This window comes from Flagellimonas oceani (genome assembly GCF_011068285.1).
GTDB lineage: Bacteria > Bacteroidota > Bacteroidia > Flavobacteriales > Flavobacteriaceae > Flagellimonas > Flagellimonas oceani.
The window spans coordinates 4158088-4215758 of sequence record NZ_CP049616.1 but is presented as its reverse complement, the minus strand read 5'-3'; the positions used below and the strand labels follow the sequence as shown (position 1 = coordinate 4215758).

The window sequence follows — 57671 nt, the reverse complement described above, 5'->3', positions numbered from 1 at the left end:
GGCTCCGATTTTGGAAAAGGTCAACAAGTAGATTATGTTTTGGGCAAATGGGATGATGACCAACAAAAAGCCATGCCGGAACGTTTAAAATTATCGACCGAGCTTATCCGTTCGTTTGTGTTCGCTGGTGCAAAAAACACCATGAACCAATTCAATGGCAAATAGTTTAGAGCACTTTAAAATCGAACACCGAAGAGATTGAAGTATTGCCTTCCGAATCGGTGGTGACCACCCTCCAATAATATACGGTTCCAGACTCGACCCCGACAGGCAATGCCATAGTCGTTGCGTTGGCAATGCCAACAGAGGTGATGGGCGGATTGCTCTCCGAGAAAAACACCTCAAAAGAGGCAATGTCGCCATCCACATCAGCGCCGGACCATTCCAATACCACTTCGTTCGCAAGGTCTTTTTGTACGGTCGCGCCAGATGCCGGACGCTCCAGTTGTGCGGGAAAAGGCGCATAGGTTGTTTGCGCCCCTGCATTGTAGAACAACCATGTAGGACTGGATGCCACTTGATCGGATGTTGAATTCCGCGAGGTCACCGACCATGCAAACGGCGTTCCTTTGGAAATGGACAAACTGGCGGAAGTAGATGCCGTTGATATGTTCTGCGGCACATTGGTCTCCAAATTAACCACGGTAAGGGTATAGCTGTCAGTGTTGTTGGAAGCCATCCACCTAAATGTGATCTGCGTAGTGTTTTGGTTGATTTCCGTTCCGGTGGTACACTCAGAATTTTCTTCTGGGAACACCAATTGTGCCCCCTGAGGCGCCGGAGGTGGTCCATCATCTCCCCCACAACCCGCCAACAGGACCAAAATGGATAACCAAATTATATTTCGAATCATCTTTTTATGAGTTTGAACATTTCTTTTGTACCGCCTTTTTCAACACCTAGATAATACATCCCTTTGGTGAGCCCTGATAGGTCCAACTGCAAATCATCTCCCACAACCTTTCGGTTTTCGGTTCTGACCAATCTACCATTTGAGGTAAATATCCGTATAGCAACATCGCCTTCATACCCTGCCATATAAACCGAGGTAACCGCATCCACTGGATTGGGCGAAATGATGGGCCGTGATGAATAAAATAGGGTTTGTTCCATTACTCCTTGGCACGGAAGGTTGGAATACACGCGCAACGTATTGACTCCCTCTTTAAGTCCCAGTTCTATTTTTGATGCATCAGTTTGAGTGACCAAACCGTTAAGTTCCACATTGTATAGCGAAGCGCCCCTCAATTCAACACTTAAGATGCCCGAATCTATCAATGCATCTATATCCAGCACATCTGGTTGAGTGATCACAGCGCTGAAACATATCTCCTCATAGGTTACCAACCCATTGGTGCCGGTAATACAAATAGAGTAGTTTCCGGCGGACAAACCGCTAAAAACTTGTGACTCGGTAAAATCGAAGGACTCTACACCATCTGGGCCATCTAAAATTGCGGTATAATTTATGGAGGCATCTACAGGAAGGATTGTAATGGAACCATCATCCTGGCTACGGCAGGTTTCGCTGTCAATCTCTATTTCAAAATTGTCGGAAGCAAACCTATAAACTGCACATCCGTTGGTATCCACCTCGACTCCTTTGGGGGTTCCAAGGCAAAGATCGTCGCCATCATCAAAAACACCGTCGTCGTCCTCATCGGGCCTGTAGCTTCCCTCAATACAAATATCCAGCGAAAAGTCTATCAAACTTCCCCCATCACTTGCCGCGGTATCCTGTATTTCCAAAACCCATTCTCCTTGAATGGATTCACCCTTTAACGAGGATAAAAAGCCAATTGGCGATACGGTTTCGGCGATGGCAGGGTTGCCCGTACACGTTATCGGGTCTCCTTCATCGTCAAAAACCGCGTTAATATTCTTTAACTCCCCACAGGTGTTCGATACCAGCACCACTCTTGTTCCCATGGGCGAGATAAGTGTAACGATCAAATCTTCCAGATAGGTGTGGTCCAGTTCCAAATTGACATTGACATCGGATATGGGCAAATCTTCCACGAACAAAACAGACGTGGTAATTGTTGGCGTGCCCGACGACGAAATGGAAATGGGCAAATCTTTGGATTCCCTGTTCTTGCAGTTTACCTGAGCAGTGGTAAAACTGAAGGGAGCGCCGAACGTTCCCGAGCCGCAGCCATTATTGGGCCTTACCCGCCAAAAATATTCGGTCTCGGCCTCAAGACCATTGGTTTTAAAAGTTGTAGAGGGAATAGATGCGGATTCGACAATTTCGGTAAATCCAGCATCTGTGGCCACCTCAACATCATAAATCGAGTACAGGGGGTTTCCCTGCCAGCTAAATTCTGTATCCAAAGAAATTCCGATTTCTCCGTTTGATGGCGAAAGTAATGTAACATCTGAAAATGTACCATCTTGTACCTTAAGGGAAAGTACCAAATTTTTGGTGACCGAGGCAGAGGTGGATGTAACCATAATATCGTAAACGCCCGGTGCCACACCATTGGTGTTGGACAGCGTCAGCTCTACAGCGGTTTCATCCGCACTCGCATCCAATGGTGAAAAGTTGGCCGTTAGCCCGGCTGGAACATCCGCCGAAAATGTGGAGTTTTCATTGAATCCCCCATAGGTCTCGTACACAAATGGTATTATAATATCATCGGGTTGGCACACCTCATATTCCAAAGATTCAAAATTCAGTACGACTTCTGATTGTTCTATAACAAAGTCGACGCTATTGACCGCAAAAAAGATATTATCACTTGCCTTGACCATAATCCTGCCCTCATTGGTTACGTTTCCCGGCAGAAGTATTTCCGCCGAACCATCGTTTAGGGTATTCTCCAAAAGTGTTACCGGAAAAGTAAGCCCCCCGTCCAATGAGAGAACTATATCGACATGCTGGGCATTGACGGGAGCTATGTCCGTATTGGCCACATCCCATGTGATTTCTTGGACAGAGCCTGCTTGGTACACTTGCCCCTCTGTTTGGGATGTCACGGAAAAGGGGCCCGCCGCTTTTACAACCCTTACATTGAGCACATCGGACACCACCTGTCCTCCGCCTGCTGCATTGTCCCTAACGGTAAAGGCAAAACCAAGGTTTCTTTCAATTTGGGAAACGGTTTCCCATGCACTTCCCGTAGTTGGGTCGGTCTGTATTAAATTCCCATTGGCCACCTCGGTCAATCTCGGGAAGTATCTTTTTGAATCCGTAGTCGGGGGCACCGACCTAAAATTGGCCCCATTGGGATTAGTAGGGCCAAAAGATGCCGTTGTCACCAGACCGTCATCTATCTGCTCCCAAGTATAGGTAAGTACATCGCCGACATCGGGATCGGTAGCACTGCCCTCCAAAACAAAAGCTGTTCCCATTGGGATTATAAAATCATCGACCGGTGTCAATACTGGTGGTGAATTCAACAAAGCTTCGGTTTGACCACAGGAGGTCGTTTCCAAGTACGAAGAAATCTGGAGAATGCTGTTAAAATGAAAATAATCATCACCACTGGGTGCCACATTGTTTCCTTCGACAATGCCTGCATATCCCATTATGGTGGAACCACTTGCCGGCTCAGCTTGCACCCCGGTCCCTTCAGACTCAAAGGACCATGTATGGTTGGCACCAAACTGATGACCCAACTCATGTGCCACATAATCCAGATCAAATACATCGCCCTGGGGATTATTGGCCGAGGAAAAAGCGCTCCCCTTTCTATTGTCCACACAAACCGAGGCGATGAATCCTGCATTTCCATTGTCCAACCCTTCGTTTACCTTGTGAAAAAGATGGCCCACATCGTAGTTTTCCTCACCGATTCTCGTGGTAATGGCGGACTGTACTTCCGAGTTCAGACTATTTCCGTAAGGATCGGTATTGGGATTGGTAAAAATAATTTCATCGTTGTTGGGGATAAGCTCCAAAGTGACGCCCAAATCCGTTTCAAAAACTTCGTTGACGCGTGTTAGCGTTGCATTTATTCCCGCCAGGGCATCCGCAACGGTACCGCCCATATCTTGGGTGTATTCTCCCGACGCCGAGACTGCAATCCTATACTTTCGCAAAACTTGGCCATCGACTAGTGGAACTATGGTTTTTGCCGTGTTCCCTGAAGTTTTGCCTGCAAGACCAAATATACCCTTACCAGTTTCGCAGATAAATCTTTTATCGGAAGAAAGGCCATCTTCCTTGCTGTACAGCACATATGTGTCCGGAGCATTGGAAACAGGTTCCATAAAGGCCGTTTTGTTATGCCGTAGATCCACGATCATGGTTTGCAGGCCTTTGTGAGAACTACTGAGCTTCACTTTATATTTTCCATCGGAACTTACGCCTGTGTAGGATTTTATATTTGGATATTTTTTGGCCAAGTCGGGATGCAATACCGAAGTTTCCTTCAAATTGAAAGCAACGATGGTCCCTTCACTATTGGGCAGGTATACCACTTTGCCCAACGATTTTGCGGTGGAAAAAGAGTTTATCTGTTCAGAAAATGCCTTCCTATCCAAAGACAAAACTTTTGTAGCTTGCGAAATATCGGCCAAAGAAGCGCTTTGTAGACTGCCCTGGTCGGGGGCTGTTTTCCAATAACCTTGCTGTCCGTATATGCAAAAGCAGCTAAAAAATATGGTTATTGATAAAACAAGATGTAATTTAGCTTTCATACACGATCAGGGCATAGTATAAATTCAAATGTAAGCCTTTTTTATTTCTTTATTGCGTTGGAAACAATCCAGAACATTTCTCATTTTAAGGACATTCCGCATCAAACTGTGGTTACCATTGGCACGTTTGATGGCGTGCATCTCGGACACCGCAAGATACTGGAACGCCTCATAAATAATGCCAAAAATACCGGACTTAAGTCAACGGTACTCACTTTTTTCCCGCACCCTCGCATGGTACTGCAAAAAGATGTGGACATTAAATTGCTGAACACCCTTGATGAGAAAAAACAGATCCTGGAAACTTTGGGGCTGGATTATTTGATCATACACCCCTTTACCAAACAATTTTCACGGCTTTCCGCGGTCGATTTTGTTCGCGATATTCTTGTGAACAACATCAAAAGCAAAAAAATAATCATCGGGTACGACCACCGGTTTGGACGTAACCGTAACGCCAATATACAGGACCTGATCACCTTTGGGAATACCTTCGACTTCGAAGTGGAGGAAATTCCCGCACAAGAAATCGAAGATGTTTCCGTAAGCTCCACAAAAATCAGAAAGGCGCTTCTGGAAGGTGATGTGGAAACCGCCAACAACTACCTAAGCTACGCCTACATGCTTACAGGAACAGTTAAAAAAGGCAAAGGTCTGGGCAGGGATTTTGGCTTCCCAACGGCCAATCTTCACATTGCGGAAGCATACAAGCTCATTCCAAAAAATGGCGCCTACGTGGTGCGAAGCAATCTTAACGGAAAAGTACATTTTGGAATGATGAACATCGGTTTCAACCCTACTGTGGACGGTTCCCAGAAAAGCATCGAAGTCAATTTCTTTGATTTTGAAGGAGACCTGTACGATAAAAAAATCCAAGTGGAGCTCCTCCACCGCATACGCGACGAGCATAAGTTCAACTCCATAGAAGAACTTAAGGATCAATTAAAAAAGGACAAAAATCATTCCTTGGGCCTAATCTCCAAATAAATGCTGAACCAATTTCTATTCAAGAAAATAGACAACGCCCAACTAGTGGTTTTCAGGGTGTTTTATGGTTTATTGGTAAGCGCGGAATGTTATGGCGCCATAGCTACCGGATGGGTGCGCCGAACGCTGGTGGAACCCCAATTTACTTTTTCCTTTATAGGGTTTGAATGGTTGCAGCCCTTGCCCGGTATCGGCATGTACATTTACTTCGCCATCATGGGCACGTTGGGCCTTATGATCGCTTTCGGTTTCAAATACCGGTTGAGTGCCCTGGCCTTTGCCGTATTATGGTCGGGCGTCTATTTAATGCAGAAAACATCGTACAACAACCACTATTATTTGCTGATGCTGCTCGCCTACATCATGGCATTTTTACCGGCCCACCGGGATGCATCCTTAGATGCAAAACTGAATCCCGGACTGCGGTCACAGAGCATGTACAATTGGGTCCGATGGATTATCATCCTACAACTCTTTATTGTGTACACCTACGCTTCCATTGCAAAACTATATGCCGATTGGTTGGATTTTAGCATGATCGAAGTATTGATGAGCTCCAAAAAGGACTACTACCTCATTGGTGATTTTCTCCAGCAAAAATGGGTACATAAAATAATAGGCGTCTTCGGTATTGGTTTTGATTTGCTGATTGTTCCCGCATTACTTTGGAGACCCACCCGGAAAATTGCCTTTGTGCTGTCCATTTTCTTTCACCTGTTCAACAGCATCGTGTTTCAAATAGGAATTTTTCCGTATTTATCATTAGCGTTTATTGTGTTCTTTTTTGAGCCACAAACCATTCGAAATATCTTTTTGAGAACCAAAAAAGTTATTCCGGAGACCAAGGTCATCATACCAAAAACCAAAACAATCACTTTAACGGTGTTGGGTCTTTATTTTCTGGTTCAACTTATATTGCCACTTAGACACCATTTCTTCAAGGATGATGTACTTTGGACCGAAGAAGGCCATCGGCTGAGTTGGCGGATGATGCTTCGTAGCCGTGCAGGAAGCATCTCGTACAAAGTGGTAAACACTCAAACCAAGGACACCACCAATGTCGACCTGAACGATTATCTGACCACAAAACAGCAACGGAGAGTGGCCTGCTATCCCGATTTTGTTTGGCAGTTTGCCCAACACCTCAAAAAAGAATATGCAGAACAAGGGGAAGAAATCCAGGTTTTTGTGGACAACAAGGTCAGAATAAACCAAAAACCCTATCAACAATATATCGACCCAAAAGTAGATTTGGCAAGCGTTCCATGGAAACATTTTGCCCACAACGATTGGATTCTGCCCGCTCCCAAGGAATAAAGTTGGGCACTTGTTCAGATTAAATTAAATTTGCGCCTCAAAACAAGGCCATGCTTCAAATACAGAACATCAGGGAAAACAAGGAAAGTATCATAACCGCTTTAAAAAAGCGCAACATCGATGCCGCACCTATGCTATCAAAGGTTTTGGAACTCGATGAAAAAAGACGTTCCATCCAAACCGAACTGGATGCTACACTGGCCGAATCCAACAAACTTTCCAAGGAAATCGGCATGCTTTTCAAAACAGGAAAGGCACAGGAAGCCAATGCCCTAAAAGAAAAGACCGCTGGACTCAAAGAAGCATCCAAAACGATGGGGGACGACCTCAATACCACCGTCGAGGAACTTCAGCAGCAATTGTATTTGATACCCAACGTTCCCCACGAATCCGTTCCTGCGGGCAACTCGGAAGAGGACAACGAAGAAATTTTCAAGGAAGGTGATGTCCCTACCTTGTCAGATGGTGCACTTCCCCACTGGGAATTGGCGAAAAAATACGATATCATCGATTTTGAGCTCGGTGTTAAAATAACCGGTGCGGGTTTTCCTGTTTACAAAGGCAAAGGAGCCCGTTTACAGCGTGCCCTAATTTCATATTTCTTGGACAAAAATGCCGAAGCGGGCTATACCGAAATGCAGGTACCGCTAATGGTGAACGAAGACTCTGGTTATGGCACAGGTCAATTACCGGACAAAGAAGGGCAAATGTACCACTTACAGGCCGATGATCTGTACCTGATTCCAACCGCCGAAGTGCCTGTGACCAATTTACACCGCGGTGATCTCTTGGCCGAAAGTGATTTTCCCATCAAATATACCGGATACACCCCTTGTTTTCGACGCGAAGCAGGAAGCTACGGAGCTCACGTTCGCGGTCTCAACCGTTTGCACCAGTTTGACAAAGTGGAAATCGTGCGATTGGAGCACCCCGACAATTCATACCAGGCCTTGGATGAAATGGTGGAGCACGTAAAAAATATTCTTCGTGAATTGAAACTGCCCTATCGAATCCTTCGTCTTTGCGGAGGGGATTTGGGCTTCACTTCTGCATTGACTTTTGATTTTGAAGTGTTCTCGACCGCCCAAGACCGTTGGTTGGAGATCAGTTCCGTATCCAATTTTGAAACCTTTCAGGCCAACCGCCTAAAATTGCGTTACAAAGATGAAAATGGAAAAAGCCAGTTGGCGCATACCTTGAACGGAAGTTCGTTGGCATTGCCCAGGGTTTTGGCCGGAATCTTGGAGAACTATCAAACCGATGAGGGCATAAAAATACCGGAAGTATTGGTTCCTTACTGCGGTTTTGACACCATCGATTAAGGTTTTCAACCATTAATTTGGATTCGGTTAACAGAATCCCGCACATTTCTGCGTTATATTTGAAATAAAACAAGCTATTGCAACGTCTTTTATTTCTCATATTGATGCTATCAGCGAGTATTGTAACGGCACAAGAGGATTTCTTGGCCAAACAATACTTTCAGGATGGCGATTACGAGAAAGCCCTGGTATTCTACGAAAAATTGGTGGAGACCAATCCAAGGCGCACGGATTATGCCGAGGGTCTGGTGGCTTGCTATCAACAATTGGAACGCTATGACGATGCCGAGGCATTTTTACTTCAAAAAATAGAGGACAGCTACGCGTTTCCCACCTTTTACATTGAACTGGGCTACAATTTTACACTTAAAAATGAAGCCGAAAAGGCCAATGCCTATTACGACAAGGCCATCAACAAGATAGAGGACAACCCAAACTATGGATACAGTGTTGGGTACCGTTTCCAAAAATATGCCCTGCTCGATTATGCGATCCAAGCCTACACCAAGGCGATGGAATTGAAACCAGACCTCAACTACGATTTTCAATTGGCGCGCATTTATGGCGAACAGGGGGATATTGCCAAAATGTACCAATCCTATCTCAACCTAATCTGGGAAGGACGTACCTCCCGCTCCAATGTACTGCGTAACATCGATGATTTTATATCAGAAGACCCTACCAACGAAAACAATGTGTTGTTGCGAAAGGTACTGCTTCAAAATGCGCAAAAAGCGCCCGACATTTTATGGAACGAACTCTTGAGCTGGCTTTTTGTACAGCAAAAACAATATAGCAGCGCTTTTGGCCAAGAAAAGGCCATTTTTAAAAGAAGTGAGGGGCAATCCATGGACCGATTGGAAAACTTGGGAAGCATAGCTTTGGAGGACAAGGACTGGGAAACCGCCACCGAGATTTACGAATACATTGTGGATAACACGGAAAACCCAAGAAACCGGCTCAATGCAGAACTCAACCTCATCGATATTGCACTGGAAAACCCGACAGAAAAGGTTCTGGAGGATGTACAAAAAAAGTTCGATGACCTTGTGGGAGAATATGGCAACCAGAGCATCACCTTGCAATTGCAGATTGCCTACGCCAACTTTTTAACTTTCAAAAAAGAAGAACCGGGGCCCGCCATTGCGATGCTCAAAGAAAGCTTGGAACTCCCGATGGGCCGAATGACCATGGCCTACGTAAAATTGGCGCTTGGGGATATTTTGGTATTCGACCAAAGGTTCAATGAAGCCTTGATTCTTTTTACACAGGTACAAAAAAGCGTCAAAAACGATGTATTGGGCCAAGATGCTCGTTTCAAAGTGGCACAGACCAGTTTTTACAAAGGCGATTTTGATTGGGCCCTAACCCAATTAAAAGTGCTTCGGAGTTCCACGTCCCAGCTTATCGCCAACGATGCCATGCAGTTGAGCTTGCTCATTTCGGACAATTCATTGGAAGATTCCACACAAACCGCTTTGAAAAAATATGCCAGAGCGGATTTGCTGGCCTATCAAAATAAAAACACCGAAGCCATTGAGGTACTGGAAGATATTTTACAAAATCACAAAGGGGAAAAAATCGAGGACGAAGCCTTGCTGAAACAGGCCGAATTGTTGGTAGAGCAAAAAAACTATGAAAGTGCGGAGTTCAACTATCAAAAAATAGTAGAGTTCTATGCCGATGGCATTCTAGCGGACGATGCCCATTTTGCCTTGGGCGAATTGTACGAGAACATCTTGAACGAACCCGAAAAGGCTAAAAGCAATTATGAGAAGATCATCTATAATTATCAGGACAGTTATTACTTCCCTCAGGCCCGCAAGAATTTTAGAAGGCTCCGCGGGGATGCGATCAACTAGTCTCCTTTCCTTTTCTGAAAGGCGGAATCCAAAAAAGGGAGTTCTCAAAAATTACAGTAATTTCACCGCACAAACAAACAAGCGAAGCTCATGCTCATTTACAACGTTACCATCAATATAGATGAAAGTGTCCATGACCAATGGTTGGATTGGATGAAGGACAAGCACATCCCCGATATGCTGGCCACCGGAAAATTTTCACACGCCAAAATGGTAAGGGTATTAGTAGAGGAAGATATGGGTGGAATTACCTATTCCATACAATACACCACCCAGAGCAGGGACACCTTGGAAGCCTATTACAAAGAGGATGCGGAACATTTACGTGCCCAGGCACAGCGAATGTTTCCCAACAAATTCGTTGCCTTTAGAACAGAACTGGAAGTTATCAGTCAACAAATACCTTAGCCATTGGAATATTTATTTTCCTACGGAACACTCCAGGACCATCAAGTACAGCACTATATTTTTGGCCGTTTGCTCAAGGGAAAAACCGATTCTGTTTTGGGTTTTAAAAAATTGGAAAATGCCGTTTATGGGCGTTATCCGTTGGTCGTCAACACCAATGATCCAGAGGATAAAGTTGCAGGTATAGCCTACGAAGTGAACGAGACAGACCTGAAAAAGGCAGATATTTATGAGACCAGTGCGTACAAACGCCAAAAATTTCCTTTGGAATCAGGTGATGAAGCTTGGATCTATATCGAAAATTCCAACTAACTTGCAAAAAAACCATCCGTGTCCAAAAAGAAAAAAAAGAAGTACTCCAATGACTCCTCCCACAAAAATAAATACGTGCAGGAAGATGGTGCCGTAAAGGCAAAAAAGCATTTGGGCCAGCATTTTCTAAAAGATGAAACCGTGGCGCAAAAAATTGCGCAGACCCTGTCTTTGGAAGGATACAATAACGTATTGGAAATCGGGCCCGGCATGGGAGTGCTCACCAAATATCTTTTACAGCGTGATTTGGATTTGGTGGCGATGGATCTCGACGAAGAATCCATTGTGTACCTCAACCACAGTTTTCCTTTGGAGCATGCCGCCATTTTAAAACAAAACAATCGCCTGAATGTCATTGAGGCCGATTTCCTCAAGTTTGATCTGACCGATCTGTATGGAGAGGAACAATTCGCGATTACCGGTAACTTTCCCTATAACATTTCCAGCCAGATCGTATTTAAAATGCTGGAAATGCGGAAACAGGTACCCGAGTTCTCGGGAATGTTCCAAAAAGAGGTCGCGAAACGTATCTGCGAAGGGCCCGGAAGCAAAACTTATGGTATTCTTTCTGTGCTCGTTCAAGCATATTATAATGCCGAGTACCTATTTACGGTACCGCCCGGGGTTTTTGACCCTCCCCCAAAGGTGGATTCGGGTGTGCTTCGCTTAACAAGGAAAAAGGAACTGAACTTACCGTGCGACGAGCGACTTTTCTTTAAAGTGGTAAAAACGGCATTTAACCAAAGACGAAAAACCATTCGTAACAGTCTTAAAATCTTCAACCTCTCCGATAATCTAAAAGAAGATGCTATCTTTGATCAACGCCCTGAACAGCTTAGTGTAGCTGATTTTGTAACGTTGACACAAAAGATAGCCGATGACCCCGTTTAAACTCACAGACGAACTTTTGGAAGAGATCAGGGAACTGATCGCCGAGAACAAGGACGCCGAACTTCAACTGATGATGAAGGAGTTCCACTATGCCGATATTGCGGAAATAGCGGACGAAATGGAGGTCGAGGAAGCCACTTATCTGATCAAGCTGCTCGACAGTGAAAAAACTTCGGACATCCTTGCCGAAATGCACGAGGATATCAGGGAGGCCGTACTTAAAAACCTAACTGCCAAGGAAATTGCGGAAGAGCTTTCGGAACTGGACACGGATGATGCTGCGGATATCATCAACGAGCTTCCAAAAGAACTCGTCCAAGAAGTAATCTCGGAAATAGAAGATCGAGAGCACGCCAAGGACATCGTGGACCTTTTGCGTTACGAGGAAGATTCTGCGGGTGGCCTTATGGCAAAGGAATTGGTAAAGGTAAACGAGAATTGGACCGTGACCAATTGTGTAAAGGAAATGCGGGCCCAAGCGGAAAACGTGACCAGGGTGCACTCCATATATGTGGTAGATGACGAAGGCAAGTTAAAGGGTCGTCTTTCGCTGAAAGATTTACTAACGGCATCTACCAAAAGCCATATCAAGGACATCTATATTCCCAAGGTCGATTCCGTAAACGTCAACGAAAAAGGGGAAGAAGTTGCCAGAATCATGTCCAAATACGATTTGGAGGCCATTCCGGTAATAGACGAAATAGGCCGTTTGGTGGGCCGTATCACCATTGATGATATTGTAGATGTAATTCGTGAAGAGGCCGACAAGGATTACCAAATGGCGGCAGGTATCTCTCAGGATGTAGAAGTAAACGATAGCATCTGGATACTCACGCGCGCCCGGTTGCCCTGGTTGATCTTGGGTCTTTTGGGCGGACTCAGTGCAGCGGCCATTATGGGAACTTTTGAGGATATGATTGCCAAGCATGCCGTATTGTTCTTTTTTACCCCATTGATTGCCGCAATGGCAGGGAATGTGGGAGTGCAGTCCAGTGCCATTGTAGTTCAAGGTCTCGCCAACGACGACCTCAAAGGAAGTGTGAGCACCCATTTATTAAAGGAAATGCTGTTGGCACTTTTAAACGGTTTTATCCTCGCATTACTATTGTTGCTATTTACTTGGATATGGAAAGGATCTTTTGCGACCGCATTGGCCATTTCATTGTCCCTAGTGGTCGTGATCGTGGTCGCAGGACTGATAGGGACCTTTGTCCCCATGTTCCTTCACAAAAGAAATATTGACCCGGCGATTGCCACTGGGCCGTTCATCACCACAAGCAACGATATTTTTGGAATCCTGATCTATTTTTGGATAGCTAAAATGATCTTGGGCATATAATCAGAGCAATGAAATCCATCAACCTCAAAGAAAAACACGCAGAATTCACCAAACAATGGCATCCCCATCAAATTGCCGTGGTTGACGATATGCAGGTACTTTTGGCCAAATTACAGGGTGAATTTGTTTGGCACGCCCACAAGAACGAAGATGAGTTGTTCCAGGTCATCAAGGGAACACTCTATATGCAATTCCGTGATCGGACAGAGGTTGTGAACGAAGGTGAGATCATAGTAGTGCCCAAAGGTGTGGAACACAACCCTATGACCAAAAACGGTGAAGAGGTTCATGTGCTACTTTTTGAAAAAATGAGTACGGCCCACACGGGCAATGTGCAGCACGAAAAGACACAAACCCATTATCCAAAAATCTAGGAGTTGTATATTTGCCCCCATGAAAGTTCTCCACTTAGACACCAATCACCCACTGCTCATTGAACAATTTGAAGAGCTTGGGTTCGAAAACCACGAAGATTACACCTCATCCAAAGAGGAAGTAGAAAAGAAAATCCATAATTACGACGGCATCATTATCCGGAGCAGGTTTACCATAGACCAGCAATTTCTGGAAAAAGCCACCCACCTAAAATTTATAGGAAGAGTCGGCGCAGGACTGGAAAATATCGATACCGAATACGCAAAATATAAGGAGATATTTCTGGCCTCCGCACCGGAGGGCAACCGAAACGCCGTGGGAGAACACGCTTTGGGCATGTTGCTTTCCCTAATGAACCATATGGGCAAAGCTGACCGCCAGGTGCGTAAGGGCAAGTGGAAACGGGAGCAAAATAGAGGGGTTGAACTCGACGGAAAAACGGTTGGCATTATTGGTTACGGAAATATGGGCAAGGCTTTTGCCAAAAAACTACGTGGTTTCGATGTTGAAGTCATCTGTTATGATATAGTTGGCGGTGTAGGCGATGAAAATGCCCGTCAAGTGGGAATCATGGAGTTTCAGCAACGCTCGGATGTCGTCAGCTTGCACGTTCCGCAGACCGAGCAGACCATGGGGATGATAAACACAGATTTTATAGAAAAATTCCACAAACCGTTCTGGTTACTCAATACAGCTCGTGGCAAATGTGTGGTTACCAAAGATTTAGCGGAAGCGCTTAAATCAGGAAAAGTTCTCGGTGCTGGACTGGATGTGCTGGAATATGAGCAAAAGTCCTTCGAAAATATGTTCGCCCAAAAACCGAAGGCATTCAAATATCTGCGCAAAGCCAAAAATGTGTTGCTCACCCCGCACGTGGCCGGTTGGACAGTGGAAAGCAAGGAAAAATTGGCCCAGACCATTGTTGACAAAGTCAAAGAAAGATTTTCTTAACTTTAGGTACCAATTCCATCTTATTTGTGGCCCTGGCATTGGATAAAACCTGACCAGACATGACCATTGAAGCCAAAACGCCCGATGAGTACATCCAAAAACTGCCTGAAGAACGCAAAGAAGCTTTTTCAAAGCTTCGGGAGATCATAAAGAACAATCTACCGGAAGGTTTTGAAGAATGTATCAGCTATGGAATGATAGGGTTCGTGGTACCCCACTCCATGTATCCGGATGGGTACCATGTGGACCCAAAATTACCGCTCCCCTTCATCAACATTGCATCACAAAAAAACTTTGTGGCGCTTTATCACTCAGGAATATATGCCAATCCAAGTTTGCACGATTGGTTTGTGGCCGAATACCCCAAATTTGTAAACACAAAGCTCGATATGGGCAAAAGCTGTATCCGTTTTAAGAACATGGATACCATTCCTTATCAACTGATTGCAGCGCTATGCCAAAAAATGACGCCACAAGAGTGGATTGTGCTGTACGAAAAAAACATTAAAAAATCATGAAAAACAGAGTAACTGGATTGGGAGGGTTTTTCTTTAAGAGCAAAGACCCGGACAACATCAAGGCATGGTATAAAAATCATTTGGGATTGAACACCGACCAATATGGCTGTACTTTTTGGTGGAAGGACCAAGAAGGAAACGACTGTTCCACACAATGGAGCCCGATGGATGAAAAAACACAATATTTCAAACCCAGTGAAAAGCCGTTCATGATGAATTTTCGGGTGGAAAATTTGGTGGAACTGCTAGAGGTCCTAAAAAAAGAAGGAGTTACCGTAGTCGGGGAAATTGAGGAATACGAATACGGCAAATTCGGTTGGATCTTGGACCCAGAGGGCAACAAATTGGAACTATGGGAACCTGTTGATAAAGCTTTCTTATAGATATTGATTTATTTGCTACATTTAGCCTTCATTAACCAACATATTAAATAAACATGTCAGAAGAAAAAAAAGACTTTGGTGATAAAGCAGATGAATTTGCAGATGATGCCAAGAAAACCGCAAACGAATTCACCAACAGTGCCAAGGAAGCTTTAAATTCAAGCGATAACAAGAAATTACTGGCAGGCATACTTGCCATTGTACTAGGACAGTTAGGAGTTCATAAATTCATACTGGGTTACCAAAAAGAAGGATTTATCATGTTAGGTGCCACAGTAATCGGTTACATAACCGCTTGCTTTGTTGTCGGGAGCTTTATTGTACTGGGCGTAGCCATTGTTGGGTTGATTGAAGGTATCATTTACCTGACAAAGTCCGACGAAGAGTTCTTTAACACTTATCAAGTGGGCAAAAAGCCTTGGTTCTAAAAATTTAAGCCAGATTAACCCTGGCTTTTTTTGAATATCAATTCATCGTAATATTACAATTAATAATACCTCGATATGATTGTCAGAACCATGAATGCATCGGATTGGGAAGATGTTTCGCGGATTTATTTGGAAGGAATCGCCACGGGCTTTGCCACTTTTGAGACCAAGGCCCCCTCTTACGATCAATGGGACAGTGCCCACACAAAACAATGCCGTTTGGTTGCTGAGAGCGATGGTGAAATTTTAGGATGGGCTGCATTATCGCCTGTTTCCAGTCGCTGTGTTTATGGTGGTGTTGGCGAAGTAAGCGTTTACATTTCTGATAAGAGCCGCGGTAAGGGCATTGGTAAACTACTGATGCAACATTTGATCGAGGAAAGTGAAAAAGCAGGCCTTTGGACCATACAATCAGGTATATTCCCAGAGAACACCGCCAGCATCAAATTGCACGAAAAAGCAGGCTTCAGATACATCGGGAAACGGGAACGTGTGGGGAAAATTCATGGCATCTGGAAAGATAACCTCCTCTTTGAAAGACGCAGCAGCAAGATCGGAATCGATTAATCCTCCTCGAGCGTCCCATTGCCCTCGGCCACTTTGCGTTCCAGTTCAGCCTGAAACTCCTCCATTACAGGCTTTACGGTGCTTTCAGGAAGATCTGCAATACGAATGTACATTAAACCGTCCACAGAGTTGTTGAACAAGGGATCCACATTAAAGGCCACTACTTTGGCGTTCTGTTTGATGTACTTTTTGATCAACACAGGCAAGCGCAGACTCCCCGGTTCCACTTCACTGATCAATTTATCGAACTTGTTCAGGTCAGCTTGGGTCTCATCGAACACAAACTCCTTATCGGCATCTTTCAACTTTACCTTAAATTCCTTTTTGGGACGGATGTATTGTGCCACGTAGGGATCCCAATAGTTGGATTTCATAAACTCAATCATCAATGATTTCGAAAAGTTTGAAAACTGGTTGCTGATGCTCACTCCCCCAATCAAATATCGATGCTCCGGATGCCTCAAGGTCGTATGCACGATACCTTTCCAAAGCAAGAACAACGGCATCGGTTTTTGCTGATATTCCTTTACAATGTATGCCCTGCCCATTTCGATGGATTTCTCCATCATTCCGTACAGTTCAGGTTCAAATCGAAAAAGATCTTGAAGGTAAAAACCATCAATACCATATTTGTTGAAGATTTCCGACCCCAATCCCATACGGTAAGCTCCGACAATCGCCTTGGAATCATCGTCCCACAAGAACAAATGGTGATAATAGGAATCAAACTTGTCCAAATCAATGGCATTATTGGTGCCCTCGCCCACTTCACGAAAAGTTACCTCGCGCTGACGGCCTATTTCGTTCAAACAAAAAGGCATATCCTTGGCCTGAGCCAAGAATACTTCGTAATTTTTACTTTGCAGCAAACGACAATCCTTCTCCCGGAGTTTTTCAATCTCTCCATTCAGTACATCTGCACTGATGGCTGTGGCAATTTTCTTGGGTGGTTTCGGAATTTTAAGGGATGTGGGAACCTTATCCAAAAAGCGCTCTTTTTCGAAAGCATTGGCCAACAAATAGGTCTTTTTACGAAGTAATTCCGCAAAATCCTCCAAGGTCTTTTCCTCGTTTTGTGTATTCACTGAAATAGGCTGACCGATTCGGACCTTGATGGGACGACGGCTTTGCGAAGTAAGCTCAGAGGGCAACTTGGCCGTTCGGAACACATCGTCAATTTTGGACAAACGGTAAAACAATCTGCTATTGCGAGCGTGAAAATATATAGGTACCACGGGAACTTCCGCCTTTCTTATCAATTTTATGGCCGCTTCCTCCCAGGGTCGGTCGACCACCAATTTTCCATCGCGATAGGTGGACACCTCCCCTGCGGGAAAAATACCCAACGGATGTCCATCCCTAAGGTGTTGCAGTGCATTCTTGAATCCAACAATACTGCTTTTGGCATCCTTGTGGCTTTCAAAAGGATTAACGGGCATAATGTAATCCTTCAAAGGCTCAATCCTGTGCAATAAAAAATTGGCTATAATTTTATAGTCGGGTCTTTCTTTCAACAATAACTTGAGCAACAACACCCCATCAATGCCCCCTAAAGGATGATTGCTAATGGTAATGTAGGGACCTGATTTGGGCAAGCGTTTCAAATCCTCTTCCGGAATCTCAAAGTCGATTTCGTAGTGTTCCAAAATAGCGTCGAGGAATTCTGGCCCTGACAGCTCTTTGTTTTTATCATAAAATCTATTGATGGTGCTAATTCTGGTGGCCACCATTAAAAGCCATCCTACAAAAGTGCCCAAAAAGCCATATTTGTCCAGATGGATGACTTTCGCCACCTCTTTAGCAGAAACCAAGCCCATAGAAAAAGTTTTTAGGTACCTGTAAAGATAGAAAATAAACCCTAGAGCACTTTTTACCTAAATATTAAGCCTAAGCTTTTATTTTACAACCAATTGCACCGTTTCCTTACCGCGTTGCTCCACTAGTACCGACTTTCCGTTTTGAAGGGATTTGACCGAATTATCATCAAAATGGCGAATGGTGTAGAGCGAAACATCTTCGTGGCAGACCACTTTGAATTTTCGTTTGAGTTCTTCCAACAAAGGGGGCAGTCCTCGAAATTTATTGTCCAAACAGACGGAAAAACTGATCGCTGAGTTTTGGATCATGTCCACTTTCAGTCTGTGATCGTGGAAAAGCTTGAAGATTTCGCTGATGTTGTCCTCCACGATGAAAGAAAAGTCCAGAGAAGACAATTTTAGCAACACCTGATTCTTTTTCACGATAAAGCAAGGCACTTTGGGCTCTATGCCATTCCCCTTCCCCACCGTGGTTCCTTTGTCCGTAGGATTTAGGAATGATTTCACCTTCAGCGGAATTTCCTTGCGCTGCAAAGGCTGCAAAGTTTTGGGGTGAATCACCGAAGCCCCATAAAATGCCAATTCAATGGCTTCACGGTACGAAATTTTGTCCAGCAGTTGCGCATTTTCAAAATTTCTGGGGTCGGCGTTGAGTACACCGGGAACGTCTTTCCAAATGGTTACCGACTCTGCATTGAGGCAATAGGCCAAAATTGCAGCGGAATAATCGGACCCTTCCCTGCCCAATGTCGTGGTAAAGTTGTTGTCATCACTGCCCAAAAATCCTTGGGTAATGTTCAATTTAGATCTATCCACAAGGGAAACAACTTCTTGTTGTGTACGCTCCCAATTTACCTGAGCATCGCGGTTGGTGCTGTCTGTCTTGATGAGGGTTCTTACATCCAGCCACTCGTTGGAAATACCGATTTCATTCAAATAGGCACTCACAATGGTCGTGGACAACAATTCCCCGTAGCACACCACTTGGTCATACACAAAACCATATTTGGGCGACTTGTTCCATGCCAAAAATCCTTTGACTTCTTCAAAAAGCACTTTGACTTTCGCAAAAACGGGATGGTTCGGGTTTTGGAAAAGATCGGACAAAATCCCATGGTGATAATCAATCACCTCTTGAATCGAGGCATTTACCTCTTCTTTATCGTTAAAATAGGATTCCACCACCTTTTCCATCGCATTGGTGGTTTTGCCCATAGCGGAAATCACCACCAAAGTATCTTGGTATCCAACCTCCTGTAAAACCTTCACTACATTCTTTACGGCATCTGCATCTTTCACGGATGCTCCTCCAAACTTAAATACCCTCATGTATGTATTCTATTCTTTTGGATGCCTAATTGAGGCTCTCCATATAATTTTTGATTCCTTTTTCATCCAAGTGAACCACATCCCAATCTCTTAGCACGTTGGCTCCCTTTTTCTCGTAAAACGCAATGGCGGGTTCGTTCCAGTCCAAAACCTCCCAGCTAATTCGCTTTACACCTAGACTATCGCCATACTTTACCACTTCGTCCAGCAATGCCGTTCCCAGACCACTTCCCCTCATCTTTTCGGATACGATCAAATCTTCCAAATGAATCGCCGGTCCTTTCCATGTGGAGTAACGGGAATATACCAGCGCAATTCCTGCAATACCTTCATTGGTATCGGCCACAAAGCAATGGAACATCTTTTTGTCGCCAAACCCATGTTCCACCAAATCCTTTTCAGTGATTTCGACGGCGTCCGGTTCCTTTTCATAATTGGCCAGTTCTTGGACCAAGTTCAATACTTGCTCCATATCATCTGGTCGTGCTGCTCTGATTGTATATTCCATGATTGTTACAAATAAAACTCAAAGTTATAAAATTACATAATTAAAGTTCTTCGAAAACGTTGTAGTTTCACAAAATGCCCGATATTTGTCCTTAAATAAAACAGCCTTTTCTCAATGTTTGACAAACAACGACTCACCATGGGCGAGTTCATCATCGCCAACCAAGAATCATTTCAATACACTTCCGGGGAACTTTCAAGATTGCTGAACGGTATCCGTTTGGCCGCAAAAGTAGTGAACCATGAAGTGAACAAAGCCGGGCTGGTGGATATCATTGGTGCCGCCGGTGAAACCAACATTCAAGGGGAAAATCAGCAAAAATTGGATGTGCTGGCCAACGAAAAGTTCATTCAAACCTTGAAGAATCGTGAGATTGTTTGTGGCATTGCTTCGGAAGAGGAAGACGATTTCATTACTATCAATAGTTTCGATAAGCAACATCAAAATAAATATGTGGTTTTGATAGACCCTTTGGATGGCTCCTCCAACATTGACGTAAATGTCTCCGTAGGGACCATTTTTTCCATTTACCGAAGGGTAACACCAGTAGGGACCCCGGTGACTTTGGAAGATTTTCTGCAACCTGGAAAAAACCAGATTGCTGCCGGCTACATCATCTACGGAACCTCTACCATGTACGTGTACACCACGGGACACGGTGTGAATGGTTTTACGTTGAATCCGGCACTGGGCACTTTTTACCTATCGCACCCCAATATGCAATTTCCCGAATCGGGTCAAATTTACTCCGTGAACGAAGGGAATTACATACATTTTCCGCAAGGTGTGAAGGATTATATCAAATACTGCCAAATGGAGGAAGGAGACCGCCCGTATACCTCAAGGTACATTGGATCGCTGGTTTCCGATTTTCACCGAAATATGATCAAGGGTGGGATTTATATGTACCCCAAAAGCAGCAAGGCCCAAAACGGTAAACTTCGTTTATTGTACGAATGCAACCCTATGGCATTTTTGGCCGAACAGGCGAACGGCAAGGCAAGTGATGGTTTCCAGCGAATTATGGACATACAACCCACCGAGTTGCACGAGCGGGTTCCATTCTTCTGTGGAAGCAAAAAAATGGTGGAAAAAGCCGAAGAATTTATGGCGAACTCCTAGCTTTCGCGCTTTACCAATTCGTGGTAATCCTCGAATGGAATTCTTCCGGTAAAAATTTTGATGGACTTATCAATGATGCCTGCGGCCGTCTTTGGAGAAAAGCCAAGCCCAACGGCATACTTTTCCACAATTTTACGCTCTTCATCATCAATATCGTGATCGGAGAAGATCATTTGAAAAAAATCGAAAAGCCTTCTATACCTTTGCTCGCCACTGTGCGGAGTCTCGATGGGATATTTGTTCTCCTTCTTCATCACCTCCTTGAATTCACCTTCACTTATATTAAGTTTAAAGGCGAATTTTTCCAGGACGGCCATTTCCTTCGGATTGATTTCCCCATCAACCGCTGCCAAACTTGCCAACGTGGCAAAATGGGCCAAGTTATTCCTGTGGTCTCCGTGCTCGTAAAGATCTAAAATCGGCATATCTCAAATTTTGTGGCACAAATATAAATCTTTAAAGAGATAAAAATATTAAAAAGGGCACCAAAAGAAATTTGTAATTTACGACTGCTATGAAAACACCTTTGCTCGAATTTACCTCCAAAGGAATCTATTGTAAAAAGGCAGATGTTTATTTGGACCCTTGGAAACCGGTTGACAAGGCCATCATTTCCCATGGGCACGCCGACCACAGTAGATGGGGTCATAACAAGTACATTACCCACCATAAGAATGTTCCAATCGTGAAGCATCGTTTAGGGGATGTTTCCATTTCAGGAAAAGACTGGGGCGAAACATTCACGGTGAACAACGTAAAATTCAGTTTCCATCCTGCCGGACATATTGTGGGATCTTCACAAATACGGGTGGAGCACAATGACGAAGTATGGGTGTTCACGGGAGATTACAAAATTGAAGACGATGGGCTCACCACTCCATTTGAGCTTGTAAAATGTCACACCTTCATCACGGAGTGCACCTTCGGGTTACCTGCATTTCGTTGGCGACCACAAAAAGAGGTGTTCAACGATATCAACCAATGGTGGGCACAGAATCAAGCAGAAGGAAAAACCTCGGTGCTTTTTGGTTATTCCTTGGGGAAGGCACAACGCTTGATCAAACATCTGGACACGTCCATAGGAAAAATATACACGCACGGAGCGGTCGAAAATATGACCGAAGTGCTCAGGCCTTTGGTTGATTTGCCACCAACCCATTTGATTACCAAAGAGACCAAAAAGGAGGACCTTTTGGGCAACATTGTGGTTGCTCCTCCCAGTGCCCATGGAAGCACTTGGATAAAAAAAATGGTTCCCTATGTTACCGCCACAGCCAGTGGTTGGATGGCTTTCAGGGGTGCACGAAGACGGAGGGCTATTGACAAAGGTTTTGTACTGAGCGACCATTGCGATTGGAGAGGACTATTGCAGACAATCGAAGCCACCGGTGCGGAAAAAATAATCTGCACACACGGCTACACCGACATTTTCTCCAAATATTTGATGGAATTGGGCTACGATGCCCGAACCGAAGCTACGCAATACGAAGGCGAACTGTCCGAAATCAATGCTAACGAACAAGAAAAATCGGAAGCGGAATGAAACAGTTTGCCCAACTCATAAAAACATTGGATGGCACCAATAAAACCAATGTAAAGGTGGAGGCACTCTCCCAATACTTTAAAGAAGCGAGCGACCAAGACAAGGTTTGGACCATCGCCATACTATCCCACAGAAGACCTCCGCGTCCCGTGAACACAACTTTGCTGCGTACTTGGGCAGCTGAACTATCCCATATTCCATTGTGGCTGTTCGAAGAGAGCTATCATATCGTTGGAGATTTGGCCGAGACCATTGCTTTGGTGGTTCCCTCAACAGAAAAAGGCTCAAAAAAATCATTGACCACCTTTTTACAGGAGATGATAGCCTTGAAACAAAAAACGGAAGCAGAAAAAAAGGAATACCTTTTTCAATATTGGTCCGAACTCGATTATTACGAGCGTTTTGTCTTTAATAAATTGATCACAGGCAGTTTTAGAATCGGGGTGAGTCAAAAATTGATGACCCGTGCACTATCCAAAGCCACGGGTATTGAAGAGGACATTCTCGCTTATAAACTAATGGGCAATTGGGACCCGAACCGCATCAGTTTCCACGACTTAGTTTTGCAGGAGAAAGAGAGCGATTACCTCTCCAAACCCTATCCCTTCTTTTTAGCATATGCCGTTGAAGACGACGTTACAGATTTGGGTGAGGTAACCCAATGGTCCGCAGAGCACAAATGGGACGGCATTCGATCTCAAACCATTCTTCGAAATGATGAAATCTTTGTCTGGAGTCGGGGTGAAGAACTCGTCACCGATAAATATCCAGAATTTGAAGCTTTTGTTGGCGTTATCCCTAATGGAACAGTGTTGGATGGTGAACTGCTCCCCTATCCCAAAGGAGAAATCGGCACTTTTAAAGACCTTCAGACCCGAATAGGCCGCAAAAACGTTTCAAAATCATTGTTGGAAAAAATCCCTGTCAAGTTGAAAGTCTATGATATTTTGGAATGGAAGGGGAAGGACATCAGAAACAAAACTTATCTGGAGCGAAGAAAAATTTTAGAATCTATGATTTCGACTACGCTCAATAAACAGGTCACTGAGCGCTGGTCATTGAGCGAAGTCGAAATGAGTCGAAACAGAACCCCTTATAATGAATTACCCATACTCCTATCCGAACGGATGCAATTCAATTCTTGGGAAGAAGTGGCAAAAGAAAGGAAATTGTCCAGAGAAAAACATAGTGAGGGCCTAGTGCTCAAACGCAATGACTCCACCTACCAAGTGGGACGAAAAAAAGGGGGCTGGTGGAAATGGAAGGTCGACCCGCTCACCATTGATGCCGTGCTCACCTACGCTATGCGGGGTCATGGCCGGCGAAGCAACCTCTTTACCGACTACACCTTTGCGCTGTGGGATAAAAACGAAGAAGGTGAAAAAGAACTGGTCACCTTTGCCAAGGCCTATTCGGGCTTAACGGACAAAGAGTTTCGGCAAGTGGATGCGTGGATCAAGAAGAATACGTTGGAGCGTTTTGGCCCCGTTCGAAGTGTTACTCCGCAGTATGTGTTTGAAATCGCTTTTGAAGGGATTGCTCCTTCCAAGCGACATAAGAGCGGTGTTGCCACCCGTTTTCCAAGAATTTTAAAATGGCGGAAGGACAAAAAAATCGATGAGGCCAATTCATTGGATGATTTAAAAGCACTGATCCCGAGCAAAGCGAAGGGATCTCATAAAAAATGAATCAAGAGGACCTTTTCCATATCGCCGAAAATTGGTTCCAAAAACAAGATTGGAAGCCATTCCCTTTTCAAAAAGATACGTGGCAAGCTTTTTTGGATGGTAAGCACGGCCTTTTGAATGCCCCTACGGGTAGTGGAAAAACCTATGCTTTGTGGTTCCCAATAGTCCTCAATTATATCAAAAACAATCCTGATTACAAGACCAAGCACAAAAAAGGATTAAAAGCCATCTGGATCACGCCATTGCGAGCACTTTCACAGGAAATCAAACAATCAGCAGAGCGCATTACCCAAGATTTGGAAACACAAATGACCGTTGGCATTCGAACAGGGGACACTTCGGCAAAAGAACGGGCAAAAATGCGAACCCATATGCCCGACCTATTGATCACAACTCCTGAAAGCTTACAGTTATTGCTGTCATCCAAAGGCTACGAAAAAACCTTCAAAGACTGTTCCGCCGTTGTTGTGGACGAATGGCACGAACTTTTGGGCACCAAGCGCGGCGTTCAAATGGAGTTGGGCCTGTCTCGATTAAAAACAATCTGCAAGGAACTACGCATTTGGGGCATATCGGCCACCATCGGGAATCTGGAACAAGCTCGCGAAGTCCTGTTGGGACCAACATCGCCAGAATTGGAAAATTCGGTTTTGGTCAAGGCCAACCTCAATAAAAAAATCACGGTGAAAAGTATCATTCCTAAGGAAATGGAAACCTTTCCCTGGCGCGGACATTTGGGATTGCATCTTTTGGACCAAGTGGTGCCCATCATCAATAATAGCAAAACCACCTTGCTTTTTACCAACACCCGTAGCCAATGTGAAATCTGGTTTCAGAAAATCTTGGAAAAATACCCTGAGTTTGCCGGTGAAATGGCGATGCACCATGGCAGTATCAACAAAGAAACCCGACTTTGGGTGGAGCAGGCCATCCGAAATGAAAGTCTAAAAGCAGTGGTCTGCACATCGAGCCTGGACTTGGGAGTGGATTTTGCGCCTGTGGAAACCGTGATCCAAATTGGCGGTCCCAAAGGCGTAGCTCGTTTTTTACAACGTGCCGGACGTAGCGGTCACCGACCGGGCAAAGAAAGTGTGATTCATTTTTTACCCACCCACGCCATCGAATTGGTTGAGGCTTCGGCCATGCAAAAAGCGGTATTGAACAGCGCCGTGGAAGACCGCATACCATACCTCAACAGCTTTGATGTCCTTATTCAATATTTGACCACTTTGGCGGTTTCCGATGGGTTTTATCCGGATGAAATCTATCCAGAAATTAAACAAACATTCTGTTACCAGACCTTGACCGAAGAACAATGGCAATGGCTTTTGAATTTTTTGGTGATGGGAAGTCAAAGTTTGAAGAGCTACGACGAGTATAAAAAGGTGGAGGTTGAAGCAGATGGCAAATTCAAAGTGAACAGCAGGGCGGTTGCTATGCGACATCGGTTTCAGATTGGGACCATTGTGGGCGATGCCACCATCTCCGTTCGCTATCAAAAAGGAGGATACATTGGCAGTATCGAGGAATATTTTATTTCCAAATTGAGTCCCGGCGATGTTTTCACTTTTGCCGGACGTAATCTGGAATTTATTAGGATCAAAGGGATGGCTGCACACGTTCGAAATTCCAAAAAGAGAACCAACAAAGTGCCCAGCTGGATGGGAGGACGTTTGAGTTTTTCTGCAAAGATGTCCGAACTGTTGCGGCAGGAATTGTATACCGCCGAGTTGGAGTTTTCGGAACAGTCAGAAGAAATACAAGCATTGCAGCCGATGTTTGCCAAACAGCGGGAAGAAAGCATTGTGCCACAGCCACATCAATTTTTGATAGAAACCTTTAAGACCCGGGATGGCTACCACCATATGTTTTACCCTTTTGAAGGCAGGGCCATTCACGAAGGGATGAGCAGTCTCTTGGCCTATCGCATCAGTTTGTTGACGCCGATAACCTGCTCCCTCGCATTTAACGATTATGGGTTTGAGTTGCTATCGGACAGGGAAATCAACATTCAGGAAATTTTGGACAACAACCTTTTTACCCCGGAGTATATGTTGTCCGACCTTCAAAAAAGTTTGAACTCCAACGAAATGGCGCGCAGAAAATTCCGTGATATTGCCGTCATCAGTGGAATGGTTTTCACGGGCTATCCCGAGAAAGGAGTCAAAATGAAGCATCTGCAAAGCAGTTCGGAATTGCTGTTTGATGTGTTCCGTGATTTTGAAGATGATAATCTGCTCTATCAGCAAGCTTATACCGAAACTTTTGAGCATCAACTGGAAGAAGGCCGTTTACGTTTGGCCTTGGAGCGAATCGCACAACAAGAAATTGTTTGGAAACAATGTACCCAACCCACGCCCCTATCTTTCCCAATTATTACGGATAGGTTGCGGGAAAAACTATCCAACGAAAAATTGGCGGACCGCATCCAACGGATGATGGAAAAACTGACCCGAAAATAATAACTAACTTTCCTAAAATTTCAGACATCAATGTCCTTACAACAATTAAAATCGAACATTTGGCTAATTACCATCCTTTTTTTCTGTCTTACCAATTGTAGCTCCGATGGTTCCATTTCTGCCCGTAACTCATTCAAATGCTGTACTGAAGAAATTGATGACAATGTCAACAATTTGCCATTACAGGAAAATGGGGAACTTGTTGATATTTATGTATCCAACGTATTAACTCCCAACGGGGACGGAATTAATGATTTTTGGGTCATTGAAAACTTGTATTTGTACCCGAACAATACAGTTGAAATCTATAACTCTTCCGACCAACTTATATTTACTACAAAAGGATATGATTCTGCAGGAAATGTTTTTCCAACTGAAGAAATTGCGCAAGGCAGTTACAGGTACAAAATTGTCATTGAAAGTGAAGATGTATTTCTACGCCAAGGATATTTATGCGTTGTAACAGAGTATCCCAATAATTTTAACAGCAATAATGGATGTCAACCTCTATACCCAGACCCTTTTTTACAGTAACATATGACCCATAAAGTTGAAATTGAAAATAAATTATTTTTTCTCCACCCTTTGGGTGGATTATTTTGGGAGGAAAAATCACTCTTGCTGATCAGTGATGTACACTTGGGCAAGGTATCCCATTTCAGAAAATTTGGTGCCGCCGTACCTCGAAAGGCCATTCACAAAAACTTTCTGCTTTTGGATAAAATCGTTTCGGATTTTCAGCCTTTTCAAATCTGTTTTTTGGGCGATTTGTTTCATTCATCCCTCAATAAAGAATGGGAATTGTTTGAGAATTGGGTAGGCAAAACACCTTCTGAAATCCTTTTGGTGGCAGGCAACCACGACATAATTGCCCCCGAAAAGTTTGAAAAACTAAAAATTTCGATATTTCCAGAGTTGATTATTGACTCTTTTTTATTGACCCATCATCCCGAAGAACGTGAGGGCTATTTTACGTTTTGCGGTCATATTCATCCTTCCATTAAACTCAAAGGTTTTGGTAGGGAACGCATCAAATTGCCCTGTTTTTTTAAGTCAAAAAATCAAATGATTCTTCCCGCCTTCGGTCAATTCACGGGCACCCATTCCCTTGACCCTGAGGATTCGGATGAAGTTTTTACCATTGTTGAGGATAGTATTATTAAGGTTTAGAACCCATAATGTCCCTTCGACTCCGCTCAGGGACCTTTAGCCAATTGTCATTCCGTGCGGATGCTGAGTCCTGGTCATTGAGCGAAGTCGAAATGAGTCGAAGCATAACACGGAATCGCATCTGAGTGAGACGCTGAAACAAGTTCAACCTTATCAAAACAAACCTAAAAAAACATTTTCACTAAAAGCTTCTGGGGTTTATCTTTGCCGCAAAGTTTTTTGGATTGACCAAAACCCCGATTTCACAACTTTTTGAACAGTCTCCCCAACTTGGGAAACTGAGGGATACTATTGCCCAACCTCTCGCCTCCGCTCGAGGTGCCAGTCAAAAAATAAGCATCAAAGGACTTGTGGGCTCTTCACTTTCCTTTGTGATTTCAGAAGCTTTCAAGTCTGCCGAATCACCATTCTTGTTGATTTTGAACGACAAGGAAGAAGCTGCTTATCTTTTGAATGATTTGGAGCAGTTGATTGGAGAAAAAGATGTCCTTTTTTATCCCGGAAGCTACCGAAGACCGTATCAAATTGAAGAAACGGACAATGCCAACGTACTTCTGCGTGCAGAGGTATTGAACCGTATCAATTCCAGAAAGAAACCGGCGATAATCGTTACGTATCCCGATGCACTTTTTGAGAAAGTGGTGACCAGAAAGGAACTGGACAAAAACACCCAAAAAATAAAGTTGGGCGATGAAATCTCGTTGGATTTTTTAAACGAAGTGCTGTTTGAATACCAGTTTAAACGGGTGGATTTTGTGACCGAACCTGGGGAGTTTTCTGTTCGTGGGGGTATTGTGGATGTCTTTTCCTTCTCTCACGATGAACCTTATCGTATCGAGTTCTTTGGGGATGAAGTGGACAGCATTCGAACTTTTGATGTGGAAACCCAGCTTTCCACCGACAAAGTGAAGAAAATTACCATCATACCCAATGTGGAAAACAAGTTTACCGAGGAAACACGGGAAAGCTTCTTAAAATATATTTCGGCCAATACCGTGGTCTTTGCAAAAAACCCTGCGCTGATCTACGACCGGATTGATTCCTTTTTTGAAAAAGCTGAGGAGAGTTTTGCCAAGTTGAGTCAAGAGATCAAACACGCGAAACCCAAGGAACTCTTTCTGGATTCAGCTTTGTTGAAAGAGCAGTTGAAGGATTATTTATGTTTTGAGATTGGTACTTCGACTCCGCTCAGCCACCAAAATACAGGAGAAATGGTCACTGAGCGCCCGCCTGCCGAACGGGCAGGAAGTCGAAGTGACATCATCCAATTCAACACCAAACCCCAGCCAGCTTTCAACAAAAAATTTGACCTGCTTATTGAAAATCTCAATGACAATCGGGATGCAGGTTACAGCAATTATATTTTCTGTTCCACCGAGCAACAGGCCAAGCGTTTTCACGACATTTTTAATGAAGTGGACGAAACGGTGCACTACCAGACCATCATTTTTCCCTTGTACCAAGGTTTTGTTGACGATGACCTTAAACTGGTCTGCTATACCGATCATCAAATTTTTGAGCGTTACCACAAATTCCATCTGAAGAATGGCTACGCCAAAAAGCAGGCCATCACGCTGAAGGAACTCAACAAGCTGGAAATTGGCGATTATGTGACCCACATTGATCACGGTATCGGCAAGTTTGGTGGGTTGCAAAAAATTGATGTGGAGGGCAAAAAGCAGGAAGCCATCAAACTGATTTATGGCGACCGTGATATTCTCTACGTCAGCATCCATTCGCTTCATAAAATATCGAAATACAATGGTAAGGACGGGGCGCCTCCCAAAATATACAAACTGGGTTCGGCGGCTTGGAAAAAACTCAAGCAAAAGACCAAGGCCAGGGTCAAAAAGATTGCCTTCGATCTGATAAAAGTCTATGCCAAACGGCGATTGGAAAAAGGATTTCAATACGCGCCGGACAGCTATTTACAACACGAGCTCGAAGCTTCTTTCTTGTACGAAGACACGCCGGATCAAGAAAAAAGTACCCAGGACGTCAAGAAGGATATGGAGAGCGAACGCCCGATGGACCGCTTGATTTGTGGGGATGTTGGTTTTGGGAAAACGGAAGTCGCGATACGGGCTGCGTTTAAAGCCGTGGACAACGGCAAACAGGTGGCTATTTTGGTTCCCACAACGATTTTGGCTTTTCAGCATCATAGAACATTTTCCGAACGATTGAAGGAAATGCCCGTAACCGTGGATTACCTCAACCGATTTAGAACAGCGAAGGAGAAAAGGGAGACCCTAGAAAATCTGGAAAGTGGCAAAGTGGATATCATTATTGGAACACACCAGTTGGTCAACAAGAATGTAAAGTTCAAGGATTTGGGCTTGCTCATTGTGGACGAGGAACAGAAATTCGGGGTTTCCGTAAAAGAAAAACTGCGTTCCATCAAAGAAAACGTGGATGTGCTCACGCTGACCGCCACACCGATTCCAAGGACGTTACAGTTCAGTTTGATGGCCGCTCGTGATCTCTCTGTCATCAATACCCCTCCACCGAACCGCTACCCCATCGAAAGCCATGTGATTCGATTGAACGAGGATATTATCCGTGATGCCGTATCCTACGAAATCCAACGGGGCGGACAGGTGTTCTTCATCCATAATCGCATTGAAAACATCAAAGAGGTGGCCGGAATGCTCCAACGCTTGGTGCCCGATGCCAAAATTGGGATTGGACACGGACAAATGGAGGGCAAAAAACTGGAAACCTTGATGCTTTCTTTTATGAACGGTGAGTTTGATGTTTTGGTTTCGACCACCATCATTGAAAGTGGTTTGGATGTGACCAACGCCAACACCATTTTCATTCACAACGCCAACAATTTTGGATTGAGCGACTTGCACCAAATGCGCGGGCGAGTAGGCCGAAGCAACAAAAAAGCGTTCTGTTATTTTATCACGCCACCTTATGAAGTGATGACCACCGAGGCCCGAAAACGTATCGAAGCTTTGGAACAATTCACCGAGCTGGGCAGTGGTTTCAATATTGCGATGAAGGATTTGGAAATTCGTGGTGCCGGTGACTTGTTGGGAGGAGAGCAGAGTGGATTTATCAACGAGATTGGATTTGAGACCTATCAAAAAATACTGTCCGAAGCCATAGAGGAACTCAAGGAAAACGAGTTCAAGGAACTGTATGATGAAGTTGAGGGCGATAAGGAAAAAGTATATGTGAAAGAGATGCAGTTGGACACGGATTTTGAACTGCTCTTCCCAGATGATTACATCAACAATATTACAGAACGCTTAAACCTCTACACTCAATTGAACGATGTGGAGGACGAGGAAGGCCTACAGAAATTTGAAGCGCAATTGGTGGACCGTTTTGGCGAGTTGCCCGAGCCTGTAGTGGATTTGATGAATTCCGTCCGTGTTAAATGGATTGCCACGCATATTGGTTTGGAAAAGGTGATCATGAAGAAGGGCAAGTTTATCGGTTACTTTATTGCGGACCAGCAATCCAGTTTTTACCAAAGTCCCGTGTTCACCCAAGTGCTGCAATATGTACAGAGCCATCCCCAACAGGCCAAGCTTAAGGAAAAACAGACCCGAACAGGTTTACGGTTACTGTTGACGTTTGACAGAATCACAAGTGTGGACAAGGCGTTGAAGGTTTTGGAGCCTTTTATGCCACAAGAGCAAAATGTTTCAGCATAGGATTGGATTTCTCACATCCGTTCGAAATGACCGATACACGCCGGTGGTCATTTCGACAGAGTGAAGCGACGAGAAATCCCAAGTAGCCTAAGATTTCGTGTCAAACTCCGACACACTTCAGAATGACACCAATTATGATTCGTGTAATTCGTGCAATTCGTGTCACTTCTAATAGATTTTGAATTCTATAAACAAATTAAAAGGAATAAAACCTGAAAAGTTGAGACTGATGGGCTATTAATTACTAATTAAAAAACCTCATACACCTGCTTTACAAACTCCCCAATTTTTGAAGGTTCCAGCCAGCGCGTTACAATGACCAACCCGCTTTTTTGGTCCACCACAATAAAATTGCCCCCAAAACCTGCGGCGTAGAACACATGTTCGGGAACACCATCCCAGTGGCGGCCTCCTTGTTGGTTCAGCCACCACATATAGCCATAATTCACATTGGGCACAGAAGGCGTAGTAGCTTTTATGATCCAATCTTCACTGATGATTTGTTGGTCCTCCCATTTGCCATTATTCAAAAAGAGCGTTCCAAAACGGGCCATATCCTCTGTGGAGATAAAAAGTCCGGCTCCAGAGTGCCCACCACCGGTCACGGATTTCATCTGTATCCCATCGACTTCGGTCCAAGCATCTTTGTAGCCAAACCAACGCCAAGTTGTGGTCGCCCCGATCTTATCCATCACCTCTTCTTTGAGGACCATGGGCAGCGGTTTTCTCCACACATGGGTCAACGAATAGGCCAATACGTTTACGCGAACATCGTTGTACTCCATTACCGTACCGGGTTCGTTGAGCTTTCGGAATTTCCAATCGTCCAGACCTCCTTCACTCGGTGGACGGTCCGCCCAATCCTTACCGCCCCACAATTCCCCTGACCAATCAGAGTTTTGTTGCAATAGGTGTTCCCAGGTTATTTTGGAGTTGTGCGCACCATCAAAAGTGCCATCCCAAATGTAGTCCCTCACTTTGTCCTTGGTGTCGTTGATCAAACCTTGGTCTTCGGCCAGTCCAGCAACAGTGGATAAAAAGCTTTTGGTGACACTGAAAGTCATATCCACCCGTTTGGTGTCTCCCCAAGAAGCCAGCACGTAGCCATTTTTCATAATCATACCTGCTGGACCGCCCCTTTTCTTCGTAGGCCCTAGTATTTCGTGGAATGGTTCACGTTTGAAGCCTTCCAATATGGCAATACGCAAATCTCTGGAACCTGAATATTCATTGGCATAGGCGTATTCCACTGCTTTGTCCAAAGCTTCTTGATCCCATTTAAATTGACCCTTTTCTGCAGCTTTCCACGTTTCGTAGCGTTGTGGGAAATTGATTTTTTGGGCATTGGCAGTAAAGGTTGTGGTGAACGCAACAAGAAGTGCTGCTGCAACTAGGATATTTTTCATTTTCGAGGTTTGGTTTGGACTAGAAAGGTAGTGATTGTTGGGGAACTGCTCCAATCACCGATTAGGATATTTTAAAAAGGATTCTTCGCTACGCTCAGAAAGGGAAATGAGATTTCTCATTCCCGATAAAAATCGGGACGTTCGAAATGACAATTAGCACTTATAGTCATTTCGACTTCGCTCAATGACCAGCGTTCAGCATCCGTAAAGAATGACCGTACTGCTAAAACCGTTTTTTATGAACTTGGTTCCCATCTTTGTCGTAATAACGCCACGTGCCGACCTGCTCATCGTCACGGAAGCGGCCACGGATTTTTCGCGTGCCATCCGAATAATACTCTTCGTAACGGCCGTGCTTCAAGCCATCCTTTAAATCCACTTCAAACCGAATGTTTCCGTTGGCATATTTTTTACTGAACGATTTAGCATTCAAATCCGTTGGGTAGATGGGCCTCAGGTTAAAAACCGCATCCGTGATTTCCGCCGAAGTCGTATTTTGATTTTTGGGGGTGGTTGTGTTGGTACTTTTTGGAAGATTGATGGCTTTCTTCACTTCTTCCACATCCTGATAATTGAGCACCAATCTGCTTTCAAACAAGTCATCTTCTGGGGACAATTGCAATCCGACTTGGGGGAAGCAGATAATAAAATCTTTGTTCTTCCGCATTTTTTGTTTGGTAGATGCATCGGCCAGAGCGTACATATTATCAAACAACAAAGGCACATTGCTGTAAACGAACACGGTGGATTCTGAATCGAATTGTTCATCAAAATTTCTGAATTCTTCCGAAGTCGCCAGGATATCCCCCTCCGATACTTTATCAATTATACCCTTTAGGGTATTGGGACTGTCACTAAAAATCACAAAGTCATCAATTTGGGTAAAGTAGGGTTTGTCAAACTCGTCGAACCTTCCGCCCAAGAGCATTTTAAAGAACCCTTTGATGGAAAGAAAATTGATTTCGTAATCCTTATAATTGACCGCCTTGAACTTTACGGGTGTCTTTTTACGAATCTGCTCCACCACAAAATCCAAATTGGTCTTGGCATCCTCAGCATCATTGGCTTTGAGGACGAGGGCGACATCATTTTTGCCCTGATTAATGTGGGATTTAATTTGAAGTACCGCAATCTCATCCCCGATCCAGCTTACAAAATTTTCCTTGACATCGATCTTTAGGAACTTTTCCACCTTCGCAATGCCCTTTTGATAACTCTCGAACTGCTCGGGGTCGCTCTGCTGTACCCTTTCAAAATTTTTGTAGAACTCGGAGAAGCTGTCAAACCCATAGCTGATATACAATGCAGTGCTATTTGGTGCTATTTGTGGAATGGAACGTTCCGCAGTGCCCGACTTTTGCAACGCCTCCAAATAGTATTCGTTTACAGCGCTAATGTTGGTGTACCCATTGGCCGTCAAGGTGCTGTTCTCATCCAAATCAAAATAAAATCCAGAGAACAAAAAGTTTTCGCTTACCCGGTTTACCCAGTCGGAAGGTTTATCGGAATACATTTTAATGTAATCATCAAAAAAATGGTATTGCACGTACATTCGGAAGAGATCTTCGTGGCCCACCTTTTGGTTGATTTCCAAAAAATTGAGGTTTCGGCCAAGCACAGGTTCCAAATATTGATCTATGGATGCCTCCACCAAGGTATGGGTATACGAGGCCACCAATTGGTTTTTGATGAAGGCCAGGTACATGGTCTCCTTGCTCTCGCGATCGTGAACTTCTAAAATTTCATGCTCATGATAAGTCCGTTTGCTCAGCACATAGCCATCGTCCAGTAAAGTGTTCAAATAGGTCTTGAGCAGTTGCAGTTTGGCAATGCGCTTCAAATCCAGCACATAAAAAATCCCATAATCCTTCGGGGAAATCATATGGATGGAAATGAACAGGGAACGGTTATCGAAAAACTCGAACAACTTGTGGTTGTTATTAAAAATGGTGTCCACCTTTTGGATGTTCTCCGTCAGTTCGGAAAAGTAATCGTTCTTTTTGAGGTGGTGCCAACCTTTGCTTTGGCTGACCTTTTCCCAACTTTCCACGGGCTGTTCCGACTCAATGATGAAAACCGCATCCTTCGGAATCAGGTAAATGGACTGAAGATTGGTCTTGGGAGATAGAATAAAAATATAGGCCAAATAGCACAAGTACAGCACAAACAGGCCCAACAAACCGAAAAGAATCCTTTTTTTGGTCATTTTTCCAAAAAGTGTCTTTTTCTAGAACGAAGAAGATTTCGTTTTAGTTTAGACCAAGAAAAGGAATCTTAAATTATAGTGATTTTAAATCCTTGATGGTCTTGAAAGCGACGTCCACCTGTTCATCGTTCACCAAAATGGTAAACTCGTTGGTCGTGGAAATCACCTCGTAAAGTACAATGCCCTCCCATGCCAATCGCTGAAAGATAAAATAGTATATCCCGGGTACCGAAACGTTCTCGGCGGGCAATTTTACGGTAATCGAGGACAGTCCCTCCGCTTTTTGCGTGCAGCGTTCCATTTTAAAGTTCTTTTCCACCACACCGTCCATCACATTGCTGATCACAATATTGATTTCGTTCACACCACGGGAAGATGTATAGAAAACATCTTGGTTTACATTGACTTCTTCCAACAACCTAGCCTGTTGTTGCAAAATAGTGTCCGATGCCAAAAAGGTGTAATCCGTCAGGTTGGAACGCACGGTGATCTCCCCGATGTTTTTGAGCACCTTCACAATTTTATGTGTGGCCCTAAACTCCAAATCGTCGGATAACCGTTTCAGTGCCATCACAATGGCCCCATCCTTTACATCTTTGCCCAATTCCTCGGCGATTTCGGGTTTTATCTGTCTGGACAAAGAAGTTAGGTTGATGATTCCCTGTGCCAGAGCCGTCTGTAAAAAAGGTTTTTTCTTGATGTAGTGTTCGACTACGGCAGAAATTGTTTTCATTTTTGGTTGATTTTAAACAAAAATAACATATTGTTACAAAACAAACAAATGGTTAAAAATGATAAAATGCATTTTCAAAGTGCTCGATCTCAAATTTTTCACCTTTTTGAATCACCGTGATCACATCAAACCGTACCTCGAAATCATCGTCCGACTCCTCCACAAAATGATTGGCCGCCATGGTCAACAACTTGATCTTTTTAGCGGAGATAACCTCCGAAATTTCCTTGAAAAACCCCATTTTTCTTGACTTCACCTCTACTATTGCCAACACGTTGCCCTTAGCTGCTATTATATCTACCTCTGCATTTGACCAACGATAGTTCAGAGCTCTAATTTCATAGCCGGAAGCCTTTAAAAACTCCACCGCTTTTTGCTCACCGAGCTTACCAAATGTGTTATGATCTGCCATACGATTTGTAAAAATCCAAAAAAAATATGCATTTCGTCGAAAAATTTGGTCGTTCATGGAGTTTAGAACGTTAAGGTTGTAATTTGTTGGCTCAATTGAACCACATCCAACATTAGCATAAGCATATAGTTGCCCCACTATGTACCAAAATAACGCCAGACATTGCTATGGAGTACTTTATCAATTGTAATTCCTCAACCTTGGCGCCGTACACAACTCCATTGGACGAGGTACGTGCCGCCCACTTGTACCGAAGGCTCGGTTTTAGTGCCTCTGTACAGACCATTAATGCCGCTGTTGGACAATCGGCCGACGCCCTTGTAGACAACTTGGTCAATCAAGCGCTCGCCGCCCCAACGATTCCCGCCCCGGAATGGGCAGATTGGAACAATGCAAACTATCCGGCCGACGATGACCTTGCCCGACAAATGAGAAACGGCCAAATCGATGACCTTACAACGGCTTACGGTAACGCTCTCGTCAACAATGAGTTGCTGGACAGGCTCAGTTTCTTCTGGAGCAACCACTTTGTCACTCAATTGGAAACTTATAATTGTCCCGGGTTCTTGTACTATTACGTCAATTGCTTGCAACGTAATGCCCTGGGCAACTTTAAGACATTCACCAGTGAAATTGGGCTTACCAGTGCCATGCTCTATTATTTGGACGGTGTACGAAACCGAGGAAACAATCCCAACGAGAATTATGCCCGTGAGCTATACGAGCTTTTCACCTTGGGAGAAGGGAACAATTACACGGAAGAAGACATCATTGAGACGTCCAAAGCCCTGTCCGGATATACCGAACGTGGTGAAGAGGGATGTACTGCGGTTACCTTTGACCCCACCGAGTTCAATACGGAGAACAAAACCATTTTTGGACAGACCGGAAATTGGGGCTACGATGATGTAATCGATATCCTTTTTAATGAAAGACCGGATGAGATAGGATGGTTTATCTGTAAAAAATTATACGAGTTCTTTGTCCACCCAGATTCTACGAATGATGAAGGCGGAATTGCCCCACAGATTATCGATGGTATGGCCCAGACCTTTATCAGCAGTGGGTTTGAAATTGCCCCGGTACTTCGACAACTGTTTAAAAGTCAGCACTTTTTTGATGAAACCGCCATCGGGGTCATTATTAAAAGTCCGGCGGATCTGTATTTCAACCTTTTGAAAGAAACAGGGTTCACTTACGATGACATGACCATTATTAACATGATAGATTCATGTGCATTGATCGGACAACGATTTTTTCAGCCTCCCGAAGTGGAAGGTTGGCAACGGGACCGAACTTGGATCAACACCAATTTTATTATTGGTCGATGGTTGACTGCCGAAGTGTTCTTGGAGCGTTTTTTCCAAAACGACCCCGAGCAGTTCAGAGATTTTGGAATTAATGTAGCTGGACCAAATGGTTCATCGATTAGTGACCCAGATGTTGTCGCAAGGGCAATTATAGACTTCATATTGCCAAAAGGTTTATTGACAGAAGATGATTATTCTAAAGCCTTTGAAGTTTTTAGAGAGCCTTATAAAGATAACAATGTATACGAGACAAATAGTTGGAGCATGAACTTGGAAGATGCCAATTTCCAAGTATATCTATTGTTGCTGAATCTTGTAAGACAACCCGAATTTCAACTCAAATAACCCCATCACCATGTGCGATAATCACCACACCCACGATAATTCCCCTCACAAAGGCATCGAGCACGATGGCCATGACCTAGAACACAAAAAATGGAGCCGCCGTTCCTTTATCCAAGCTTTGGGCATTGCAGGTTCCGGTTCCATGTTTTTGGGAAGCCATATGATTTCCGCTTCCTCCCCATCACCGCTAACAGCTGCCGTAGCTGCCGCGGAAACCGACAATATTTTGATCCTGATCCGATTATCAGGTGGGAACGATGGTCTCAGTACCGTAATACCGATCCAACAATATGATACGTATGCAAATGCAAGGCCCAACATCTACATCCCGGAAAGCAAGGTCTTAAAACTTACCGACGATTTTGGAGTGCCCACTTATATGAGTGCCCTGGAATCCCTTTGGGGGGATGGGCAGTTCAAGGCCGTGCATGGCGTAGGGTACGAAAACCAAAGTTTGTCCCACTTTACCGGTTCCGATATTTTTGCCAATACGGATTTGACTACCACAGGGTTTTCTGGCGAGAACACAGGATGGATGGGCAGACATTTTGAACACCTTTATCCCGATTATTTGATTACTCCCCCCCCTGCCCCCGCTGCTATTCAAATAGGGAACTTGGCCAATATGGTTTTTCAAGGCGAGGAAACCAACTATGCCTTCGTAACGAACAATGTGGACCAATTGGAGCAAATTGCGCAGACAGGAGCTTATTATGAGGTTGGTGAAGACACCCCGTTTGATGACTGTATGTATGGTGACCAACTAAGGTTTCTGCGAGGCGTAGCCAATACCACTTACGAATATGCGGGCACCATCCATGATGCATATATGGCCGGTCAGAATCAAGTGGAATACCAAGACAATGGCTTTGCTAGACAATTGGCCCTATTGGCCCGTTTGATCAAAGGAAACTTGGGCACCAAGGTGTATATGATTTCCTTGGGAGGTTTTGATACCCATGGTAATCAGCCCATTGTTCATGAACGTTTGATGTCCAACCTTTCTATTGCCATCAACAACTTTTATGAGGACCTTGCATTTACCGAGCAAGATGAAAATGTACTGAGCATGACCTTTTCAGAATTTGGTCGAAGAATCTTTGAAAACGGTTCCAACGGTACCGACCATGGAAAAGCCGCTCCCACCCTGTTCTTTGGTTCCGGATTGAGCGGAAGTGCCTTTGTGGGCGAACATCCGTCCTTGGACGAACCCAATAACCGCGGAAACTTGGAATACACCATGGATTTCAGAAACCTTTACGGAACCGTATTGGCAGAATGGCTTTGTGTACCAAGGCAAACCGTGGAGCAGCATTTATTGGGCCATCCCTATCAGGCCATCGACCTTGGCTTTAACTGTAGTGGTGAAATCTTTGATGATATCGCCATGGACAACGACCCACCCACTTTGCCAGAAACACCACCAAGTCAGGACCCACTAGATCCAAACATTGATATTTTGGATACCATAGAGCATGCAGCCATCTATCCGGCAACGTCGCCACGTAACCCACATATTCATTTAGAAATGCCGGTTGCCGCACATGTGGACATTGAACTGTTCAATATTTTGGGGCAACGCGTTGGCACCTTGTTCAATGAAATGATGATGGAAGGTCCAATCGACATCAACATACGGGAGCGTATGCGCGATAGCCTATCCACAGGAAAATATATTTATAGGATCTCCGTAGGAGAAAAAAAGATGAGCAAATCAGTAATGATTGCCTAAAGAAGCGGGACACTTTGTTATCCATTATTTCGAAGCCCTTTGGTAATGCACCCCTCACCCCAAATAGGGTCGCATTTCCGGGGGTTTCGTTTTTTGTGAGTATCCCGTTAAAATCAGTATTTTTGGGGCCTAATTAGATTTAAATGGCTCAAAATACTTCACCTTCCAGGTACACTATTACAGCGGCACTGCCCTACACCAACGGCCCTATCCATATTGGGCACTTGGCAGGCGTATACGTTCCCGCTGATATTTACTCCCGTTATTTGCGATTAAAAGGCAACGATGTGGCCTTTGTTTGCGGTAGCGATGAGCACGGTGTGGCCATTTCCATGAAGGCCAAGAAAGAAGGTGTAACCCCAAAAGAAATTATTGACAAGTACCACGCCATCATCAAAAAATCGTTTGCCGATTTTGGTGTTTCTTTTGACAATTATTCCAGAACATCCTCAGAAGTCCACCACGAGACCGCTTCGGAATTTTTCAAAAAAATGTACGAGCAAGGTGACTTTATCGAAGAGGAGACCGAGCAATTGTACGATGATGAGGCCAAACAGTTTTTGGCAGACCGTTTCGTTATTGGAACATGCCCCAAATGTGGACATGAAGAAGCCTATGGCGACCAATGTGAAAATTGTGGATCTTCCCTCAATGCCACCGACCTAATCAATCCAAAATCCACGATAACCGGAACGGTTCCTTCTCTAAAAAAGACAAAACATTGGTTTTTGCCTTTGGACCGCTATGAAGGATTCCTGAAAAAATGGATTCTGGAAGAACACAAATCCGATTGGAAACCCAATGTGTACGGACAATGTAAATCGTGGATAGACGAAGGCCTAAAACCCCGTGCCGTGACCCGTGACTTGGATTGGGGCATTCCCGTTCCCGTAGAAGGGGGCGAAGGAAAAGTACTTTATGTATGGTTCGATGCCCCGATTGGCTACATTTCCTCCACAAAAGAGTGGGCGGAACGTGAAGGCAAGGATTGGGAGCCTTATTGGAAGGACAAGGACACCAAATTGGTGCATTTTATCGGTAAGGACAACATTGTGTTCCACTGCATCATCTTCCCAAGCATGTTGGAGGCCAACGGTGATTATATATTACCTGACAATGTGCCCGCCAATGAGTTTTTGAACCTTGAGGGCAACAAACTTTCCACTTCAAAAAACTGGGCGGTCTGGTTGCACGAATATTTGGAAGAGTTCCCGGATATGCAGGATGTGCTCCGTTATGCTTTGACGGCCAATGCACCGGAGACCAAGGACAACGATTTTACTTGGAAGGATTTTCAGGCGAGAAACAACAACGAACTGGTGGCCATTTTTGGGAACTTCGTGAACCGAGTCACCGTTTTGACGCATAAATACTATGGCGGGGAGGTGCCAACACCTGGCGAACTGACCACTGTTGACAAGGAAGCTTTGCAAGCCCTAAAGGAATTCCCAGAAACCCTGTCCAATTCCTTGGAGCGCTACCGTTTCCGCGAAGCAAGTCAGCAATTGATGAACTTGGCCCGATTGGGCAACAAATACTTGGCCGACCAAGAGCCGTGGAAACTCATTAAAACGGACGAAGAACGTGTGAAGACCATTATGTACGTGGCGCTTCAGATTGCGACGGGATTGGCAGTGCTTAGTGAGCCATTTTTACCGTTTACTTCGGAGAAGTTGAAAGGAATTCTCAATGTCATTTCGAACGGAGGAGGGAAATCTATCGAGTGGGATGGTGTTGGTTCAAAAGAGACTTTGCTTACAGCCGGACACACCATCAACAAAAGTGAATTGCTCTTCAGAAAAATCGAGGACAAGGAAATTGACCAACAATTGGACAAATTGGAAGCCACCAAAAAAGCAAATGCACAAATGGACAAAGAAGCAACACCTTTAAAAGATACCATCACATTTGATGACTTCGCAAAACTAGATTTACGCGTGGGAACGATTATCGAGGCCGAAAAAATGCCCAAGGCCAACAAACTTTTAGTATTGAAAGTGGATATGGGCCTTGATACCCGAACCATTGTCTCCGGTATCGCCAATAGCTTTAAACCCGAGGAAATTGTAGGCAAAAAAGTAACCGTTGTGGCCAATTTGGCGCCAAGAAAGTTGCGAGGAGTCGAAAGTCAGGGCATGATTTTGATGACGGAAAATAAAAATGGTAAATTAGTTTTTGTCAACCCGGACGAACAAGACGTCACGAACGGGGAAACCATTAACTAATACAACCTAACGATGAGAAAAGTATTTCTGGTCCTTACTCTTTTATTTATCAATTTCATTAGTGCTCAGGAAAAATTATTAGAAATATCCAATGATTTAAAAGTAGGTAGCAGAAAGGTACATACAGCTTTTACAGTTATCGACGAAGAGACTGGAAATTTTGCGCTATTCTTGGACGATGACAATAAAATGTATGGCTTTTTGTTTTCCCCTTCCCTAAAATTGATCAACAGGTTTGCCTCTGAAGGACTTCCGAAAAAGTACAACCAAATTATAGGTTATTCCATATTTGATAAAAAGATTCGTCTCTTTTTAAAAGATAAAAATGATAAGACTTTCGGAAGTGTCCTGTTTGATTTTGAACAAGGTATCACCCAAGAAACGCTCTATGATTTCAAACTAAAACAGGAGTTTTTCGTAGAAGGTTACTCCAATGCTTCAAAATTTCATTTGATTACCATCCCGAAAGATAGTAACCTGTTTCATGATTATATTTTTGAAGAGGGCAAAGAATTGGTAAAGGAAACCATAGACCTATCAAACCAATCCTTTTTGGATGATCAAGGAACTCCAAAAAGCCTCAATACCATTATGGCTACTGGCGGAAATGTTCAAACTATAGGAAGCCAATATAGGTTTCAAGTGGATAAAATTGATTCCGAAGCCCCAAATTCTGTTGAAAGCACCAGTAACATTGTAAAAATGTATCCTGGGAAATCTGGTTTTAAGTTATCGATCGATACGCAAAGGCGCACCTATATCATTGATATTTCAACCCAAGCATTACAGGCTTTGGTCTCTTCTATAGAGAAACCTTATTTACCGGCAGCGGTTGTAAACTCAAACTCTTTCATCCTTGAAAATAAAATTTATATGATTTCTGCAACAAGTGATGATATGGCATTTTCTGTAAAAACTCTGGATTCTGGGGAAGAACTGAAAAATATAGTTATAACCAAAGATGATGAAATAACCTTCAGCAACACTCCAATTATTCAAGAAGGGGGCATGTATAGCAGTTACCGGGAAATGGAAAAGACCAGTAAATTTCTAAGAAGGCTCGGAAAGGAAGATATAGGAGTAGCAGTTTCTAAACATAAAGGCAATTATGTGGTCACCATGGGTTCCAAAAAAGAAATTTCGAGAGGTGGAGCACCTATGATGATGCCCGGTGTTGGTTTTCCCATGGCATCTGCGGGGGCATTTGCAGTAACCTTTAATCCCACCTTTTTTGCCTACGGTAGCTACTCATCCACAAAAGCCACCAGAATTGAATGTTTGTTTGACGAGAATTTTAATCACAAAGAAGGTGAAATTCCCAAAAATAGCTTCGACCGTATTAAGGAGGCGGCAGACAAGTTTCCTTCCACAGATGCCGAAACAGTATTTCGATTGGACGATTCCTACATTTGGGGATTTTACAATAAAAAATTGGACAAATACATGATGTATAAGTTTTAGAAAACGGTTAATCAATCACCCAAATTTATTCTCTATTTAAACCTATATAGCAATGCAACTTGTCCCCTATATCGTTCGCCATACCAATCTTTCGGAGAAAAGTGTGGAGAACACGGTCTCGCTTCTAAATCAAGACTGTACCATTCCATTCATTTCTCGATATCGAAAGGAGCTTACTGGAAATTTGGACGAGGTACAGATTGGTTCCATCGTCGAATACAAAAATCAGTTCGAGGCGCTGGAAAAACGAAAAGCAGCCATCATCAAAGCGGTTAAGGAACAAGATGCCCTAACTCCCGAACTGGAGGCCAAATTTCTCAACTGTACCGACCTGACCAGTTTGGAAGACCTGTACCTTCCATTTAAGAAGAGTAAAAAGACCAAGGCGGAAACTGCACGGAAAAATGGATTGGAGCCGTTGGCCAAAATCATTATGGCACAGCGCAGCGATGAAATCGAGTTTATCGCTTCCAAATATTTGAGCAAGGATGTCATCAACGAAGATGATGCCCTCGAAGGTGCTCGACACATCATTTCGGAGTGGGTCAATGAACGTACAGATATCCGAAATCAGCTTCGCGATCAGTTGGAGCGGCATGCTTTGATCACCACCAAAGTCATCAAAACCAAAAAAGATGACGAGAAAGCACAAAAGTTCCGCGACTATTTTGATTGGAGCGAACCCTTGAACCGCTGTCCATCTCACCGTTTTTTGGCCATTATGCGGGCTGAAAAAGAAGGTTTTATCCGAGTAAAAGTTGAAATTGATGATGAAAGGGCACTTCAAAATATCGAAAGACGCATCATTAAAACCAATAATGCGTGTGCAGAACAAATAGAACTGGCCATTGCGGATGCCTACAAAAGACTATTATTCCCGTCCTTATCCAAGGAAATTCTAAATATAGCAAAAGAAAAAGCAGATGCTTCGGCCATTCAGGTTTTTTCCAATAATTTAAAACAGTTATTGCTCGGCGCTCCCCTCGGCGAAAAACGAATCTTGGCCATTGACCCCGGTTTTAGGACCGGCTGCAAAGTGGTTTGTCTGGACGAGCAGGGCGATTTAAAGCACAACGAAACCATTTATCCCCATCCTCCACAACGAGATAGTTCCGGAGCCATCAAAAAGATAAGTTCCTTGGTAGATGCCTATAAAATAGAGGCCATAGCCATCGGCAACGGAACGGCATCGCGAGAAACTGAACAATTGGTAAAACGTGTCCCATTTAAAAAGGACATTGATGTTTTTGTCGTCAGTGAAGCAGGGGCCTCCATTTACTCTGCATCAAAAATTGCACGGGATGAATTCCCCAATTATGATGTTACGGTACGGGGAGCTGTATCCATCGGTCGTCGTTTGGCAGACCCTTTGGCCGAATTGGTAAAAATTGATGCAAAATCCATCGGGGTTGGACAATACCAGCACGATGTGGACCAAACCCAACTAAAGACCTCACTGGATACGGTGGTGGAAAGCTGTGTGAACTCCGTCGGGGTCAACATTAACACCGCGAGTGTACCCCTTTTAAGCTATGTATCCGGTATTGGTCCCAAACTAGCGGAAAATATTGTGGCGCACCGAAACGAAAATGGAGCCTTTAAAAGCCGGGATGAGATTAAAAACGTACCTCGATTGGGCGGAAAAGCATTTGAACAAAGCGCAGGATTCTTGCGCATCAAAAATGGGGACAATCCCTTGGATGATTCAGCGGTGCACCCTGAAAGCTATGCCTTGGTATCTAAAATGGCGAAGGACCAAGGAGTTTCCTTGAAAGAAATTGTGGGAAACACTTCCGCTCTGAAGGGTATCAATTTAAAAAACTACTGTACGGATACTATTGGAATGCCCACTTTGGAGGATATCTTGAAAGAACTGGAGAAACCTGGTTTGGACCTTCGTGAGAAAGCCAAAGTGTTCACTTTTAATCAAAACATCAAGGAGATTACCGATTTGCGCGAAGGACAGTTATTACCTGGCATTGTCAATAACATTACCAATTTTGGTTGCTTCGTGGATATTGGAATCAAGGAAAGTGGACTCATCCACATTTCCAACCTATCGGATACTTTTGTCAAGGATGTCAACGAGCACGTGAGTCTTCATCAACAAGTTGTGGTTAAAGTCTTGGATGTGGACGTGTCACGAAAACGGATACAATTGGCATTGCATAAACAAGGTGCCTAATGCTCAAGATTGCATACCATCCCATTTATAAACATCCCTTGCCCGAAGGGCATCGGTTCCCGATGATCAAATATGAGCTGCTCCCACAGCAATTGCTCTACGAGGGCACGTGCTCCGAGGATAACTTTTTTGAACCTTCCCTTCCAGAGGACCATTATATTTTGGCCGCGCATGATGAAGCTTATTTCAAAGATTTGGTTGGTTTGAATCTTTCCAAAAGTGCCGCCCGTAAGATTGGTTTTCCGTTAAGTGATGAACTTGTGAAACGCGAACGCATTATTGCGGATGGCACCATAAAAGGTTGCCATTTTGCCTTGAAACATGGCATTGCCATGAACATTGCAGGAGGAACGCACCATGCCTATTCGGATAGGGGCGAAGCTTTTTGTATGCTCAACGATCAGGCCATCGGAGCTCGCCATCTTTTAAATCAAAAATTGGCAAAAAAGATATTGATCGTGGATTTGGATGTGCATCAGGGCAATGGAACGGCGGAAATCTTCCAGACCGACCATTCTGTTTTTACTTTTTCCATGCACGGCAAGGGCAATTACCCGTTTAAAAAGGAAACTTCTGATTTGGATATTGCTTTGGAAAAAGGGACTACGGATGAAGAATATCTTTTCATCCTGCAAGAAACATTGCCCAAATTATTGGAACAGGTCCGGCCCGATTTTATCTTTTATCTCTGTGGCGTTGATGTGTTGGAATCGGATAAACTCGGCACGCTGTCCATGACATTGGAGGGATGTAAGGAGCGGGACCGTTTTGGGCTTCAAACTTGCCATGATGCTCAAATTCCTGTTCAGTGCAGCATGGGTGGCGGTTATTCTCCGGATATCAGAATAATTGTGGAGGCACATGCCAATACTTTTCGTCTGGCAAAAGATATTTATGAGTAATTTTGTCGACTACCTTTGTTTATAACCTCATGAAAGCTTTTAGATACCTCGTTCTTGTTTTATTGACCTCTTCCGTGGCAGGTCAAGAATTACAGCCAAAAAAGGAAAAAAATCTTTGGAACAACTTTACCTACGATGTGGGCAATATGTTCGGCGGGGTTGGATATTCCTATTCGCGTCCTTTTCACTGGCAGGGCAATGATTGGGCCAATTTCGGTTACTTGACCGGGGGAACACTGCTTCTTTTTACTGTTGATGGAGAACTCAACCACTGGAAAAATGGCTTTGATCAAGACATCCCCGATGTGATCATGGATTATGGTCACGAATACGGAAGTCCAGAAAACAACTATATGCTCACTGGCGGGGTATATTTGGCAGGTCTGTTCACCAAGAATGAAAAATTGAGACGTACCGGAGTGCTATTGATTTCGTCGGCCACCGCAGGAGGGTTTCTTCAGCAAGTGAGCAAGCGTATCATTGGTAGGGCACGGCCAAAAAGTGGCGCGGGTTCGGCAACCTTCGACCCATTGCATCTGGACCGCGTGTACGATTACGACTCGTTTCCATCGGGACATGCGATGTTGGCGTTCAGCAACGCTTATGCCATTGCCAAACAGTTTAAGAGCCCATGGGTAAAGGGAGGGCTATACACCATTGGTATGATTCCGGGATTGGTAAGGGTGATGGATGATTTTCATTGGGTGTCCGACGTAGCTTTTAGTACCGTATTGAGTATTTTTATTGTGGAGTCGATTGACAGATACCTCGATTCCAAATATGATGAAAAGTATAATGACCAAAAGCCCAAAAACGTAAGCTGGAACCTTTCCTTTGGGCCAAATACCTTGGGGGTTTCCCTTCATTTTTAACTGTTTGCGCACACATTTTCTGTTAATTATTTATTTAGATTGATTTAAAATAATTATTTTCGTCCCCATATTTCGCAAATGCCATGGGCAAAAAGAAAAAAGAAAAGAAGAAACTTAAAAAAGCTTTACTCCGGGAATTGCCTCCGACAGGTAAGGTAAAATCCAAGTGCTGCGAAAAATATCAGAAAAGCGAGAAAAAACGTTGCAAAAAGTGCCCTTGCTTTGATTTGATGAAAAAGGTGGCATGAATTGAGCCCTAAAAAACATATATAAAAAACGCCCCGAAATCGGGGCGTTTTTCGACTAACTAACTAAAATCTATGTTTACAAAATTCGGGGCGATGCAATTTGAACTGTTTCAGCGATAACTTCTTCCAAGATATTTTGTCCGCCATTATAAGTAAAATAAAAACTGGCCTGCTGGTAGTAGAAATCACTATGCGTACAATCATTTTTACAAGATTCGGCATGGCTGGAATAAGCCGCTTTTTTGGCCTTCATGTAGGCTCCATAGGCCAGAGGGCTTTTGGTTTTTAAATCTTTTTCATACCCTTTTTGATCTTTCCAAAAATCCTTTTCATCTTCCAATGAGAAAAAAACCGACAATTGTTCGTTCTGGGCATCCTTTTGTGCCTGCTTTTCATAAAAGGACAGCTCGCCGTCCTGTGCAGATACCGTATAGAAAAACCCTAGGGCAAAAAGTAGTGTTATTTGAACTTTTAATCTCATTTCCCGCATTTATTGTATTTACGTTGTTCATTTGAAAAAAGTTCTGGCGTTTGTCCTAATAACAACTGAAAATGATTTTACCCTAAACCCAAAAACAAAAAAAGGAGGCGATGCCCCCTTTTTTGCTTAGAATCCATAATTATTTTCCAAGCATCAACAATTCGTTGCATTTAATTTCGGTGATGTATCTTTTTTCACCTTCGTTGGTCTCATAAGAGCGGTTCATAAGCTTACCTTCTATGATCACCTCTTTTCCTTTTGATAAAAAATCTTCTGATATTTCAGCCAATTTCCCCCAGGCAACAATATTGTGCCATTGTGTATCCGTGACCTTTTCGCCTTTTGCATTCTTGTAGGACTCATTTGTGGCGATGGAAAATTTGGCCAATTTGGTTCCGTTTTCCAAGGTGATGATTTCGGGGTCGTTACCTAAATTTCCGATCAATTGTACTTTGTTTCTAAGTGAATTCATAATAGTAAGATTTAAGATTTGAACATTTATCCATCGAACCCTCACAGTCCGACAAGGCAAACATAGAGGCGCTTCGGGAACTATATATCAATTTACACTATTGATCTTTCAGCCAAACAATTTTATCAGAAATCAATTCAGAAGTATGAAAGTTGAAGGTTTCAGATTTAGTAAAGTAATTCCAATATGTGTATGTGACTTCAATTTTAGCTTTCATTTTATACGTAGTCATATCGCTTTTGTTGGAGTTTTCAAACTCGAAAAACGTATTGATAAAATCAACATCTATTGTTTGTCCCCTTTTCTTTTTTATTCTCTTATAAACAGTACTGTTACCTCTGTTGGTAATATTAATATCCACCATTAAAACACTTTTTTGAGATAATGCTATGTCGTCAAAATCATATTCAAAATGAACATCATAAATATTACAATTGCCATTATTCTCAATGGTAAACCTAGATGAAAAAATGTTGTTAGAATCTAAAGGTTCGGTATATACGACATCAATACTCGGATAATAGTAAGTGTAAAAACCCCAAGACAATGAAAATACGGTTACCAGAATACCTAAAATTGACTTATACACCTTCGGGCGACGAATCCATTTTCCAAATAATAATAGGTTTGACCATAGCTGTTTTAAGAATTTTATTGATAATTTCAGGATATATTTTAGCAGCATTATCAATACTTGGAATATTGATTTTATTAGCAATTGCAATGAACCCATTATTTGATTGGTTAGGTGAATTTCTATAATTAGTATTTAATTACACTTTAAATTTGTTTTTAGTGTAATTAAGTTCTATATTTGAATATCAAACATTGTAACGATGATCAACAAGGACTTCAATTCAATCTTAGAAATAATACAAACCTTCCCAGATGAGCAATCTTGTATTGATCACTTGGAAGAGTTAAGATGGAACGGAAACGTAATCAGTCCTTTTGATGAAACGTCCAAAGTTTATAATTGTAAGGGGAACAGATATAAATGTAAGAATACCGGTAAATATTTTAACATAAAGACCAACACTATTTTTGATAACACCAAATTACCCCTTCAAAAATGGTTCCTTGCTATTTGGTTGGTTACTTCACATAAGAAAGGTATTTCTAGTTTGCAATTGGGCAGGGATTTGAACATTACACAGAAAAGCGCGTGGTTTATGCTTTCAAGAATCCGTCAATGCTTTGGTATCGACAATGACCAAATGGAAGGAGAGATTGAAGCCGATGAAACCTATGTAGGTGGTAAAGAAGGAAACAAGCACGCTGATAAAAGGATAAAGAACGCACAGGGCGGTGTTGGCAAAGCTGCCGTACTAGGAATGGTGCAAAGAGGTGGTAATGTCTCAGCTAAAAAGATAGATGATGTTTCTATGCAAACACTATCTGCTGAAATAATGCGAAACGTAAAAGAGGGTGCTAAACTCTACACTGATGAATTTACTTCTTATAAAAGGTTAAAAAGAGTTTACGACCACAAATTTGTCAAGCATAGCAGAAAACAATATGTAAAAGGTAGAGTGCATACAAACACAATAGAGAGCTTTTGGGCTTTGTTGAAGCGTGGAATATTCGGAATCTACCATTTTACCTCTAAAAAACATTTACAGTTGTACGTGGATGAGTTTTGCTTTAGATATAACTCTAGGCAAATAACTGAATCTGCAAGGTTTAACTTACTTTTACAGAACATTGAAAACAGAATAACCTATAATCAGCTTATAAATGGATAATATCAATCAAATACACAAAGGGGTTATAAAGTTAGGTGAGTATGAACTACCATGCTATGTAATTGATGATGGTGAGAAGGTAGAAAGAGTTTTGACACAACGCGAGGTTGTTAAACTTATAACAGGAGGTAGAGAAAGCGGTAACTTAAAACGGTATTTGGGTTCTCGGGCACTTGAGGAGACTTTACCCCCCGAAATAAGTGATAATTTCGATGATAACTTGCTGATTATCAATGCGGGCACGTATTCTGTAAATGGAGTGAAAGCCAGTATTGTAGTAGATATATGTAATGCATATTTAAAAGCCAGGCAATTAGGCTTATTAACAACTAATCAAGTAAAACTTGCCGAACAATCAGAAATATTTATTTCAGCCCTTGCTAAAACAGGTATAGATGCAGTAATTGATGAGGCAACTGGTTACCAATATTTCAGAAAAGCAAATGATTTACAGGCCAAACTTGATGCATATATAGTTGATGGATATAGAGAATGGACAAAAACCTTTCCTAGAGAGTTTTTTATGCACTTATATAGGTTGGAGGGTGTTACACCCCCTTTAGAGGACAAGCCATACCCTAAACGGTTTGGAAAGTACGTTATGCATTACATTTATGATACTCTTGATCCTGAGATAGCTGATTATTTAAGAGAAAATAACCCGAACCCGCAAGGGAATAAACACCATCATCAAAAATTTAACGATTTTGGATATAAATCATTGACAGATCATTTGTTTTCTGTTTTAGGTATAATGAAGGCTTCTATAAATTTAGAGAAATTTAAAGAGAACTTGTCAATTGCTTTTCCAAACGCAAGAACTAGACGAAGAAGTAGATTGAATGTAAATAAGGCGAGAAAAAAAGCAAATGAATTAAATAATTCTGGTCAAATTGGCCTTTTTGATTATCTCCCCAACCCAAATAGTTCTAAGCAAAGCAAATTTAACTTTGAAGATGAAAACACAGAAGAGAAACAAATTTCTAGTTTTAATAAAAGTCTAAAAAAAGGTTTGAATTGGAACCCTAAAGATAATAATTAGCCTCGGTTCTAGCCGTTTAGTCAGGGTTGCATACATCTAGTATGGCATTGACGGGCTGCAAACGTTCTTTTACGTTATCGGAGATTCAGGTCATATAGCACCTAAAAAGGCGAGTGCGTTTTTGCCCGTACACCTGATTTGACCGATTGAAAAAAATGGGCTTCTTTAAGTCGGTAATCTTTCTATACTCTCTAGTGTAAACTTCTATATAGTTCCCGGCGCTTCAAAACCATATTCGGTTTGTAATCAATTGTTTTCGTTTGTAAACGTATGTAATCAATTAAACACAATTAAAGTGACCTATTCCTACGAACCGTGTCCAAACAGGCAACCAGAAACCACTTAGTATATGCCCATACGAAGTATAAATAAGTACACTGTCATAAAAAGGTTCAGTTTAGGCAAAGTGCTGTACGATAAATTGGATACCATTTATGTCCAAGAACACGACCCTGTAAACAAAGAGCCGCAAAAAGTGTTCAATGGAGAAAAGGAATATGTCACCGATATTTCATCGGACGTTTACCTATCCTTGCGCAAAGGTTTTATTATAGACCACCAAGAAGCTCCTTGATACCAATCGTTTTTTTTTATCGTTTCTACGACGATTTTCCAGAAATAGGTTTATTCCAATCGGTATGCTAAAGGCACATTGATGCCATTAAGACCGCTCGGATACCTTTTGCATCAACATTTACATCATTACAATCAATCCTCTCGGGGCATGAGCCGTAATTTTATGGTGAACAAATCAAAAATCTATTATATGGAAGCTGTTAAAGCACAAAATAAAACCTTTAAAAAACTAGGATTTACGTATTTGGAAACTGCTGAAATAGTGGTAAGCCTCAATACCCTTTTGGCCAATTATCAGGTTTTCTATAACAAATTGAGGAACTTTCACTGGAATATTGAAGGGCCAGAGTTCTTTGAATTGCACGAGGAGTTCGAAAATGAATACAACACAGTAAAAGAAAACATTGATATTGTTGCCGAGAGAATCCGTGTATTCGGTGTAAAGAGCAATTTTTCGCTCAAAAAAACGCTGGAACTCTCCAAAATCAAAGAGCACGAAAAAAATATTTCCGCGCTGGAAATGGTTCGAGAAGTACTGAACGATTACGAAATTTTGCACAACAACATGTTGGATGCCGTTAATGCCGCTCTCGAAACCGGCGACGTTGTAACAGAAAACATGCTGACAGAGTTTATGACAGAATTGGAGAAAAGACATTGGATGTTCACCGCTTACCTTAAGTAGTTAAAAATATATTCAAGAACTGATTTATTAACCGTAAAAACTACACTATGAAAAAGTTGATTAGCATACTATCATTAGCGACCCTGACCGCTTTTGCGGGTTATGGTCAAAATAATAATTCCGGGGTCATGAAGGCCACCACGCAATTAAAGACCTTTACCGTTTCCGAAAATGGTAAGGAAAAAGAATATAGCGTAAAGGTGATGGAACGAAGGAATTACACCATGGAACTGGACAGTAAGGACAAAGGCATGGTAAACCAGGATAGAAAGCCATCTTCCGCATATGTCACTAAACTGGTCGCTATCGATAGTGACTCAGACCCGAACTATGATGATTATATGGTACTAAAATACAAAGGTTCCGAAAGGAACAACTTTGAGGTGGTACAGACCGATAACGGTTTTGATATTAACGTTGACGATAGATCCATGCACTACAATGTATTGGAAAGCAATTACCTCATTGACAAGAAGGATAAAAGCTTCTTTATTATTGAGGAATTTGAATCGGAATAGTTGATATGATTTCGTTTTTTGATTGATGATGGAGCCAGGGATTTTCCCTGGCTTTTTCTTTGTTTAAATCGATGGATTAAAACTTATATTTGAACCTTAATTTCAACCTATGGATTCTTGGCTACGTCCCATTCAATTGGAAGGCGAATTGGTAAAATTGGTCCCCCTGCAAAAAGCGCACAAAGTGGATTTGGCCTTTGCCGCATCGGACGGGAAACTTTGGGAACTGTGGTACACGGCAGTCCCCTCGCCCAAAACCATAGACACCTATTTGGACACCGCCCTATCCGAGCAGGCAGCGGGAAAGTCATTGCCCTTTGCCATCATCAACAAAAAAAACAACACCATTGTGGGCACTACACGTTACCTCAACGTAGACGCCAGGAACAAGCGTGTGGAAATCGGGGCTACGTGGTATGCCAAAAAAGTTCAGCGCACGGGACTCAACACCGAGTGCAAGTACCTTTTATTAAAATATGCCTTCGAGAACTTAAACTGCATTGCGGTCGAATTCAGAACGCACTTCCACAACCATCCTTCCAGAAATGCCATTTTGAGATTGGGTGCCAAGCAAGACGGTATTTTAAGAAACCACCGCTTGGATGAGTCCGGAAACCTTCGGGACACCGTGGTATTTTCCATTTTGGACAGCGAATGGAAAACCGTTAAGACTTCGTTGGAATTTAAAATGACCCGGAGTTATTTGAGCTGACCTTTGCCCAACTTTAACAGGTTTGCAAAATTGTAACTGGCCAATTTCAAGTTTTCGGCAGTCCTTGCCTTTGCATCGTCCAAATTCCCAATTTGATTAAGAATGGAGACCGCATAATCCAACCCAATTTGTTGCATTTCCTCAATGGAGACATCAACGGACCCGCAAAAAGCGGCAACGGGAACATTTTGTTTTTTTGCAGACCGGATTACCCCGCTAATGGTTTTTCCAGAAAAAGTCTGGCCATCCAATTGTCCCTCGCCCGTAATCACCCAATCCGCTCCTTGCAACGCTTCATCAAAATGGGCCAGTTCCATAATCAAATCCACTCCGGAAACCAGTTCGGCATTCAAGAAAACTACCGCTCCCCCACCAACACCGCCGGCAGCTCCGGCACCTGAAATTTGTTGGACATCTATATCAAAAGTAGATTTAAGCACCTTGGAGAAATGCTTTAGTCCTTCATCCAAAAACTCGATATCCTTTTCCGATGCACCTTTTTGAGCGCCATAAATTTTGGCGGCACCGTTTTCTCCATAAAAAGGATTGTTCACATCGCACGCCACTTGAATTTTAGCTTTTGAAAGCTTTGGGTGGACATTATGCTGATGGACTTCCTTCACCCTGCCCAAATTTTCACCAATCGGTTTCAATTCATTTCCTTCGGCACCCAAAAATGAATAACCCAATGCCTTGGCCATCCCCATGCCTCCATCGTTGGTAGCACTGCCGCCTATTCCCAACAATATGGTACGGGCCCCGCGTTCCAAAGCGTCCGAAATCATTTCCCCGGTCCCTAAAGTAGTAGTGCGCATACAGTTCATTTCCGATTTTTGCAGCAACTTATAACCGGATGCTTCGGACATTTCGATAAAGGCCGTTTGTCCATCCTCCGACAGCAGATAATGTGCAGTGATTTCCCTGAAAAGCGGGTCCTTGACCTTTAAACTCACTTTTGATGCATTGAGATAGCCCGCCACCACATCAATGGTACCGTCCCCGCCATCGGCCAAGGGCATCTTTAAAATTTCCGCTTTTGGGAAAACTTTATAGATACCTTGAGCAACGGTTTCACAAAATTCGCGTCCTGTGAGGGAGCCTTTATATTTATCGGGTGCCAAAATAAATTTCATCCCTACAATGTACTCAAGTTAATCGAGTTAAACCAAAGATTTGATTCAATACAAGGCAGTGGAATCTAAAACGGCACAGGTTTTGAACATAAGGCGGAAGTATATATCTTTAATAAAATTACATCATGAAAAAGACTATAATTTTTGTAGCAACAGCTTTAATTACTATGACAACCTTTGCCCAATCCAAGAACTTTTTGGACACCCCTTATCTGGAAACATCTTCGCAAGTGGACACGCTGGTGACCCCGGATAAAATCTATTTGAACATTATTATACAAGAAAAGGACACCAAAGGCCGTGTTTCCGTTGAAGAACAGGAAAACCAAATGGCACAGCGCTTTAAGGCAATGGGCATAGATCTGGACGAGCAACTCGTGATCAAGGATATGGGCAGCAACTTCAAAAAATACTTCCTGCGCCAAAAAGAGGTGCTGAAAAGCAAGCAATATTCCCTAGTGGTTTATTCAGGAAAACAACTTGGCGATGTGATGATGGCTTTGGAACAATTGGACATTGCCAACACCAGTATTGAAAAAACCGAGTACTCCAAAATGGAGGAGCTGGAGCTGGAACTACGAACAAAGGCCGTAAAAAAAGCTATGCAAAAAGCCGAAGCCCTAACAAAACCCTTGGGTCAAAAAGTGGGAATGGCCATTCATATTGCCGACAACTCGCAGTATTACCCACGATACAACCAAGCCCCGATGATGGAAATGAAAGCTGTTTCTTCCGATATGGGCAACGCACAACCCTTGGACATCGATTTTGAAAAAATAAGGGTGGAGACCACTGTAAACGTAAAATTCGCCCTGTCCAACTAACGGACGGGGTTTCATCAATCAAAAACCAATCAAACCATGAAATCGATCAAACTTATTTTACTGCTCTGGGCAGGAATCGTTTCTGCTCAGCAAACGCTGCAACTTCCCGAAGGGGAATCATCCCCTAAGGCCAATCTGGAAGATGTTTCCTGGATTGAGGGCCATTGGAGCGGCGAAGCATTTGGCGGAATTGCCGAAGAAATCTGGAGCGCGCCCATGGGCAATTCCATGATGTTCGTTTTCCGTTTGGTAAACAACGATAAAGTCTCCTTCTATGAATCGGGGCACATCCAACAATTGGACGACTCCCTTATCCTGCAGCTCAAACATTTTGATGGAAATATGAGAGGTTGGGAAGAAAAGGACGAAACCATCGATTTTAAGCTGGTGAAGCTAGAACCCAACAAGGTATATTTTGAAGACCTCACCATGGAAAAAATTAGTGACGACCAAATGAATGTTTGGGTCCTTATTGAAGAGGGAGGTAACCAAGAAGAAGTCTTGTTTGCCTACAAAAGAGTAAAGTGAACCTCTTGTGTACCTTAAAAAACGCTGTCAGTTCGAGTGATTTTGAGGGACGAAAAATTGTATCGAGAACTTATTTTAAACCAAAATTGTATGTTCTCGATACAAATTTTACTCATTTCAATCGTAAAATCCACTCGAACTGACAGTTATTATTATTTGTATCCAAAATGCCCGACGGGTTGAAGTGATTTTGTTTTACCACAATACATTGAATTAGTATCTTTAACGGACTAACTAATTCAACCACTCGTGAAACTAAGACCGCTACTTTTATGTGCCTTTATATTATTGGCATTGCATCCGATGGATGCACAACGACGAAACAAAAAACCAGACCAACCTTCCATTGTCGTCAACGATTCCCTTTTTCCCGGGTTGAAATGGCGTAACATCGGCCCGTTCCGAGGTGGACGAAGTGTCACCTCTACCGGTGTTGTGGGCCAGCCCTACACCTACTATATGGGAACCACTGGAGGCGGAATCTGGAAAACCACCGATGACGGCATCACTTGGAAAAACGTTTCCGACGGATTCCTAAAAACAGGGACCGTGGGCGATATTGCCGTTTCCGAAAGCAATCCCAACATTGTGATAGCCGGAATGGGGGAACATGCAGCCCGCGGGGTCATGACCTCTATGGGCGATGGTGTTTACAAATCCACCGACGCTGGAAAAACCTGGAAACACATTGGGCTGGACAAAACGCGTCACATTTCAGATGTAATCATCCATCCCACCAATCCCGACATTGTTTTTATCGCTGCCCAAGGTGCACAATACGGTCCGTCCGAAGACCGCGGCATTTACCGCTCCACCAACGGAGGGGAAACATGGGAAAAAGTACTCTATGTCGATGATATCACAGGAGCCTCATCCCTGAGCATGGACATGAACAATCCTTTGATTTTGTACGCTGCCATGTGGCAACACGAAAGAACTCCGTGGACGATCACATCTGGAGGGGCATCCTCTGGGTTTTATAAATCCACCGATGGCGGAAGCACTTGGGACAAAATGGAAAAAGGACTTCCAAAGGAATTTGGAAAATCAGGAATCTCTGTATCAAGGGCAAATTCCGATGTGGTATATGCCGTAATTGAAGCCGAAGGCGAAAAAGGCGGTGTCTATAAAAGTATCGATGCCGGAAAAACTTGGAAACAGACCAACAAGGAAAGAATCAATATTGCACGTTCTTGGTATTACATGGAGATTTTTGCGGACACCCAAGACGAAAACATCGTGTATGTGCTCAATGCCCCAGTGACCAAATCCATTGATGGCGGAAAAACCTTTACACCCGTTCCAAC

At 43.2% G+C, this 57671-nt stretch carries 52 protein-coding genes (2 of these 52 only partly in view); 38 read left to right on the top strand and 14 right to left on the bottom strand.

Going from position 1 to position 57671, the window contains the following annotated elements; all coding sequences use genetic code 11:
* Window positions 1-165 carry the 3' end of an aminoacyl-tRNA hydrolase gene (pth, locus tag GVT53_RS19090; RefSeq protein ID WP_166250071.1) on the top strand. The gene continues 465 nt to the left of window position 1, outside the view, so the window shows 165 of its 630 coding nt (coding positions 466-630); the start codon falls outside the window, past its left edge; it ends in the stop codon at window positions 163-165.
* 1 nt (window position 166) lies between these two features.
* Here the strand turns inward: pth and GVT53_RS19085 are convergent, their stop codons facing one another.
* Window positions 167-853: a hypothetical protein gene (locus GVT53_RS19085; RefSeq protein ID WP_166250070.1), complete on the bottom strand. Its 687-nt coding sequence runs from the start codon at window positions 851-853 to the stop codon at window positions 167-169.
* Window positions 850-4488: a reprolysin-like metallopeptidase gene (locus GVT53_RS19080; RefSeq protein WP_240905080.1), complete on the bottom strand. Its 3639-nt coding sequence runs from the start codon at window positions 4486-4488 to the stop codon at window positions 850-852. Before GVT53_RS19080 ends, GVT53_RS19085 begins: the two co-directional genes overlap by 4 nt.
* Window positions 4489-4701: 213 nt before the next feature.
* On the opposite strand from GVT53_RS19080, the gene GVT53_RS19075 reads away from it, so the two are divergent.
* From GVT53_RS19075 to GVT53_RS19010, 14 genes are all read left to right on the top strand, one after another.
* Complete coding sequence (locus GVT53_RS19075) at window positions 4702-5631, top strand: bifunctional riboflavin kinase/FAD synthetase (RefSeq protein WP_166250068.1); 930 nt, start codon at window positions 4702-4704, stop codon at window positions 5629-5631.
* Window positions 5632-6948 carry an HTTM domain-containing protein gene (locus GVT53_RS19070; RefSeq protein WP_166250067.1) on the top strand — a complete coding sequence of 439 codons (1317 nt, stop codon included), beginning with the start codon at window positions 5632-5634 and terminating at the stop codon, window positions 6946-6948.
* Between the two features lie 50 nt (window positions 6949-6998).
* Entirely contained in the window at window positions 6999-8270 is a 1272-nt protein-coding gene (gene serS, locus GVT53_RS19065) for a serine--tRNA ligase (RefSeq protein WP_166250066.1), read from the top strand.
* A 104-nt stretch (window positions 8271-8374) separates the two neighbouring features.
* A complete protein-coding gene (locus tag GVT53_RS19060; protein WP_166250542.1) occupies window positions 8375-10132 on the top strand; it encodes a tetratricopeptide repeat protein in 1758 nt (585 codons plus the stop codon).
* A 90-nt stretch (window positions 10133-10222) separates the two neighbouring features.
* The gene (locus GVT53_RS19055) at window positions 10223-10540 is read left to right on the top strand and encodes a DUF4286 family protein (RefSeq protein ID WP_166250065.1); all 318 of its coding nucleotides are present in this window, start codon (window positions 10223-10225) and stop codon (window positions 10538-10540) included.
* A 3-nt stretch (window positions 10541-10543) separates the two neighbouring features.
* Window positions 10544-10852, top strand: coding sequence for a gamma-glutamylcyclotransferase family protein (locus GVT53_RS19050; protein WP_166250064.1), 309 nt, complete (start codon window positions 10544-10546; stop codon window positions 10850-10852).
* Between the two features lie 18 nt (window positions 10853-10870).
* Window positions 10871-11743: a 16S rRNA (adenine(1518)-N(6)/adenine(1519)-N(6))-dimethyltransferase RsmA gene (gene rsmA, locus GVT53_RS19045; RefSeq protein ID WP_166250063.1), complete on the top strand. Its 873-nt coding sequence runs from the start codon at window positions 10871-10873 to the stop codon at window positions 11741-11743.
* On the top strand, window positions 11730-13082 hold the full coding sequence (gene mgtE / locus GVT53_RS19040; RefSeq protein ID WP_166250062.1) for a magnesium transporter: 1353 nt from the start codon (window positions 11730-11732) through the stop codon (window positions 13080-13082). Before rsmA ends, mgtE begins: the two co-directional genes overlap by 14 nt.
* Before the next feature lie 8 nt (window positions 13083-13090).
* Complete coding sequence (locus tag GVT53_RS19035; protein WP_166250061.1) at window positions 13091-13456, top strand: cupin domain-containing protein; 366 nt, start codon at window positions 13091-13093, stop codon at window positions 13454-13456.
* A gap of 19 nt (window positions 13457-13475) precedes the next feature.
* Window positions 13476-14408, top strand: a complete 933-nt coding sequence (locus GVT53_RS19030) for a 2-hydroxyacid dehydrogenase (RefSeq protein WP_166250060.1) — start codon at window positions 13476-13478, stop codon at window positions 14406-14408.
* A 59-nt stretch (window positions 14409-14467) separates the two neighbouring features.
* Complete coding sequence (locus GVT53_RS19025; protein WP_166250059.1) at window positions 14468-14926, top strand: DUF1801 domain-containing protein; 459 nt, start codon at window positions 14468-14470, stop codon at window positions 14924-14926.
* Complete coding sequence (locus GVT53_RS19020) at window positions 14923-15309, top strand: VOC family protein (RefSeq protein WP_166250058.1); 387 nt, start codon at window positions 14923-14925, stop codon at window positions 15307-15309. The genes GVT53_RS19025 and GVT53_RS19020 overlap by 4 nt, the downstream gene beginning before the upstream one ends.
* Window positions 15310-15362: 53 nt before the next feature.
* The gene (locus tag GVT53_RS19015) at window positions 15363-15737 is read left to right on the top strand and encodes a TM2 domain-containing protein (RefSeq protein WP_166250057.1); all 375 of its coding nucleotides are present in this window, start codon (window positions 15363-15365) and stop codon (window positions 15735-15737) included.
* 75 nt (window positions 15738-15812) lie between these two features.
* On the top strand, window positions 15813-16304 hold the full coding sequence (locus GVT53_RS19010) for a GNAT family N-acetyltransferase (RefSeq protein WP_166250056.1): 492 nt from the start codon (window positions 15813-15815) through the stop codon (window positions 16302-16304).
* On the opposite strand, the gene GVT53_RS19005 is transcribed toward GVT53_RS19010, so the two are convergent.
* The 3 genes from GVT53_RS19005 to GVT53_RS18995 all read right to left on the bottom strand — a co-directional run bounded on the left by GVT53_RS19005 (window position 16301) and on the right by GVT53_RS18995 (window position 19958).
* Window positions 16301-18121: a GNAT family N-acyltransferase gene (locus tag GVT53_RS19005; protein WP_166250055.1), complete on the bottom strand. Its 1821-nt coding sequence runs from the start codon at window positions 18119-18121 to the stop codon at window positions 16301-16303. The two genes, GVT53_RS19010 and GVT53_RS19005, sit on opposite strands and share 4 nt — an antisense overlap.
* A gap of 78 nt (window positions 18122-18199) precedes the next feature.
* A complete protein-coding gene (locus GVT53_RS19000) occupies window positions 18200-19450 on the bottom strand; it encodes an aspartate kinase (protein WP_166250054.1) in 1251 nt (416 codons plus the stop codon).
* A 25-nt stretch (window positions 19451-19475) separates the two neighbouring features.
* Complete coding sequence (locus GVT53_RS18995) at window positions 19476-19958, bottom strand: GNAT family N-acetyltransferase (RefSeq protein ID WP_166250053.1); 483 nt, start codon at window positions 19956-19958, stop codon at window positions 19476-19478.
* 114 nt (window positions 19959-20072) lie between these two features.
* On the opposite strand from GVT53_RS18995, the gene fbp reads away from it, so the two are divergent.
* Window positions 20073-21080, top strand: coding sequence for a class 1 fructose-bisphosphatase (gene fbp / locus GVT53_RS18990; protein ID WP_166250052.1), 1008 nt, complete (start codon window positions 20073-20075; stop codon window positions 21078-21080).
* On the opposite strand, the gene GVT53_RS18985 is transcribed toward fbp, so the two are convergent.
* Entirely contained in the window at window positions 21077-21505 is a 429-nt protein-coding gene (locus GVT53_RS18985; RefSeq protein ID WP_166250051.1) for a tellurite resistance TerB family protein, read from the bottom strand. The genes fbp and GVT53_RS18985 overlap by 4 nt on opposite strands.
* A gap of 89 nt (window positions 21506-21594) precedes the next feature.
* Between GVT53_RS18985 and GVT53_RS18980 the strand changes: the two genes are divergently transcribed.
* From GVT53_RS18980 to mfd, 6 genes are all read left to right on the top strand, one after another.
* On the top strand, window positions 21595-22623 hold the full coding sequence (locus tag GVT53_RS18980) for a ligase-associated DNA damage response exonuclease (protein ID WP_166250050.1): 1029 nt from the start codon (window positions 21595-21597) through the stop codon (window positions 22621-22623).
* Entirely contained in the window at window positions 22620-24311 is a 1692-nt protein-coding gene (locus GVT53_RS18975; protein ID WP_166250049.1) for an ATP-dependent DNA ligase, read from the top strand. The genes GVT53_RS18980 and GVT53_RS18975 overlap by 4 nt, the downstream gene beginning before the upstream one ends.
* Entirely contained in the window at window positions 24308-26773 is a 2466-nt protein-coding gene (locus tag GVT53_RS18970) for a ligase-associated DNA damage response DEXH box helicase (protein ID WP_166250048.1), read from the top strand. The genes GVT53_RS18975 and GVT53_RS18970 overlap by 4 nt, the downstream gene beginning before the upstream one ends.
* Window positions 26774-26803: 30 nt before the next feature.
* Window positions 26804-27307 (top strand): T9SS type B sorting domain-containing protein, encoded by a 504-nt coding sequence (locus tag GVT53_RS18965; RefSeq protein WP_166250047.1) that lies wholly within the window; start codon window positions 26804-26806, stop codon window positions 27305-27307.
* A gap of 3 nt (window positions 27308-27310) precedes the next feature.
* The gene (pdeM, locus tag GVT53_RS18960) at window positions 27311-27943 is read left to right on the top strand and encodes a ligase-associated DNA damage response endonuclease PdeM (RefSeq protein ID WP_166250046.1); all 633 of its coding nucleotides are present in this window, start codon (window positions 27311-27313) and stop codon (window positions 27941-27943) included.
* Between the two features lie 224 nt (window positions 27944-28167).
* On the top strand, window positions 28168-31611 hold the full coding sequence (gene mfd / locus GVT53_RS18955) for a transcription-repair coupling factor (protein WP_166250045.1): 3444 nt from the start codon (window positions 28168-28170) through the stop codon (window positions 31609-31611).
* 248 nt (window positions 31612-31859) lie between these two features.
* Here mfd and GVT53_RS18950 read toward each other — a convergent pair whose 3' ends face one another.
* The 4 genes from GVT53_RS18950 to GVT53_RS18935 all read right to left on the bottom strand — a co-directional run bounded on the left by GVT53_RS18950 (window position 31860) and on the right by GVT53_RS18935 (window position 36368).
* Window positions 31860-33017, bottom strand: a complete 1158-nt coding sequence (locus GVT53_RS18950) for a serine hydrolase domain-containing protein (protein ID WP_166250044.1) — start codon at window positions 33015-33017, stop codon at window positions 31860-31862.
* Window positions 33018-33240: 223 nt separating this feature from the next.
* Window positions 33241-35223: a DUF3352 domain-containing protein gene (locus tag GVT53_RS18945; protein ID WP_166250043.1), complete on the bottom strand. Its 1983-nt coding sequence runs from the start codon at window positions 35221-35223 to the stop codon at window positions 33241-33243.
* Between the two features lie 73 nt (window positions 35224-35296).
* Window positions 35297-35956 (bottom strand): aspartate kinase, encoded by a 660-nt coding sequence (locus GVT53_RS18940; RefSeq protein ID WP_166250042.1) that lies wholly within the window; start codon window positions 35954-35956, stop codon window positions 35297-35299.
* 52 nt (window positions 35957-36008) lie between these two features.
* Complete coding sequence (locus GVT53_RS18935; RefSeq protein ID WP_166250041.1) at window positions 36009-36368, bottom strand: YraN family protein; 360 nt, start codon at window positions 36366-36368, stop codon at window positions 36009-36011.
* 167 nt (window positions 36369-36535) lie between these two features.
* Between GVT53_RS18935 and GVT53_RS18930 the strand changes: the two genes are divergently transcribed.
* The 7 genes from GVT53_RS18930 (at window position 36536) to GVT53_RS18900 (ending at window position 47400) form a co-directional block, all read left to right on the top strand.
* Window positions 36536-38023: a DUF1800 domain-containing protein gene (locus GVT53_RS18930; RefSeq protein WP_166250040.1), complete on the top strand. Its 1488-nt coding sequence runs from the start codon at window positions 36536-36538 to the stop codon at window positions 38021-38023.
* 10 nt (window positions 38024-38033) lie between these two features.
* Window positions 38034-39755 carry a DUF1501 domain-containing protein gene (locus tag GVT53_RS18925; protein WP_166250039.1) on the top strand — a complete coding sequence of 574 codons (1722 nt, stop codon included), beginning with the start codon at window positions 38034-38036 and terminating at the stop codon, window positions 39753-39755.
* Between the two features lie 143 nt (window positions 39756-39898).
* The gene (gene metG / locus GVT53_RS18920) at window positions 39899-41980 is read left to right on the top strand and encodes a methionine--tRNA ligase (protein WP_166250038.1); all 2082 of its coding nucleotides are present in this window, start codon (window positions 39899-39901) and stop codon (window positions 41978-41980) included.
* Between the two features lie 12 nt (window positions 41981-41992).
* Window positions 41993-43441 (top strand): hypothetical protein, encoded by a 1449-nt coding sequence (locus GVT53_RS18915; protein ID WP_166250037.1) that lies wholly within the window; start codon window positions 41993-41995, stop codon window positions 43439-43441.
* 52 nt (window positions 43442-43493) lie between these two features.
* A complete protein-coding gene (locus GVT53_RS18910; protein ID WP_166250036.1) occupies window positions 43494-45626 on the top strand; it encodes a Tex family protein in 2133 nt (710 codons plus the stop codon).
* A complete protein-coding gene (locus GVT53_RS18905; RefSeq protein ID WP_166250035.1) occupies window positions 45626-46528 on the top strand; it encodes a histone deacetylase family protein in 903 nt (300 codons plus the stop codon). Before GVT53_RS18910 ends, GVT53_RS18905 begins: the two co-directional genes overlap by 1 nt.
* A 29-nt stretch (window positions 46529-46557) precedes the next feature.
* Window positions 46558-47400, top strand: a complete 843-nt coding sequence (locus GVT53_RS18900) for a phosphatase PAP2 family protein (protein WP_166250034.1) — start codon at window positions 46558-46560, stop codon at window positions 47398-47400.
* A 324-nt stretch (window positions 47401-47724) separates the two neighbouring features.
* On the opposite strand, the gene GVT53_RS18895 is transcribed toward GVT53_RS18900, so the two are convergent.
* The 3 genes from GVT53_RS18895 to GVT53_RS18885 form a co-directional block, all read right to left on the bottom strand.
* Window positions 47725-48129, bottom strand: coding sequence for a hypothetical protein (locus GVT53_RS18895; RefSeq protein WP_166250033.1), 405 nt, complete (start codon window positions 48127-48129; stop codon window positions 47725-47727).
* 139 nt (window positions 48130-48268) lie between these two features.
* Window positions 48269-48601, bottom strand: a complete 333-nt coding sequence (locus tag GVT53_RS18890) for a single-stranded DNA-binding protein (RefSeq protein WP_166250032.1) — start codon at window positions 48599-48601, stop codon at window positions 48269-48271.
* Between the two features lie 97 nt (window positions 48602-48698).
* Entirely contained in the window at window positions 48699-49286 is a 588-nt protein-coding gene (locus GVT53_RS18885; protein ID WP_205791767.1) for a hypothetical protein, read from the bottom strand.
* 151 nt (window positions 49287-49437) lie between these two features.
* On the opposite strand from GVT53_RS18885, the gene GVT53_RS18880 reads away from it, so the two are divergent.
* The 6 genes from GVT53_RS18880 (at window position 49438) to GVT53_RS18855 (ending at window position 53879) form a co-directional block, all read left to right on the top strand.
* On the top strand, window positions 49438-50346 hold the full coding sequence (locus tag GVT53_RS18880; protein ID WP_166250030.1) for an IS1595 family transposase: 909 nt from the start codon (window positions 49438-49440) through the stop codon (window positions 50344-50346).
* Entirely contained in the window at window positions 50339-51388 is a 1050-nt protein-coding gene (locus GVT53_RS18875) for a P63C domain-containing protein (protein ID WP_166250029.1), read from the top strand. Before GVT53_RS18880 ends, GVT53_RS18875 begins: the two co-directional genes overlap by 8 nt.
* Window positions 51389-51737: 349 nt before the next feature.
* The gene (locus GVT53_RS18870; RefSeq protein ID WP_166250028.1) at window positions 51738-51962 is read left to right on the top strand and encodes a hypothetical protein; all 225 of its coding nucleotides are present in this window, start codon (window positions 51738-51740) and stop codon (window positions 51960-51962) included.
* A gap of 150 nt (window positions 51963-52112) precedes the next feature.
* Window positions 52113-52649 (top strand): Dps family protein, encoded by a 537-nt coding sequence (locus tag GVT53_RS18865; protein ID WP_240905078.1) that lies wholly within the window; start codon window positions 52113-52115, stop codon window positions 52647-52649.
* A gap of 47 nt (window positions 52650-52696) precedes the next feature.
* Complete coding sequence (locus GVT53_RS18860; RefSeq protein WP_166250027.1) at window positions 52697-53167, top strand: hypothetical protein; 471 nt, start codon at window positions 52697-52699, stop codon at window positions 53165-53167.
* 109 nt (window positions 53168-53276) lie between these two features.
* A complete protein-coding gene (locus tag GVT53_RS18855; RefSeq protein ID WP_166250026.1) occupies window positions 53277-53879 on the top strand; it encodes a GNAT family N-acetyltransferase in 603 nt (200 codons plus the stop codon).
* Here the strand turns inward: GVT53_RS18855 and GVT53_RS18850 are convergent.
* Window positions 53867-55012: a glycerate kinase gene (locus tag GVT53_RS18850; protein WP_166250025.1), complete on the bottom strand. Its 1146-nt coding sequence runs from the start codon at window positions 55010-55012 to the stop codon at window positions 53867-53869. The genes GVT53_RS18855 and GVT53_RS18850 overlap by 13 nt on opposite strands.
* 125 nt (window positions 55013-55137) lie before the next feature.
* Between GVT53_RS18850 and GVT53_RS18845 the strand changes: the two genes are divergently transcribed.
* From GVT53_RS18845 to GVT53_RS18835, 3 genes are all read left to right on the top strand, one after another.
* The gene (locus GVT53_RS18845) at window positions 55138-55836 is read left to right on the top strand and encodes an SIMPL domain-containing protein (RefSeq protein WP_166250024.1); all 699 of its coding nucleotides are present in this window, start codon (window positions 55138-55140) and stop codon (window positions 55834-55836) included.
* A 36-nt stretch (window positions 55837-55872) separates the two neighbouring features.
* Complete coding sequence (locus GVT53_RS18840; protein WP_166250023.1) at window positions 55873-56364, top strand: DUF6265 family protein; 492 nt, start codon at window positions 55873-55875, stop codon at window positions 56362-56364.
* Between the two features lie 303 nt (window positions 56365-56667).
* Window positions 56668-57671 carry the 5' end (the start) of a VPS10 domain-containing protein gene (locus GVT53_RS18835; RefSeq protein WP_240905232.1) on the top strand. The gene runs 2095 nt beyond the window's last position, so the window shows 1004 of its 3099 coding nt (coding positions 1-1004); it begins with the start codon at window positions 56668-56670; the stop codon falls past the right edge of the window.

Excerpts from the sequence above, each read along its gene's own strand:
- GVT53_RS18855 (WP_166250026.1), top strand. The coding sequence starts at position 53,277 with ATGGATTCTTGGCTACGTCCCATTCAATTGGAAGGCGAATTGGTAAAA.
- GVT53_RS18935 (WP_166250041.1), bottom strand. The coding sequence starts at position 36,368 with ATGGCAGATCATAACACATTTGGTAAGCTCGGTGAGCAAAAAGCGGTG.
- GVT53_RS18885 (WP_205791767.1), bottom strand. The coding sequence starts at position 49,286 with ATGCTGCTAAAATATATCCTGAAATTATCAATAAAATTCTTAAAACAG.
- GVT53_RS18910 (WP_166250036.1), top strand. The coding sequence starts at position 43,494 with ATGCAACTTGTCCCCTATATCGTTCGCCATACCAATCTTTCGGAGAAA.
- GVT53_RS18860 (WP_166250027.1), top strand. The coding sequence starts at position 52,697 with ATGAAAAAGTTGATTAGCATACTATCATTAGCGACCCTGACCGCTTTT.
- pdeM (WP_166250046.1), top strand. The coding sequence starts at position 27,311 with ATGACCCATAAAGTTGAAATTGAAAATAAATTATTTTTTCTCCACCCT.
- GVT53_RS18865 (WP_240905078.1), top strand. The coding sequence starts at position 52,113 with ATGAGCCGTAATTTTATGGTGAACAAATCAAAAATCTATTATATGGAA.
- GVT53_RS18985 (WP_166250051.1), bottom strand. The coding sequence starts at position 21,505 with ATGCCGATTTTAGATCTTTACGAGCACGGAGACCACAGGAATAACTTG.
- GVT53_RS18850 (WP_166250025.1), bottom strand. The coding sequence starts at position 55,012 with ATGAAATTTATTTTGGCACCCGATAAATATAAAGGCTCCCTCACAGGA.
- GVT53_RS18840 (WP_166250023.1), top strand. The coding sequence starts at position 55,873 with ATGAAATCGATCAAACTTATTTTACTGCTCTGGGCAGGAATCGTTTCT.
- GVT53_RS18875 (WP_166250029.1), top strand. The coding sequence starts at position 50,339 with ATGGATAATATCAATCAAATACACAAAGGGGTTATAAAGTTAGGTGAG.
- GVT53_RS19020 (WP_166250058.1), top strand. The coding sequence starts at position 14,923 with ATGAAAAACAGAGTAACTGGATTGGGAGGGTTTTTCTTTAAGAGCAAA.
- GVT53_RS18945 (WP_166250043.1), bottom strand. The coding sequence starts at position 35,223 with ATGACCAAAAAAAGGATTCTTTTCGGTTTGTTGGGCCTGTTTGTGCTG.
- GVT53_RS19010 (WP_166250056.1), top strand. The coding sequence starts at position 15,813 with ATGATTGTCAGAACCATGAATGCATCGGATTGGGAAGATGTTTCGCGG.
- GVT53_RS18890 (WP_166250032.1), bottom strand. The coding sequence starts at position 48,601 with ATGAATTCACTTAGAAACAAAGTACAATTGATCGGAAATTTAGGTAAC.
- GVT53_RS18930 (WP_166250040.1), top strand. The coding sequence starts at position 36,536 with ATGGAGTACTTTATCAATTGTAATTCCTCAACCTTGGCGCCGTACACA.
- GVT53_RS18880 (WP_166250030.1), top strand. The coding sequence starts at position 49,438 with ATGATCAACAAGGACTTCAATTCAATCTTAGAAATAATACAAACCTTC.
- GVT53_RS18970 (WP_166250048.1), top strand. The coding sequence starts at position 24,308 with ATGAATCAAGAGGACCTTTTCCATATCGCCGAAAATTGGTTCCAAAAA.
- GVT53_RS19025 (WP_166250059.1), top strand. The coding sequence starts at position 14,468 with ATGACCATTGAAGCCAAAACGCCCGATGAGTACATCCAAAAACTGCCT.
- fbp (WP_166250052.1), top strand. The coding sequence starts at position 20,073 with ATGTTTGACAAACAACGACTCACCATGGGCGAGTTCATCATCGCCAAC.
- GVT53_RS19000 (WP_166250054.1), bottom strand. The coding sequence starts at position 19,450 with ATGAGGGTATTTAAGTTTGGAGGAGCATCCGTGAAAGATGCAGATGCC.
- GVT53_RS18975 (WP_166250049.1), top strand. The coding sequence starts at position 22,620 with ATGAAACAGTTTGCCCAACTCATAAAAACATTGGATGGCACCAATAAA.
- GVT53_RS18915 (WP_166250037.1), top strand. The coding sequence starts at position 41,993 with ATGAGAAAAGTATTTCTGGTCCTTACTCTTTTATTTATCAATTTCATT.
- mgtE (WP_166250062.1), top strand. The coding sequence starts at position 11,730 with ATGACCCCGTTTAAACTCACAGACGAACTTTTGGAAGAGATCAGGGAA.
- GVT53_RS18870 (WP_166250028.1), top strand. The coding sequence starts at position 51,738 with ATGCCCATACGAAGTATAAATAAGTACACTGTCATAAAAAGGTTCAGT.
- GVT53_RS19055 (WP_166250065.1), top strand. The coding sequence starts at position 10,223 with ATGCTCATTTACAACGTTACCATCAATATAGATGAAAGTGTCCATGAC.
- GVT53_RS18925 (WP_166250039.1), top strand. The coding sequence starts at position 38,034 with ATGTGCGATAATCACCACACCCACGATAATTCCCCTCACAAAGGCATC.
- serS (WP_166250066.1), top strand. The coding sequence starts at position 6,999 with ATGCTTCAAATACAGAACATCAGGGAAAACAAGGAAAGTATCATAACC.
- GVT53_RS18845 (WP_166250024.1), top strand. The coding sequence starts at position 55,138 with ATGAAAAAGACTATAATTTTTGTAGCAACAGCTTTAATTACTATGACA.
- GVT53_RS18900 (WP_166250034.1), top strand. The coding sequence starts at position 46,558 with ATGAAAGCTTTTAGATACCTCGTTCTTGTTTTATTGACCTCTTCCGTG.
- GVT53_RS19085 (WP_166250070.1), bottom strand. The coding sequence starts at position 853 with ATGATTCGAAATATAATTTGGTTATCCATTTTGGTCCTGTTGGCGGGT.
- GVT53_RS18905 (WP_166250035.1), top strand. The coding sequence starts at position 45,626 with ATGCTCAAGATTGCATACCATCCCATTTATAAACATCCCTTGCCCGAA.
- GVT53_RS19005 (WP_166250055.1), bottom strand. The coding sequence starts at position 18,121 with ATGGGCTTGGTTTCTGCTAAAGAGGTGGCGAAAGTCATCCATCTGGAC.
- GVT53_RS18980 (WP_166250050.1), top strand. The coding sequence starts at position 21,595 with ATGAAAACACCTTTGCTCGAATTTACCTCCAAAGGAATCTATTGTAAA.
- GVT53_RS18895 (WP_166250033.1), bottom strand. The coding sequence starts at position 48,129 with ATGAGATTAAAAGTTCAAATAACACTACTTTTTGCCCTAGGGTTTTTC.
- GVT53_RS19060 (WP_166250542.1), top strand. The coding sequence starts at position 8,375 with ATGCTATCAGCGAGTATTGTAACGGCACAAGAGGATTTCTTGGCCAAA.
- GVT53_RS18995 (WP_166250053.1), bottom strand. The coding sequence starts at position 19,958 with ATGGAATATACAATCAGAGCAGCACGACCAGATGATATGGAGCAAGTA.
- GVT53_RS19015 (WP_166250057.1), top strand. The coding sequence starts at position 15,363 with ATGTCAGAAGAAAAAAAAGACTTTGGTGATAAAGCAGATGAATTTGCA.
- GVT53_RS18965 (WP_166250047.1), top strand. The coding sequence starts at position 26,804 with ATGTCCTTACAACAATTAAAATCGAACATTTGGCTAATTACCATCCTT.
- GVT53_RS19070 (WP_166250067.1), top strand. The coding sequence starts at position 5,632 with ATGCTGAACCAATTTCTATTCAAGAAAATAGACAACGCCCAACTAGTG.
- GVT53_RS19035 (WP_166250061.1), top strand. The coding sequence starts at position 13,091 with ATGAAATCCATCAACCTCAAAGAAAAACACGCAGAATTCACCAAACAA.
- GVT53_RS19030 (WP_166250060.1), top strand. The coding sequence starts at position 13,476 with ATGAAAGTTCTCCACTTAGACACCAATCACCCACTGCTCATTGAACAA.
- GVT53_RS18950 (WP_166250044.1), bottom strand. The coding sequence starts at position 33,017 with ATGAAAAATATCCTAGTTGCAGCAGCACTTCTTGTTGCGTTCACCACA.
- GVT53_RS18940 (WP_166250042.1), bottom strand. The coding sequence starts at position 35,956 with ATGAAAACAATTTCTGCCGTAGTCGAACACTACATCAAGAAAAAACCT.
- metG (WP_166250038.1), top strand. The coding sequence starts at position 39,899 with ATGGCTCAAAATACTTCACCTTCCAGGTACACTATTACAGCGGCACTG.